The sequence below is a fragment of the Mesorhizobium sp. M2A.F.Ca.ET.046.03.2.1 genome, from assembly GCF_003952425.1.
In the GTDB taxonomy this organism is placed as follows: Bacteria; Pseudomonadota; Alphaproteobacteria; order Rhizobiales; family Rhizobiaceae; genus Mesorhizobium.
In genome coordinates this window covers 2906289-2962910 of record NZ_CP034449.1, presented here as the reverse complement: position 1 = coordinate 2962910, position 56622 = coordinate 2906289, and the positions used below count along the sequence as shown (strand labels likewise).

Annotated in this window: 52 protein-coding genes, 1 tRNA gene and 3 pseudogenes (2 of these 56 running past the window's edge); 29 read left to right on the top strand and 27 right to left on the bottom strand. The window is 63.0% G+C overall.

Going from position 1 to position 56622, the window contains the following annotated elements:
• The 5 genes from EJ072_RS14110 to EJ072_RS14095 all read right to left on the bottom strand — a co-directional run.
• Positions 1-22: the 5' portion of a hypothetical protein gene (locus EJ072_RS14110; protein WP_245467310.1), read on the bottom strand. Its footprint begins 302 nt before the window's first position; only the first 22 of its 324 coding nucleotides appear in the window; the start codon lies at positions 20-22; its stop codon lies beyond the left edge, outside the window.
• A gap of 49 nt (positions 23-71) precedes the next feature.
• Positions 72-800 (bottom strand): hypothetical protein, encoded by a 729-nt coding sequence (locus EJ072_RS36765; RefSeq protein ID WP_245467309.1) that lies wholly within the window; start codon positions 798-800, stop codon positions 72-74.
• Positions 801-856: 56 nt separating this feature from the next.
• Complete coding sequence (locus EJ072_RS36760; RefSeq protein ID WP_245467308.1) at positions 857-1261, bottom strand: hypothetical protein; 405 nt, start codon at positions 1259-1261, stop codon at positions 857-859.
• A 176-nt stretch (positions 1262-1437) separates the two neighbouring features.
• Complete coding sequence (locus EJ072_RS14100; protein WP_126080227.1) at positions 1438-2061, bottom strand: hypothetical protein; 624 nt, start codon at positions 2059-2061, stop codon at positions 1438-1440.
• A gap of 95 nt (positions 2062-2156) precedes the next feature.
• The gene (locus EJ072_RS14095) at positions 2157-2486 is read right to left on the bottom strand and encodes a hypothetical protein (protein ID WP_126080226.1); all 330 of its coding nucleotides are present in this window, start codon (positions 2484-2486) and stop codon (positions 2157-2159) included.
• A 162-nt stretch (positions 2487-2648) separates the two neighbouring features.
• On the opposite strand from EJ072_RS14095, the gene EJ072_RS14090 reads away from it, so the two are divergent.
• A complete protein-coding gene (locus tag EJ072_RS14090; RefSeq protein ID WP_126080225.1) occupies positions 2649-2981 on the top strand; it encodes a helix-turn-helix transcriptional regulator in 333 nt (110 codons plus the stop codon).
• A 60-nt stretch (positions 2982-3041) separates the two neighbouring features.
• On the opposite strand, the gene EJ072_RS14085 is transcribed toward EJ072_RS14090, so the two are convergent.
• The 3 genes from EJ072_RS14085 to EJ072_RS14075 all read right to left on the bottom strand — a co-directional run bounded on the left by EJ072_RS14085 (position 3042) and on the right by EJ072_RS14075 (position 7726).
• Positions 3042-3413 (bottom strand): hypothetical protein, encoded by a 372-nt coding sequence (locus tag EJ072_RS14085; RefSeq protein ID WP_126080224.1) that lies wholly within the window; start codon positions 3411-3413, stop codon positions 3042-3044.
• A gap of 198 nt (positions 3414-3611) precedes the next feature.
• On the bottom strand, positions 3612-6587 hold the full coding sequence (locus EJ072_RS14080; RefSeq protein WP_126080223.1) for a plasmid replication protein, CyRepA1 family: 2976 nt from the start codon (positions 6585-6587) through the stop codon (positions 3612-3614).
• An 83-nt stretch (positions 6588-6670) separates the two neighbouring features.
• Positions 6671-7726 carry a hypothetical protein gene (locus EJ072_RS14075; RefSeq protein WP_126080222.1) on the bottom strand — a complete coding sequence of 352 codons (1056 nt, stop codon included), beginning with the start codon at positions 7724-7726 and terminating at the stop codon, positions 6671-6673.
• Between the two features lie 493 nt (positions 7727-8219).
• Between EJ072_RS14075 and EJ072_RS14070 the strand changes: the two genes are divergently transcribed.
• Entirely contained in the window at positions 8220-8909 is a 690-nt protein-coding gene (locus tag EJ072_RS14070; protein WP_126080221.1) for a gamma-glutamylcyclotransferase, read from the top strand.
• 185 nt (positions 8910-9094) lie between these two features.
• On the opposite strand, the gene EJ072_RS14065 is transcribed toward EJ072_RS14070, so the two are convergent.
• From EJ072_RS14065 to EJ072_RS14035, 8 genes and pseudogenes are all read right to left on the bottom strand, one after another.
• Positions 9095-9331, bottom strand: a complete 237-nt coding sequence (locus EJ072_RS14065; protein ID WP_126080220.1) for a hypothetical protein — start codon at positions 9329-9331, stop codon at positions 9095-9097.
• Between the two features lie 251 nt (positions 9332-9582).
• Positions 9583-10239 carry a hypothetical protein gene (locus tag EJ072_RS14060; protein WP_126080219.1) on the bottom strand — a complete coding sequence of 219 codons (657 nt, stop codon included), beginning with the start codon at positions 10237-10239 and terminating at the stop codon, positions 9583-9585.
• 243 nt (positions 10240-10482) lie between these two features.
• A complete protein-coding gene (locus tag EJ072_RS14055) occupies positions 10483-12294 on the bottom strand; it encodes a recombinase family protein (protein ID WP_126080218.1) in 1812 nt (603 codons plus the stop codon).
• A gap of 87 nt (positions 12295-12381) precedes the next feature.
• A pseudogene (locus EJ072_RS35955) lies at positions 12382-12483 on the bottom strand (ATP-binding protein); the annotation flags it as partial.
• 95 nt (positions 12484-12578) lie between these two features.
• Entirely contained in the window at positions 12579-13559 is a 981-nt protein-coding gene (locus tag EJ072_RS14050) for a glycosyltransferase family 8 protein (protein WP_126080217.1), read from the bottom strand.
• A 192-nt stretch (positions 13560-13751) separates the two neighbouring features.
• On the bottom strand, positions 13752-14693 hold the full coding sequence (gene gshB, locus EJ072_RS14045; protein ID WP_126080216.1) for a glutathione synthase: 942 nt from the start codon (positions 14691-14693) through the stop codon (positions 13752-13754).
• Between the two features lie 223 nt (positions 14694-14916).
• Positions 14917-15291 carry a GtrA family protein gene (locus tag EJ072_RS14040; protein ID WP_126080215.1) on the bottom strand — a complete coding sequence of 125 codons (375 nt, stop codon included), beginning with the start codon at positions 15289-15291 and terminating at the stop codon, positions 14917-14919.
• Positions 15292-15302: 11 nt separating this feature from the next.
• Complete coding sequence (locus EJ072_RS14035; RefSeq protein WP_126080214.1) at positions 15303-16307, bottom strand: glycosyltransferase; 1005 nt, start codon at positions 16305-16307, stop codon at positions 15303-15305.
• 125 nt (positions 16308-16432) lie between these two features.
• Between EJ072_RS14035 and EJ072_RS14030 the strand changes: the two genes are divergently transcribed.
• From EJ072_RS14030 to EJ072_RS13955, 17 genes are all read left to right on the top strand, one after another.
• Positions 16433-17944, top strand: coding sequence for a GtrA family protein (locus EJ072_RS14030; protein WP_245467307.1), 1512 nt, complete (start codon positions 16433-16435; stop codon positions 17942-17944).
• The gene (locus EJ072_RS36755) at positions 17886-18233 is read left to right on the top strand and encodes a hypothetical protein (protein WP_245467306.1); all 348 of its coding nucleotides are present in this window, start codon (positions 17886-17888) and stop codon (positions 18231-18233) included. Before EJ072_RS14030 ends, EJ072_RS36755 begins: the two co-directional genes overlap by 59 nt.
• Positions 18234-18479: 246 nt before the next feature.
• On the top strand, positions 18480-19829 hold the full coding sequence (locus EJ072_RS14025) for an EAL domain-containing protein (RefSeq protein WP_126083626.1): 1350 nt from the start codon (positions 18480-18482) through the stop codon (positions 19827-19829).
• A 263-nt stretch (positions 19830-20092) separates the two neighbouring features.
• Entirely contained in the window at positions 20093-20860 is a 768-nt protein-coding gene (locus tag EJ072_RS14020) for an SDR family oxidoreductase (protein WP_126080213.1), read from the top strand.
• Positions 20857-21789, top strand: coding sequence for a 2-dehydro-3-deoxygalactonokinase (locus EJ072_RS14015; RefSeq protein WP_245467305.1), 933 nt, complete (start codon positions 20857-20859; stop codon positions 21787-21789). Before EJ072_RS14020 ends, EJ072_RS14015 begins: the two co-directional genes overlap by 4 nt.
• Positions 21789-22424: a 2-dehydro-3-deoxy-6-phosphogalactonate aldolase gene (locus tag EJ072_RS14010; RefSeq protein ID WP_126080211.1), complete on the top strand. Its 636-nt coding sequence runs from the start codon at positions 21789-21791 to the stop codon at positions 22422-22424. The genes EJ072_RS14015 and EJ072_RS14010 overlap by 1 nt, the downstream gene beginning before the upstream one ends.
• Positions 22421-23299, top strand: a complete 879-nt coding sequence (locus EJ072_RS14005) for an SMP-30/gluconolactonase/LRE family protein (RefSeq protein WP_126080210.1) — start codon at positions 22421-22423, stop codon at positions 23297-23299. The genes EJ072_RS14010 and EJ072_RS14005 overlap by 4 nt, the downstream gene beginning before the upstream one ends.
• Positions 23300-23403: 104 nt before the next feature.
• The gene (locus EJ072_RS14000) at positions 23404-26922 is read left to right on the top strand and encodes a Pls/PosA family non-ribosomal peptide synthetase (RefSeq protein WP_126080209.1); all 3519 of its coding nucleotides are present in this window, start codon (positions 23404-23406) and stop codon (positions 26920-26922) included.
• Positions 26919-27398, top strand: coding sequence for a GNAT family N-acetyltransferase (locus tag EJ072_RS13995; protein WP_245467304.1), 480 nt, complete (start codon positions 26919-26921; stop codon positions 27396-27398). Before EJ072_RS14000 ends, EJ072_RS13995 begins: the two co-directional genes overlap by 4 nt.
• 17 nt (positions 27399-27415) lie before the next feature.
• Complete coding sequence (locus EJ072_RS13990) at positions 27416-28054, top strand: 4'-phosphopantetheinyl transferase superfamily protein (RefSeq protein ID WP_126080208.1); 639 nt, start codon at positions 27416-27418, stop codon at positions 28052-28054.
• Between the two features lie 200 nt (positions 28055-28254).
• Positions 28255-28566, top strand: a complete 312-nt coding sequence (locus EJ072_RS13985) for a helix-turn-helix transcriptional regulator (RefSeq protein WP_126080207.1) — start codon at positions 28255-28257, stop codon at positions 28564-28566.
• Positions 28563-30578 (top strand): hydrogenase 4 subunit B, encoded by a 2016-nt coding sequence (gene hyfB / locus EJ072_RS13980; protein WP_126080206.1) that lies wholly within the window; start codon positions 28563-28565, stop codon positions 30576-30578. The genes EJ072_RS13985 and hyfB overlap by 4 nt, the downstream gene beginning before the upstream one ends.
• Positions 30569-31525, top strand: a complete 957-nt coding sequence (locus EJ072_RS13975) for an NADH-quinone oxidoreductase subunit H (RefSeq protein ID WP_126080205.1) — start codon at positions 30569-30571, stop codon at positions 31523-31525. Before hyfB ends, EJ072_RS13975 begins: the two co-directional genes overlap by 10 nt.
• On the top strand, positions 31525-32187 hold the full coding sequence (locus EJ072_RS13970) for a hydrogenase-4 component E (RefSeq protein WP_095819077.1): 663 nt from the start codon (positions 31525-31527) through the stop codon (positions 32185-32187). The genes EJ072_RS13975 and EJ072_RS13970 overlap by 1 nt, the downstream gene beginning before the upstream one ends.
• Positions 32184-33635 (top strand): hydrogenase 4 subunit F, encoded by a 1452-nt coding sequence (locus tag EJ072_RS13965; protein WP_126080204.1) that lies wholly within the window; start codon positions 32184-32186, stop codon positions 33633-33635. Before EJ072_RS13970 ends, EJ072_RS13965 begins: the two co-directional genes overlap by 4 nt.
• A 19-nt stretch (positions 33636-33654) precedes the next feature.
• The gene (locus tag EJ072_RS13960; protein WP_126083624.1) at positions 33655-35166 is read left to right on the top strand and encodes an NADH-quinone oxidoreductase subunit C; all 1512 of its coding nucleotides are present in this window, start codon (positions 33655-33657) and stop codon (positions 35164-35166) included.
• 4 nt (positions 35167-35170) lie between these two features.
• On the top strand, positions 35171-35719 hold the full coding sequence (locus EJ072_RS13955) for an NADH-quinone oxidoreductase subunit B family protein (protein WP_126080203.1): 549 nt from the start codon (positions 35171-35173) through the stop codon (positions 35717-35719).
• 29 nt (positions 35720-35748) lie between these two features.
• On the opposite strand, the pseudogene EJ072_RS13950 reads toward EJ072_RS13955, so the two are convergent.
• From EJ072_RS13950 to EJ072_RS13940, 3 genes and pseudogenes are all read right to left on the bottom strand, one after another.
• Positions 35749-36638 (bottom strand): annotated as a pseudogene (locus EJ072_RS13950) (hypothetical protein).
• Positions 36639-36648: 10 nt separating this feature from the next.
• Positions 36649-37632, bottom strand: coding sequence for an SPFH domain-containing protein (locus EJ072_RS13945; protein ID WP_126080202.1), 984 nt, complete (start codon positions 37630-37632; stop codon positions 36649-36651).
• Between the two features lie 13 nt (positions 37633-37645).
• Positions 37646-38377, bottom strand: a complete 732-nt coding sequence (locus EJ072_RS13940; protein WP_126080201.1) for an NUDIX domain-containing protein — start codon at positions 38375-38377, stop codon at positions 37646-37648.
• Positions 38378-38612: 235 nt separating this feature from the next.
• Here EJ072_RS13940 and EJ072_RS13935 point away from each other — a divergent pair, with 235 nt between their 5' ends.
• A complete protein-coding gene (locus EJ072_RS13935; protein ID WP_126080200.1) occupies positions 38613-39791 on the top strand; it encodes an MFS transporter in 1179 nt (392 codons plus the stop codon).
• Positions 39792-39860: 69 nt separating this feature from the next.
• On the opposite strand, the gene EJ072_RS13930 is transcribed toward EJ072_RS13935, so the two are convergent.
• Positions 39861-40919 (bottom strand): LacI family DNA-binding transcriptional regulator, encoded by a 1059-nt coding sequence (locus tag EJ072_RS13930; protein ID WP_126080199.1) that lies wholly within the window; start codon positions 40917-40919, stop codon positions 39861-39863.
• Positions 40920-41076: 157 nt separating this feature from the next.
• Between EJ072_RS13930 and EJ072_RS13925 the strand changes: the two genes are divergently transcribed.
• The 4 genes from EJ072_RS13925 to EJ072_RS13910 are packed head-to-tail and all read left to right on the top strand — an operon-like array spanning position 41077 to position 45428.
• Complete coding sequence (locus EJ072_RS13925; protein ID WP_126063375.1) at positions 41077-42012, top strand: sugar ABC transporter substrate-binding protein; 936 nt, start codon at positions 41077-41079, stop codon at positions 42010-42012.
• Positions 42013-42031: 19 nt separating this feature from the next.
• Positions 42032-43585, top strand: a complete 1554-nt coding sequence (locus EJ072_RS13920; RefSeq protein ID WP_126080198.1) for a sugar ABC transporter ATP-binding protein — start codon at positions 42032-42034, stop codon at positions 43583-43585.
• Positions 43582-44574, top strand: a complete 993-nt coding sequence (locus EJ072_RS13915) for an ABC transporter permease (protein ID WP_126080197.1) — start codon at positions 43582-43584, stop codon at positions 44572-44574. Before EJ072_RS13920 ends, EJ072_RS13915 begins: the two co-directional genes overlap by 4 nt.
• A gap of 17 nt (positions 44575-44591) precedes the next feature.
• On the top strand, positions 44592-45428 hold the full coding sequence (locus EJ072_RS13910) for an MBL fold metallo-hydrolase (RefSeq protein WP_126080196.1): 837 nt from the start codon (positions 44592-44594) through the stop codon (positions 45426-45428).
• 21 nt (positions 45429-45449) lie between these two features.
• On the opposite strand, the gene EJ072_RS13905 is transcribed toward EJ072_RS13910, so the two are convergent.
• The 3 genes and pseudogenes from EJ072_RS13905 to EJ072_RS13895 form a co-directional block, all read right to left on the bottom strand.
• A complete protein-coding gene (locus tag EJ072_RS13905) occupies positions 45450-45980 on the bottom strand; it encodes a dihydrofolate reductase family protein (protein ID WP_126080195.1) in 531 nt (176 codons plus the stop codon).
• A gap of 123 nt (positions 45981-46103) precedes the next feature.
• Positions 46104-46572: pseudogene (locus tag EJ072_RS13900) on the bottom strand (helix-turn-helix domain-containing protein); the annotation flags it as partial.
• Positions 46573-46601: 29 nt separating this feature from the next.
• On the bottom strand, positions 46602-47372 hold the full coding sequence (locus EJ072_RS13895) for an SDR family NAD(P)-dependent oxidoreductase (protein ID WP_126080194.1): 771 nt from the start codon (positions 47370-47372) through the stop codon (positions 46602-46604).
• Between the two features lie 88 nt (positions 47373-47460).
• Between EJ072_RS13895 and EJ072_RS13890 the strand changes: the two genes are divergently transcribed.
• Together EJ072_RS13890 and EJ072_RS13885 are read left to right on the top strand one after the other, a co-directional pair.
• Entirely contained in the window at positions 47461-48099 is a 639-nt protein-coding gene (locus EJ072_RS13890; RefSeq protein ID WP_126080193.1) for a TetR/AcrR family transcriptional regulator, read from the top strand.
• Positions 48089-48886, top strand: a complete 798-nt coding sequence (locus tag EJ072_RS13885) for a rhodanese-like domain-containing protein (protein WP_126080192.1) — start codon at positions 48089-48091, stop codon at positions 48884-48886. Before EJ072_RS13890 ends, EJ072_RS13885 begins: the two co-directional genes overlap by 11 nt.
• A 54-nt stretch (positions 48887-48940) precedes the next feature.
• On the opposite strand, the gene EJ072_RS13880 is transcribed toward EJ072_RS13885, so the two are convergent.
• Positions 48941-49017: transfer RNA gene (locus EJ072_RS13880), tRNA-Arg, on the bottom strand.
• A 280-nt stretch (positions 49018-49297) separates the two neighbouring features.
• Positions 49298-50788, bottom strand: coding sequence for a HAMP domain-containing sensor histidine kinase (locus tag EJ072_RS13875; protein ID WP_126080191.1), 1491 nt, complete (start codon positions 50786-50788; stop codon positions 49298-49300).
• Between the two features lie 253 nt (positions 50789-51041).
• On the opposite strand from EJ072_RS13875, the gene rpmH reads away from it, so the two are divergent.
• From rpmH to yidC, 3 genes are read left to right on the top strand one after another with little or no spacing between them, the layout of a single operon-like run.
• Positions 51042-51176 carry a 50S ribosomal protein L34 gene (gene rpmH / locus EJ072_RS13870; RefSeq protein WP_008833937.1) on the top strand — a complete coding sequence of 45 codons (135 nt, stop codon included), beginning with the start codon at positions 51042-51044 and terminating at the stop codon, positions 51174-51176.
• Positions 51177-51192: 16 nt separating this feature from the next.
• Positions 51193-51546 (top strand): ribonuclease P protein component, encoded by a 354-nt coding sequence (gene rnpA / locus EJ072_RS13865; protein ID WP_112128961.1) that lies wholly within the window; start codon positions 51193-51195, stop codon positions 51544-51546.
• A 14-nt stretch (positions 51547-51560) separates the two neighbouring features.
• Entirely contained in the window at positions 51561-53393 is a 1833-nt protein-coding gene (gene yidC / locus EJ072_RS13860; RefSeq protein ID WP_126080190.1) for a membrane protein insertase YidC, read from the top strand.
• A gap of 658 nt (positions 53394-54051) precedes the next feature.
• On the opposite strand, the gene EJ072_RS13855 is transcribed toward yidC, so the two are convergent.
• Both EJ072_RS13855 and EJ072_RS13850 read right to left on the bottom strand, forming a co-directional pair.
• On the bottom strand, positions 54052-55596 hold the full coding sequence (locus EJ072_RS13855) for a DHA2 family efflux MFS transporter permease subunit (RefSeq protein WP_126080189.1): 1545 nt from the start codon (positions 55594-55596) through the stop codon (positions 54052-54054).
• Positions 55593-56622 carry the 3' portion of an HlyD family secretion protein gene (locus tag EJ072_RS13850; protein ID WP_126080188.1) on the bottom strand. Its footprint extends 266 nt past the window's final position, so 1030 of the gene's 1296 nt are visible here — the last part of the coding sequence; its start codon lies off the right edge, out of view; its stop codon occupies positions 55593-55595. Before EJ072_RS13850 ends, EJ072_RS13855 begins: the two co-directional genes overlap by 4 nt.

Sequence of the window (56622 nt, the reverse complement as noted above, 5' to 3'; positions counted from 1 at the left end):
CGTAGCGTTGAACCTTGCCCAAGCCCTCTCTCCTGGACGGTAGAATGCGAGTTTTTATGCCGCTGCGAGTGCTACTGGCAGCACACCTTGCGAACGTAGGTGTTGCCGAACGTGGCATAGGCATCGTCTGGGATCGCGCCCCTCGCCTTCATCTCTCTAACCAGACCTTTGGCCATCGGTTCGTCGAATGTGCTTTCCAAAGTGATCGCGAACCAGCCATTGGTGGCAAGGTAGGCGGAGAGAGGGATCGATGCAGTGCGCACATATGACTCGGCGTCCGCATAGTTGTCGAAGCTCTTGACCTGGATATGCCTCTTTCCGAATGGGCCGCTGTCGTATTGGTCGACGTGAACCCAGGTGTCATGCATGTAGCCCACCTGATTTCCGGTCTGAACACGATACCAGCGACCGCTGCTACCAAGAATCGCCACCCAACTCCCGTTCCTCAGCACCGCGACATTCGCCGACTTTCCTTCCGGCAACGCCTTCAGAGGTGCCGAACCTTTAGGGTGCCCGATACGACCCGAGCGGGCTTGCGGAATTACAAGCGACGGGGCGGTTGGCGAGGGGGCGGCAACCGAGGGAGGCGAAGCGGCTGGGGGCGGGGGCGTGGTAGATTGCGGCTGAGGCGTTGGCATCGAGGGCGGCACCTGGCTCGCAACCTGGCTAGGGCTGGCCTCTGGCGTGAAGGTAACAACCTTGTATTTCACCATCTCGCTCATCGACAGATAGCGGATGTCGTTGCTGTCATATTGCAGCGAAAGCTGAAGCAGGGCCGGGTCGACACCCATCTCGATCATGTAGGTGATGACATCTGCGGTAATTTGCTGAACGGCGGAGACGGCTTCCTGGGTTGTCAGGGGACATCGCCCTGGAACGACGACTTGTGAACGCCAATGGAGCCTGGGTCAGCGTAGCGGATGACGCCGCCCAGGAAAGCAAGCGAGCATGCGGAAGCGCATTCGACGGCCCTGAACTGGATCGTATTGATGCCTAGCCTGCGAATGAGGCGGCCGAGTTCCATAGCCTTCTGGATGTTGCCGCCTGGAGATGAGAACGTGACCGCCGTCGCAGTGTTGGATCGCACCTGGTTCTCAAAGAGAGACAGGTCGTCCTGATAGGCGAAATCGCCTGATACCGTAATGTAGTGCAGCCCCCAGTCAGTCTGTCCGGCTTGGAATTGCAAGCCGGCGTGGGCCGGAGCGCCCGGCAAAATCGACGCGACAAACAGCAGGACTCGAATGGAAAAGAAGCGAAACATGCCCGGAAACCCCAGGCAGAAGTCTAGTGGTAGTCAGGCAACCCTGTCGAATCATTGTTTCGAAGTTGGTGAACTTCACGCCTCGGTTTCAACGCACTCGGAAGTTGGATGTAGTCCGGCTCTGGCGGCTTCTTCACACTGCGGGCTGTCTGACCGCTGGAAATCCGATAGCAGCCCTAGAAGTGGATCGAGCCCTTCCCGCAGCGGTGCCATTTGTACTGATAGCTTGATTGGCCCTTTTTGCCATAGCACCATTTGGCAGCTTCAAGCTGGCGGGACAGTGCGTCTCGCGCATTGCAGGCCTTTTCGGTCTGGGGATCATCACCTGAGCCGCCACGACAATTTTCATTGGCAGCTTGCCATTGACGGATCAGCCTGGTCGGTGAAGGCGCTGTTGGGGTTTCAGCGTTCCTGCCGCTTTCCCTGTTGGCAGGGACGATCGTGATGCCGGGAAGGTCGGTACCTTGGCTGAGCTTGGCGGTTGGAGGCTTAGCGTTGCAGGCAGTCAGTTGCTCGCCGTCAATTCGTATTGTCTGCTCGCCCTCGACGTCCAATATGAACGATCGCTGGAAAGGATTGCCGGTCTCCAGGCAATCGGCTTCTACCGCATAACGATTTATCCGCAGCTTTCGAACGGATGCGACGACGCATCCCACTTCGGGAACCTCATAGGCGTGACCAGCCTTCGAGACGGAAAACTCGATCGAATCCAGTTCGCCCTTGCGAAACTGCTCGCATGCATTCGCTGACCGCATATAGGAACCATCAGCGATCGGCAGGGCATCTGATGCGTGGGCCATCGGTCCGCCGCCGATCAAGGATAGCAGCGGAAGTACCGTTCTAATGGGATAGTGGGCTAGGAAACGCCTGGAGAGGACATCCATCGGATAGCCTCTCAATAGTAATAGCGTTTGTTCCGGAACAGATACATCAGGAGGTACACCGGGATCCAAAGGCCGCTCGTTATGATCGACAGAAGGATGTGGAACCAGTGGGGGAAACGCCTTAGCGTCGCAGGTCCAGAAGCAGCCGCGGCTGCGGCGGCCCCTCCGCCGGCATTCATGAACACCTGAGGGCTGTTACGCTGGCTTTTCAGAAGCTCGATCTCGCGCATTTGCGGATCGAGGATTTCCCCGCAGTGCTTACACTTCTTTGATTTTGGATTGATCGGCTCCGCACAATACGGGCAGTCGATCGTAGCAGCTGGCAAAACGGCTTCTTCCATGGATTACCCCTTCTCACCCGCTTTTTGGGCCCTTACGCTGGGATAGCGATACCTTCGCAAACCTGGGCAATCAACAAAAACTGGTAGTTTTCTACGATTTATTTCTGAATGATCGTAGCTACCTAGGTTCACCGATATCCGCAGGCAGCGCACACCTGCGACATGTCTGCGATCGACAATTTCGGCATGATTCTGAAGGAGCTACGCAAGGTTCGTGGGCTGACGCAGGATGATCTTGCGTCTCGCACGGGCAGATCGCTTGACGCCGTTTCGCAGTGGGAGAGGGGTGTCAATTGGCCGAGTTTCGAAACCTTAATTCGACTCAGTGAAGCTCTCGATGTTCCGGTCGAGAACTTCTTCGAGCAGAACACGGCCAATCGGTCAGGCGATCGGCTCAAGAAAGAGGTTGAGGCGCGATTACTGCTGGGTGATTTGACCGACGGCGATCTCGTCGTAGCTGTCGAGCAGCTGCGCGCACTGGCAAAACGCCGCTAAAGCGTTTGGCCAGCCCGCATTGCAAAGGGCTGGCCATGTATGACTCATTATCCTAAGGGCTCAGCGACCCTTCTTGAATCGTGCCCGGACCTGCTCGGAAACAGTCGCGAGCTGGCTGTCGAACGTACCCTCGATCGCGGCTTCCCGTGCCTTCTTCAGCGCATCGACCACGCCAGCCATATCCCCGCATGCAATGGCATGTTTGCCTTTGGCAAGCTCCAGGGGGACCTTGCCATACTTGATCGAAAGCGTCGGCTTGCAGTCGAGATCGATCGACCACCAGCGGCCACGGAATTTCCGACCGACGTTTTCCGGTTCGGCCATATAAAGCTGATGGTCGATTTGCATGATCAGCCTTTGCCGACGCTTGGATGCCGGGTCCGTTGGGGCCTGCTTCGGGGCTGCGACCAATTTCAGTCCTTCGAATGCCATTGCGATCTCCTTCCGTTGATGATCGACAACGGCGTCCCGCCAGATGGCTGAGAAGGTCAACAGGTTGCGGTCGGCATCCGTACCTCGGACCGAAACCCCAATGTCAGAGGAGGATAAGTGAAATAGGAGAAAATGTTTCTATATATATTGGGTGGTTATCCGATCACCCCATCTCCGCCTATCGATAACCCGATTAGATCAACTGCTGGCCGACGTTGATGGTTTCTCACAGCGACCAGCGTTCCTCCGCCGTTCTGCTAGATCGACCATCAGGTCGAAATGTTCCTTCTTTATCCCGTAGAGATATGACTTCTTCCCGCCGATGGTTTCCGTACGAGTATTTATCAGGCCAAGGCCGATTTCGTCGAAGACCACTTTCAATTGGCTTATCGGCTTTTCAGTCAAGTCGGTCCTGACAGGTCGGTCGAACTGCGTTTCGAATGGGATCGCGTGCTTGCGGACGTACTCAACGAACTCCGCCAGGTCCTCAGTGCGACATTCCGCGTCCAGGTTGAACTCTCCCAGAGAATAGTATGGCGTCTTCGCTAGAAGGGCCGTTGTGAATAATCCTTTCGTTCCCCTATTGGCGATAAGTCCGGGTGACTGGCTTTCGCCCGAAAACACATCGAAGGCCATCTTGACTTTTAGCTCCAAGAACCTTTTGTCGATAAGCTGCTCGAAAAGCATAACCTTACTTCTCATATGGCCATTATCGTCTAAATCGATCAGTTCGGGTGAGATATTGTAACGATAGAACCGCTCGATGAATGAGCGGGTAAACGAGGCACGCGTGTCATCGTCGACGAAATCGTCCTCTTTCAAAGTGTCGGAAACCTGTTCGAACTCCTCGTCCGACATGGATTTGGCTTTCATCAGCCGTCCAATGGCGTTGGCCCGAGTCAACTTTTTACCCAATGCCCAAGCTGCAGTGCCTGCGTGATGAACGGCGCCTTTGCTCGGTACGGATTTGACCTCCCATCCCTGCCTACGGACATACTCGATAAAATTCGTTTTTAGGTCGTTCTTCGAAGCTCTTTGAGAAGATAGGACTGACGCAGCGATCCGAAACAGCGGATCGTTGTGGCGCCATTCGTGGTACTCGATCTGGCCCTCAGGGCTGTATCCCTTTATCAAGTGACCCATCATCTCGTAATGCAATGCATCGGAGGTGACAGCCTCGATATCGGTTTCGAAGCCGTATCTCGAAGGGTCGATGAATACCCTAACTTCTTTGGGTGACCTGACGCGGGCAAGTTGTTGATCGCAGTCAAAATGCGTAAGGACCAGCGGTTCAAACAGCCCGAAAACCACGTCAAAATGGTCCTGCTCCCGCTCAAACGACAGGTCCACGCCGGTCCCTAGGGACGGAGACGCCAACACAACTTGATATTTCGTGGATTCCAGCCTTGGATCATCAAGGAATGCCCGCACATTGTCGTCGAGCTTCTTAACCGTCGTAGACGTAATAACGATTAGGGCGACGTCTGGGTAGGTCTTGCGAAGGGAGGCTTCGAGCCGTTCAATTGCAGCGCGCGAATTCGCCGTAACGAAGCACCTCTTTTTTGCGCCCACTGCCCTGTGAACCTCTCCAACAAGCTGCTGTTTTGTGGGAACCACGTGGATCGTTCCGCGAGGTTTTCGAAACGTGTTTATCAGGATCGTGTTCTCGCCAGGCACCGCCGCTTTTTGACGCCATTCGCATATGCGCAAGAACGAGTTCCACGACAGATCGGCATCGAGTGCTACGACCTTCTTGGCACGTGATATAAGATGTATGAACCGGTGAAGGACGGGAATCCGCTTCTCGGCAATTGTTGATGAGAGGAAGTGCGCCAGCACCTGCTCTGACTCATCGATAAGGATGTAGTCGTAAGGCGTATCTGTTTTTATTTTCAGCAGGCTATCTAGGCACACGCCATAGCGGTCTTGTCGAACGGCGGACTGCTGGCCATCCTCCGTTAGGTAGCAATCCAGGCCAAGCTTATTGCATGTCGATCTAATCAATGTCCGTCGGTGGCCGATCAGTAGAAACCTGCCGGGCTCCTGCTGGAGCACGCGCTTCAGCATTTGCGTTTTGCCCGTTCCTTTGGGGCTTTTGATGAACGTCGCACCGGCCGATATAGGGAAGTCGTCGAGATATCTCTCCTCGACAAACCTGATTTTTGCGGCCGACAGTTCCTGTCTCCCGGGTGACCAATCGAAAAATGCGTCAATATTGTCGGCAGGGCGGCGGATTTTCGCTACGTCCCGAGCGGCGGCTTCGAAGCTATAGAAATCGTATTTGTCCGTAGCCTGGGCCGGCCAAAAGCTCTGGGCGCATGCCTTGCAGTGGATACCTTTTTGGCCGTTACGATTGACGATTACGAATGCACTCGGGTGCGTGTCTCTGTGATGCGGACAGTACAGCGACTCGGACCGAGGAAAATCGTTGAGGGTCCCGGTGACACCTTTTGCGCTGACCAACTGCTGGTCATCGGGAAGCGGCCAGCTTGATCGTGACGAAGCACGCCTGGCGAAATCCATATCGCTTTGGTCTGCACCGCGGCCTTGCTGAATCAGTTGGTCAAGCAGATCGTTGGAGATGCCACCATTCAACCACACGACCTCGGCATTCCGATTTCCGAAGAATATTCTCGCGGGCTCCGATGCAGTGGGATCGCTTCCGAATCTAAGTATCAACGAGCGCACCGCTGCGCGCATCTCCGCGCCGTCTTCAATCGTCCGTTCCAGCGCGAAACCGATCCTAAAACGATGTTTTTCCTGCGTATGGTTGACCGTAGTGTAGATGAACGTCCCATGCGCGGCGACGAACGGATCATCGACCGCCTGATCAAGGGTCATCGTGCCATCAATGTCGACCGATAGCAGGTCGGTCGCCCTAAAATTCTGATTGTTTCGGGAGCCCTTGAATTCAGCGCTGTACGCATAGCCCTCTAGGATGTTGCCAAGAAGCTCCATCACGTCGAGCTGATGTGGCTCAAATCCAAACGCGAATGCCCCCTCGATTCCCAGGACATTCTTGTCGATCAGGCGGCGGTTGATCGACAAGCGCATTTTGCGCGTTAGCCAGCTAATCCCGTCTCGGCTTTGAGTGTTTGAGACATGACCCTCTATGTCGGCGCGGCCCGGCTCTCGCTGTTCGTCACGAGCGGCAGAATCGTCGAAGATTTCCACGAAAGTCCCCTTTTTGCTGCACGGTCGAAAGGGGCTTCGCCCACGAAGGGCGAAACCCTGAGTTCAAGCAAAAAAGCAGGAGTTTACGCCGCCTGGCTCAGTTCGTCGGCCTGATTCGGCCAGCCGTCATTTGCCTGGTGCTTGCCAGCAAACCAATCGGCGTAAGTGGCGACATCTGCTGTCTCGTCACAGCTTGGCATCTGGCCGTAGTCTGGTATCGCGCCGTACTCGGGCATCCCGCAGTCTTCTGGTGCCTGGTCGAGGTCTGGCATCTCAGGAGTCTTTGGCAGCTTTGTTCGGTGAAGGGTTCTGATGTCTATGATGCCCTCCGAACCGTGGACGACCGGCTCGCCAAGCTCACTCGCCAACGCTAACAGTGTCCCGTCTGCCAGCTCAACATGCCGGAACAGTGACTTCGCTTGCCCGAAGTCGATCACGAAATCATGGCAAGGGTAGCCCTGAGCTAAACTGATCACCGCATCTTCCTCGGCATTGCCCGATATCGATGCCAATTGGCTTCCGTACCTGATCCCCTGTTCCACTCCGCGCTTTTGGCGGCCGAGCACAGCAGGGTCTATCCTTGCCACCAATGGCGACACGATATTGGTCGCCATTGATCCGCATATTTCCGAAGCGAGCTTGAAGCTGATACTGCCCTGACTAAGCGCGATCAGATTGGCGACGGACGTTTCGAAGAACTTGGCTGACGCCTGCATGACGGCTTCGAGAGAGGCTTGCGTGGACAAACTCGAATCTACGATTCCGAGTTCATCCCGCTGCAGGCCTTGCGCATCAATCGGCCCAAGCTCCGCGAACGGAGACATCCATAGTCGATTGGCACCAAGCGCAACGATCGTCCCGGCACTTTTGCACTGAGCCGGAATGAAGATATCGAAGCTGTCGTAGAAGGTTTGGAAAAGTCTGGAGATTTTGAAAGCAGCGGTATCAGAGCCGCCAGTAGTGATCAGAATTAGTATGACGTTGTCTGATCTTCGGGAAAACACCACTTCATTGCGAAGTGCTTCGTACCCTTTTTCGCCTATTTCCCCAGCGTATACGTAGATGTCGCTGGAGTATTCCTTAGAGGCCTTGAGGCCGAGTTTGCCGAGCTGAGTTTTCGAGGATGTTGATCCTGCCATGCGATTTCTAGTCCCTCCGTTGGCGCTTGCAGAGGTGTCCCTGCAGGCGGACGGAATAGATAGGTACGGCAAATTGTCGGCACAAGTACCCCCTTCAAGAAAATTTGCGAAAAAGTTTGCGGGTCCTTTGCGATGAAAGGCGGTCACGGGAAAGTCGTGCACCTTTGGCCGTCGTAGCTCATTGCCAGGTCCGCGAAAAATTTGTGACCGTTGACAGAATGGCCTTTCCTTTTGGCGCCTTCGAGCCTGACTTGCCAGCGGCTGCCTGCCCAAGAGTCCCGTCCCCGACGTATGATCCCTACCCGGAAAACAACTAAGTTCTGAGCAATTGCATGGCTCCCGAACGGGAACTCTGCAGGCGTGGTCGGTCCCGTCTGCGCGACCTTTGGAAATGCTAATTCTTACCGCGTGTTTGTAAAAGGCGGGTTCGGCAGTAACATTCCGGTACGTGGGTCACGATACAGAGGGTCGAGAGGTGCGAGCGCGACGCCATATGGCGCTGACAGCCGATTTAGTCGCGCTCACAATTCGCGCGGTTGAGAATGCCGGTCCGGGCCCGGATATCGTTCGCAATACCGAAACCGACTGGAACGCCATCGTTCGGCAAATGTTGGCAACGCGACCTGATAAACAGGATGTGTGGGTTTTCGCCTATGGCTCACTTCTGTGGAACCCGGCCATAGAGCATGTGGAGGAGCGGGCTGGCGTGGTTCCAGGTTGGCACCGTTCGTTCTGTATTCGCCTGCAAGATTGGCGCGGAACAGTCGAACAGCCGGGCTTGATGATGGGGCTCGACCGGGGAGGCCAATGCAGCGGATTGGCGCTACGGCTGGCTGAGGACACTGTCGAGACCCAACTCGGAAATCTTGTCCGGCGTGAAATGCCGGTGAGGCCTTCCAGCAAGCCCTTTACCAACACTCCACGTTGGGTGCAGGTTCAGACAGCCCAAGGGCTCGTTCGCGCCCTTGCGTTCGTCGTCAATCGAAAGGGGCTCAACTATGTGGGAGGCCTTACCCCGGACGAGACGGCAAGCGTTTTGGCCACGGCGTGCGGGCGTGGAGGATCGTGCGCCGAGTACCTTTACAACACAATCTCGCAATTGGAGACCTTGGGCATTCGGGATCGCAACTTGTGGCGCTTGCAGTCACTTGTCGCAGACAGGCTTATTTCATTGCATCTGTGACTGAGCCGCTGGCGGGGCGAACTCAGAGTTCGCCGACGCGTGGGGCCTGATCGTAGTCGGCATGCGGCGCAAACTATCTTCGCGGGACGAATTCGACGTCAGCGCAGGTTGCGCCGGCTGGCGTAGTATTGGGTTGCCTTGGAACGGCCCGGTGGTCTGGGTTCTTCGCCCAGTTTTTAGCCCGGCTACCAGCCGATAGTATTTATTTGAGAAAGCTCGGCGATGTCGCCATAGATCATCGAGCCTTGGACGAGAAAACACGAGCTGCTGAGAACTTCAAATAGTGCGCTTGACGAAGTGCACGGCGGGCGGGTCTGGAATGTCGCGTGCGAGGGCCTCGCGGTTTGTACCTTGCTGCCCTTGGCTTCGGCATAGCCGACGCTTATCGCGAGGACGACGACAGCAATGATTGTCTTGCTCATGATTAACCCCCGAGCAAAACCAGGTTGCCACCCTCGCAACAATGTAGCACCGGCCCAAAATGCTTCTATCCACCAATTGGATGATTTTGGATCATCTATGTTGGCTATCAACAGCACGTCGATTCGCCTGAACGGGAGCGGTTTTTGTCTCGGGTCGCTTTGAATCGTTACGCCCCAGTCGCATAACGGCTGAGTTCGCCAACGAGAAAGCTGCGAATTGTGGTGGGCAGCTGCCGCGGTTTCCTCAAGGGTCAATACAAGGTTGCACGCGGTATCGGCAGCACCCTGAAATCGTCACCGACCAAAAGCTCCGAATTATTGTGCCCTATGAATTTCGCCATGTACGAAGTGGCACGACCCTCACCCGTCGAATTTCGATGGTCGTGATCCAGAGCCTGGATATCCATCTCCCTTATCGAGAACCGTTCCTTGAAGGCTGAGAACCGTTCTGTGTCGGCGATTAGTTTTTGAAAGCCCTCTCGAACTTCATCCCCGAAAATCCAGATCGAATGGATATGTGGGTTTTCCAGCTGACCCATCGATCTCCAATATCTCGATCCATTCATGTCCAGGCAACCGATTGCCAATGGCTTTAGGGGGTCGAATGACGGTCGATGGTAGTTACGTCCTATCAGTTGCCGGCAGGTGAAATTATATATGTCGGTGAACGTATCCAGCACCGATTTCGCCTTGGGAATGTCGATTGAGGCGGAACCTTTTAGCCGCAGATTGCGACTGCTGTGATCGAATGAGATCGTGATGAAGTACCCATTCCGTTTCGGGAATGTTGAGACGGAATCGAACCTGCCTTTGTGCTCGTCGATGAACTGATCGATCCGGTCGTCGAACCAGGATGCATACTGTGACGTAATGGAAGTAGGAGAGGGGTTTGAGACGGTCTGGAACATGAGCTTGGTCTTTTTCAAAGGGATACAGACCCATCGGAAATGCGGTGGGCGAAAATGGATTTGGGTGTTCGAAGTCGTGCGAGGATAAGCCGTCGGCACGGCTCGAAAACCGGTGTCGCATGTGAAAACTGAGAAACGAGGGAAAGGCTGTTCTGAAGGTTCTAAGGTGATGGCCGGATAGGCGGCCCGGCTATTTATGATGAAGAGATCGCGAAACTCTCGACTTGGGTGAGAAATCCCCGGTCACTGCACCGAAGCAGGCTCGTCGAATATGTTGTCCCACCCCTCAGACCAGCCAATCGGCATCCCGCGATCGCTGCCGGAGATTCCGCCGTCTTTGTCGACCAGAACCTCTGCAATTATGTCGGTCGGTTCGTCACTTCTGACGACGACATAGCGAGAAACCCCGTCGGCTAGCATCACCTTGAAGCTTCGATTGTACCGCTGCCCTTCCTCGTTGGACTTCTCGATGTGGTCGATCAATCGATCCCGTTCAGCTGGGCTTAGCTCCTGGCTTTCCAAGAAGGTCCTAATCCCCTTCATTTTGGGCCGCCTACCATCTGCCGCTATCCTCAATGAAGTAACCAGTATGCTCAGGCGATTTGCCACTGCCGCACGTCGCTCAAAAATGTCTGGGGCGGACATATCCTGAACCGACGCGATCAATGAACGCAACTCATCGGCAGAGAGGGTTGGTAGCATGTCCGCCATCGATCTTTGTTCACGGATTTCCGCGATTAGAGCCTCTTCGGTAGCGATTGACGCTTCACATTCGTCGAGCTTGCCCTTGATGAAGGCCGTGGATGATCCCGGCTCGGTCAACAGATCGAAAATCCGCTCCCGCTTGGCACTGAGTTGGCGAATCTTTTCCTCGATAGCCGTGATTTGCTGTTCGACCGATGCGCGCTCGGAATTCTCAGCCGCAGCTCTCAACGTGGCTGTGAGGTCGATTTCTTTGACGAAATAGAGAAACGACGTCTCGAAATCGGAATATCTCCAACTGATGCTTTCACACCCGAGACCGCGAACGGCGTTTGTACATTTCAGCGCCTGCGACCCCTTGGGCGGGCGCCCTTTGTGGACGAACCTCATCGGGGCGCCGCAGTACTCGCATTTGGCTATTTTAGTGAATAGATTCCGGTATTCAGGGCCCTTTCGTCCGGCCCCTTCCACGAGTCTCCTTCGGCGCGAGGCTTGGACTCGATGGAACTGGTCCTCTTCAATGACCTTCGGAAAGTACCCCGCCACCGGTTCGCCGTGCGGAACACGATCCCCATGGTCATCGTAGCGATGCGGCTGAAACTCTCCCAGCACAGCTCGATTGTTGAGGATCTTGGTGACGTATGATTCGTGCCAGCCATTCGATTTTGTGAATGTTTGAATGGCTGACTGATTGAGCCGACGCGCGATGGAAAAGGACCCATTCCCTGTGTCGGCTAACTGGAAAATCTGGCGGACAACTTCGACCCTTTCGGGGATCAAGTCAAAACCCGTTCGATCCTCCTGCAATAATAACCAAGCTGGGCAGACCTTGGTCAGTTTCCTGCTAGCGGCATTCTTCCGCTTGTTCTCCCAAGCCGCGCCAACTCGTATGCTCTTGGTCTTGGACTCCTCATAAGCTCGACCTAGGACGACAACCGAGTAGATTACGTCGGCAACGTTGGTATCGCCGGCTCGGTAGACGTGATTATCGGCGAGGGTAACGACATTGATTCCGCCCTTCACAATGTCGAAAAATATCGGCACGGAATCGAGTATCTGCTGACGGCTGATACGATCCAACGACTCGACCAGCAGATATGAGCCCTTGGCGATCTGCCCGGCCCTTACAAGCTCCAGAAATCTCCCGAGTGCCCCCGATGAGACGTTGGCGCCCTTGAACGCTGAGACGCCAATATCCTCAAGCTTGAAATCTTCAACAAGCTGTAGGTCGTGCTGCTCGGCATACCTCTTTGAGGCCTGCTCTTGCCTTCGGAGGCTGTCGCCTCGCAATTGAATGTCCGTGGACATTCGGATGTAGGAATAAGCCAGCGGACCGGAAAATTCAGAAGCCATACGACGCTATGTAGACCGGCAGAAATTCAAGCTCAACGAGCTTTGGCGTCAGGACTGACCATCGACTTAGAAGACATTAATCCGCCTTACCATCTGCATGCCGACCTTGCCAGGCCCGACCATCACCTGGACATCGACCGGCAAGGCCTCGATGCCCTGGAAAGCCACCGTGCGAACCCGCGCCACCATTTAAGCCCCCGGAATACCAGCTCACATGGCCTTGCGATCAGGCCGCGAGTGAAATCAGGCTAGACAACCACAGATTTTCGCTTTGGGCAAGAACATTACGAGAACGTCAGCAACTGCGCGTCTCGTTCCCGCGCGGCAGTCGAGTGCTGCGGCGGCAACGGAACCTTCGAGAACATCTTACCAAGGCTTCGCAGATGCGGCTTGGTAAATCGACGGTGGTAGTAGTAAGTCGCCAGGGCGGAGGACCAGTATTTTCTGCGCAGCCCGATAAGGCCAAGGATCATCTTGCGCCTACGAGCGGATTTCAAAAGCAGCGTCCCCTCCGGGATATCCGAACCCGACAGGGTTCTGTAGAAATTGAAAACATCGGCAAAAGGCACGCGCCTGTAGCGCCAGGGCTTGGCCGACCCTGCATAGTGGATCACCTTGGGAAGTCGCCGTTCGATTTCCACATAGCGCTCTGAAAAGAAATTCCATTCCCTGCCGAGGAAGAGAACTCGTCCGCGCACCACCGTGTTCAAGGCCGTCTGGTCGAGGTATCGCGACTTGGCGGTTTCACGAACCGTCGCAAAGACCCTGTCCGCAATGCCTTCCCTGCGCCAGGCGACGAGATTCATCACCAGAACGCCGGAATTGATATATTCATTCCGGGACATTTCGATGTCGTCGAGTTCCTCCTGCTCGACGAAGCCGTCAACCACGCCGGCGACCAAATTGTCGCCCAGGTCCGCCAACCAGAGGGCACCGAGATCGGACACCACCAGCGTATCCGCATCCAAATAGATGGCCTTGTCGCAATCAGGCAATATCTCGGGAATGAGTATTCGGGCATATGCGGCCGTCGTCAGCAGCTTGCCTCTTGTCGGCAGATCGGAAATCCGCTTGCCGTCCGCTTGCACCAACTGACAGTCAATTCCGTTTCGTTCGCAAAAACGGCGAAGCTCTATCACGCTCGCAGGCTCTATTCCTGCATCGATGACGACGAATTTCGCCTCGCGATTATGAATCCAGGCAGAAAAGATGAATAGAAAAAGCCCGGGCACAAAGTTATTGTCGCTTGCGGTGACAATTACCATGAAATTGCGAGCCTTGGAAAACGGGGAGTCAGGCCCAGTTGTGGATAGAGCGCGGGAGCATTTCCGGTCATAGGCAGCACATTGGCATCTCGCCCCCCAAAATAGTTCGTCGTCCACTGCAGGCGGAAGCCCCGTTACCTTATTCGGCGACACGACGGGCCCGATGGAACGCCGCCTGCATCGTGAAGAGAATTACCCCCGCTTCTCCTCCACGCAATCCCAGAACAGGGCCGCGATATCCGCCCCGCCAAAGCGCTTGACCTCGCGGATGCCGGTCGGCGAGGTGACGTTGATCTCGGTCATGTAGTCGCCGATCACGTCGATGCCGACCAGGATGAAGCCGCGTTCTTTCAGGGAAGGCCCGATGCGGGCGCAGATCTCGCGTTCGCGCTCGGTCAGCTCGGTTTTCTCGGCGCGGCCGCCGACATGCATGTTGGAGCGCGAATCGTGCTCGGCCGGCACGCGGTTGATGGCGCCGACCGGCTCGCCGTCGATCAGGATGATGCGCTTGTCGCCCTTGCGCACGTCCTTGAGGTAGCGCTGCACGATATAGGGCTCGCGGAACAGCTGGCCGAACATCTCGAGCAGCGAGGCGAGGTTGCGGTCGGCCTCGTGCAGGTGGAAGATGCCGGCGCCGCCATTGCCGTAGAGCGGCTTGACGATGATGTCGCCGAATTCCTTGCGGAAGGCCGCCACCTCCTGGGGATCCTTGGTGATCAGCGTTTCCGGCATCAGGTCCGGGAACTCGGTGACGAAAATCTTTTCCGGGCTGTTGCGCACCCAGGCCGGATCGTTGACCACCAGCGTCTTCGGATGGATGCGCTCCAATATGTGTGTGGTGGTGATGTAGTTCATGTCGAAGGGTGGATCCTGCCTCAGCAGCACCACGTCCATCTCGGAGAGATCGGTGCGCACCTTCTCGCCCAGCGAATAATGGTTGCCCTTCTCGTCGCGCACCTGCATCTCCTCGACGCGCGCGAACACCTTGCCGTCCCGCATCGACAGCCGGTCGGGCGTGTAGTGGAAAAGCTTGTGGCCGCGCCGCTGCGCTTCCAGCGACACCGCGAAGCTGGTGTCGCCGGCGATCGACACGGTGGAGACATGGTCCATCTGGACGGCGATCTTGAGCGGCATTTTTCCTCTCCGGGGAAACTCAGCCGTCGATATAAGGAAATCGGCGGCTCCTGCCAATCGTGCTCGCTTGGTGCAGAAGCTTAGAGACCGTTTCGAAATTCGCTCTGGCGAGTCATATGGTGGTGGTTTTGAGAACCGGAGCGGAGCGGACTTCGCGTCCGTGAGCACCGGAAGCGGAGAAGCCGCCAACAGATAGCCGCCAGAGTGGAATTTCCAAGCGGTCTCAGCGGTCGAAGACCAGCCTGGAATAGCCCAGGAAGGACAGCGTCATGGCAACGATCGAGGCGATGGCGAGCGCTGCCAGCGGCGGCAGGGCCGGCAGAGCGAGCAGGACGGCGCAGTAGACCAGATAGTTGAAGATGCTGGTGGCGATGCCGACGCCGCCATAGCGGGCGCCTTCCTCAGCGATGCTCCGGCTCGACGGCGCGAAGGTCACATGGCGGTTGATCTGCCACGTGACGCAGAGCGCGAAGCCGATCGACAGCACGCGCGCCGAAAGCGCGCCAAGCGGCGTGGCGGCAAGCAGCAGCCAGAGCGCCGCCGCATCCGCGGCGAAGCCGATGCCGCCGGCAAGAGTGAAGCGGAAGAGGCGGCCCACTATGCCGCCCCCTATGCCGCCCTTGGGGCCTTGCCCGGCTCGCTTTTCGGCGAGGCCTGTGCCGGTACCCCGCGCTCCGCCCGGGCTGAGGAAATCGACAGGTAGAAGATGCGCTTCTGCTCGGCGCGGCCGCGCGAGACCGAATCGAGGATCAGCCCGGTCATCATCGAGAGCATGGCCAGAAGCAGCATGCCGATCGACAGCACCCAGGTCGGCATCCGCGGCACGAGCCCTGTCTCGGCGAATTCGATGACCACCGGGATCATCAGGCCGATGCTCGCCGCCAGAAAGAACAGCGCGAAGGTGCCGAAGAAGCGCAGCGGCTGCGTCTCCTTCACCAGCATGGCGAACATCCACAGGATCCTGGCGCCGTCGCGGAAGGTCGACAGTTTCGACGACGAGCCTTCCGGGCGGCGGCCGTAATCCAGCGCCATCTCGCTCACCGGCAGCTTCAGCTGCGAGGCATGCACCGACATCTCGGTCTCGATCTCGAAGCCGCCGGACACGGCCGGGAAGCTTTTGACGAAGCGGCGCGAAAACACCCGGTAGCCGGAGAAGATGTCGGTGAAATCGGTCCCGAACAGGCCTTTGTAGAGCCGGTTGAAGATGTGGTTGCCGAAGGCGTGGCCGTTGCGGCCGGCATCGTCGGTCACGCCGCGCCTGGTGCCCACCACCATGTCCGAGCGCTCGGTCTGCAGCACGTTGATCAGCTGCGGCGAGTCTTCCGGCGCATAGGTGCCGTCGCCGTCGGCCATCACATAGATGTCGGCATCGATGTCGGCGAACATGCGCCGCACCACATTGCCCTTGCCCTGGCGCGGCTCGCGCACGACGATGGCGCCGGCTGCGCGGGCCTTCAGCGCCGTGAGGTCCTTGGAATTGTTGTCGTAGACATAGATCGCGGCCGACGGCAGGGTCTCGCGGAAGCGCCGCACGACCTCGCCGATCGTGAGCTCCTCATTGTAGCAAGGCAGGAGCACGGCGATGACCGGCTCGTGGCGGACTGCATGCGGCATGTCTGTCTCCGGGCGCCCGACCAGCCTCCGGCCGGCCTGATGCCGGTCCCGTCGAGCCGTTTTACTATTTATTGAAGCCGTTAAGGCTAGGTTTAAACCGATCCTCTCCCGTCAAAGGTCACGGCATGGGCACAGCCGAGAACGGCGCCGCCGCGTGGAAATCCGACCTCGTGCTGGCACTGCTTGCCGCCCTGCTCGCGCTCGCCGCCGATGCGTGGACCGGCTTTGGCCAACTGACTGATGCCGGCGGCGACAACGACAATCTGCTGCGCCTCGTCGAGGTCCGCGACCTGCTTGCCGGTCAGGGCTGGTTCGACCTTCACCAGTATCGCATGGGGCTGGAAGGCGGCTTCGTCATGCACTGGTCCAGGCTGGTGGATGCGCCGATCGCCGCGATCGTGCTTGCCGCCTCGGCGCTGACCGGCAGCAGGCCGCTTGCCGAGGACGTGGCGCAGGTGCTGTGGCCGGCGCTGCTCTTCTGGTCGACCCTGTTCTTCACCGCTCGCGCCGCGCGCAGCTTCGGCGGCGCCGGCGCGGCGCTGCCCGCCATCCTGGTCGGCGGCGCCGGCTATTATTTTCTCGGCATTTATGACCCCGGCGCGCTCGATCACCACAACGTCCAGCTGATGCTCACCATGGCGAGCCTCGCTTTGCTGCTCGAGGCGCCTGCCTGGCGCTGGGCCGCGCTGTTGTCCGGCCTCTCCGCGGCGCTGACGCTCGCCGTCGGCATGGAAACCGTGCCCTATGTCGCCACCATCGGGGTCTGCGTGTCGCTGCTGTTCGTCGCCGATCCGAGCGGCGAGCGGACAATCGCCCGCGATTTTGGCCTCGGCTTCGCCGGCGTCGGGGCGCTTGTCTTCGTCGCCACCATCCCGCCCTCCGCCTGGGGCGTGGCTGAGTGCGATGCCTTCTCCGTCGCGCAGTTCGTCGTCGCCGCCATCGCCGGCGTCGGGCTGGCGGCGATCGCCTTGGTCGAGCCCGCCGCCGGCAGCCGGCAGCGCGGGCTGGCGTTGCTTGCCGCGCTGGGCGTCGTCCTCGGCGCGGTCGTGGCGGCGCTGTTCCCGCAATGCCTCTCGGCGCCCTATGCCAATCTCGACCCGCGCCTGAAGGAACTGTGGCTCGACCATATCGACGAGGCCCAGTCGCTGTTCACGCAGCTCGTCCATGATCCGGCGCGCGTTGCGGCGCGTTATGCGACGCCGCTGGTCGCGATCATCCTGATGGCGTTGCGCTTCCGCCGTGGCGGCTGGCGGCGGCAGGACAGCCTCGTCGCGGCGCTGCTCGCCGTCTCCTTCGTGGTCGGCGCCTGGCAGCTGCGCGGCACCACCTTCTCGATCGCCTTCGCGGTCATTCCGCTGTCGGCCTGGATCGCGAAATGGCGGGCGCGGGCGGAAGCCGGCTCTTCGCCCGGCGTGGCGCTGCGCCTCGCGGCCGTCTGGCTGGTCTCGATCAACCCGGTCTGGACCGGCGTTGCCGCCGCCGCCTCGGTGGCGTTCGAAAAAAGGACCGGCTGTCGCCGACCGCGGCGCGATGGACAAGGCCTGCCAGAAGAAGGCCACCTTCGCGCCGCTTGGCGGCATGACCGGCACGACCGTGCTTGCGATCTCCAATCTCGGCGCGCCGATCCTCGTCTATAGCGGCCACAAGGTCTTCGCTGGCCCCTATCATCGCAACGTCGCCGGCAATCTCCTGGCGCTGGACGCCTTTCTCGGCTCGGCCGATGACGCGCGGCGGATCGTCGAGGCGCATCGTGTCGGCCTCGTCGCCATCTGCCCCGGCAATGGCGAGAGCCGGACCCTGACCCAAAAGGCGCCACAGGGCTTCCTGGCCGGGCTGCTGCGCGGCAGCGTGCCGGACTGGCTCGAGCCGGTCAGCGAGACCAAGGGCAGCCCGATCGAGCTCTATCGCGTCAGACAAGCCGGTTAAAGGAAAGCGCAAGCGGCGGGCGCGATCGCACGGCCGGAAGCGAATCTGGAAAGAGTATTCGACATCTATATTAGAAGTTTCGAATGAAAGAATATTTTGGAGCGGATCGGAAGTCCTTGTCCAAGGCTGAACCGTTGCCGGCGGCGCAAGCAACTCCTGGACGAAGGAAAATCGATTTTCCGATACTTTTCCTAAACGCTTTGGTGCCAGTCTGATGAGAAATACCGACATCAGAACAGGGACATGATGCAAACGACGTTTGGCACCGGTCAGCCAGGCAAGGAAAACACGGATCTGGCCTTCACGGATTCGTTGACCGGGCTCGGCAACCATCGTCGCTTCTTCGACAAGGTCGATCGCCTGATCAGCGACCGCGCCGACGATCCCGCGCCCTTCACCGTCGGCATCCTCGACCTCGACGGCTTCAAGCCGATCAACGACCTGTTCGGCCACAAGGCCGGCGACGACATCCTGATCCAAGTGGCGATGCGCCTGCGCGCCTCGATGGATGGCTATTCCACCGTCTGCCGAATCGGCGCCGACGAGTTCGCCTATCTCTACCCGATGGTGTTCTCCGAGGAGCAGGCGGCCGAGAAGTCGCGCATGCTGATCGAGATATTGTCGGCGCCCTATGACGTCGGCGAGCGCACCGCGAGGCTCTCGGCCTCGGTCGGCTGCTCGCTCTTCTATTCCGGCGACGAGACCACCGAGATCCTGATCAACAAGGCCGAGACCGCGCTTTATCACGCCAAGCGCTCGGGCCGCGGCCGCGTCGTCGTCTACACGCGCGAGATGGAGGAGGCGGCCAAGCGCGTTACCCGCATCGAGCAGGCGCTGCGCCGCGCCGTCTCGGCCGGCGAGGTGGAGCCGCATTTCCAGCCCATCGTCGATTTGAACAGCCGCCGCACCATCGGCTTCGAGACCCTGGCGCGCTGGACCGACCGCGACCTCGGCGTCGTGCCGCCATCCGTCTTCATCCCGATCGCCGAAGAACGCGGCATCATCGGTCCGCTGTCGCAGCTGGTGCTGCGCAAGGCGACGGAAGCGGCTCGCAGCTGGCCCAAGGATCTGTTCCTGTCCTTCAACCTGTCGCCCTCGCAGCTTGTCGACCAGAACACCGGCCTGCATATCCTGGCCATCCTCGAGCGCACCGGCTTCGACCCGCGCCGCCTGGAGATCGAGATCACCGAGACCGGCCTGATGAACGATCCGGCCTCGGCCGAGAAGATCGTCGAGGACCTGCGCCGCGTCGGCATCCGCGTCTCGCTCGACGATTTCGGCACCGGCCAGTCCTCGCTCGGCCGCCTGCGCGAGTTCCATTTCGATAAGCTCAAGATCGACCGCGCCTTCGTCTCCTCCATTCTCGACGACCGGCCCTCGGAGCACATCATCCGAGCGATCCTGGCCATGTGCGAGGGGCTCGGCATGGATGTCGTCGCCGAAGGCATCGAGGACGAGGCGCAGGCCGACCGCCTCGTCCAGTTCGGCTGCGCCGGCGGCCAGGGCTATCTGTTCGGCAAGCCGGCCGATGCCGACGCCACGCTCGGCTATCTGCGCGATTCCTATCGCGGCGCGCTGCATGCCAAGGCAATCTGACAACAGCTTTGGGAATCGCATAGGGCGGCGCTAGCCCCCTCATCCGGCCGCTTCGCGGCCACCTTCTCCCCATCGGGGAGAAGAGACTGGCGTCGACGCCGGCAATCTCCTCTCCCCTCGGGGAGAGGTCAGCCGAGCGAAGCGGAGGCTGGGTGAGGGGGAGTGCCGCATTTGTCGGACATAAGCTGCCGAATCCGCCTTTTCGCCCTTGCCCCCCGGCCCGGCGTGGCTAGGATGCGCGCCGGCCAAAGGGAGAAGAAATCATGATGCCATCGGCACGCTTTGCCGACCTCGACGGCGCCTCGGTGCTGATCACCGGCGGCGGCTCCGGCATCGGCGCGGCGCTGACCGAAGGTTTCATGCGGCAGAACGCGAAAGTCGCCTTCATCGACATCGCCGAGAGGCCAAGCACGGCCCTCGCCGACCGGCTGGAGAAGGAGCTCGGCCGCCGCCCGCTCTATCTCAAGGCCGACCTGCGCGACATCGCGGCGCTGCGCGCCGCCGCGGCCAAGGCGGCCGAAGCGCATGGCGACGTGACCGTTTTGGTCAACAACGCCGCGCTCGACGATCGCCACGCCGTGGAAAACGTCACGGTCGAGTTCTGGGACAACAATCTCGCCATCAACCTGCGGCCGCATTTCTTCACTGCGCAGGCCGTGGCGCCCGGCATGAAACGCGCCGGCGGCGGCTCGATCATCAACTTCACCTCCACCTCCTATCTGATCAACCATCCCGACATGCCGGCCTACACCGCGGCCAAGGCGGGCATACTCGGCCTGACGAAAGGCCTCGCCGGCAAGCTCGGCGCCGACCGCATCCGCGTCAACGCGGTGGCGCCAGGCTGGGTCATCACCGAGCGCCAGCGCGAGCTCTGGGTCACCGACGAGGGCCTCGCCGCCCATGTCGCCAAGCAATGCATCAAGGACGTGATGCAGCCCGACGACATGGTCGGCACGGTGCTATTCCTGGCATCCGACGCCTCGCGCATGCTGACCGCCCAGATGCTGATCGTCGACGGAGGCTTCCTGTGAGCGCGACACCGGCAGTCGCCGCGCTCGACTGGGGCACGACCAGGCTGCGGGCCTGGCTGCTCGACAATACCGGCAACGTGCTTGCCGAGCGGCGCGGCGACGACGGGCTGATCACCGCTCGCGAAAAAGGTTTTGCCAAGGTGCTGGAAGGCCATCTGGCAGCCATGGGCGCGTCGGAGGCGCTGCCGGTCGTCATCTGCGGCATGGCCGGCTCGCGGCAGGGCTGGATCGAGGCGCCCTATCTCACCGTGCCGGCGCCGATCGGCGCGATTCTGCGCGGCGCCGCGCGCATCGAGGGCTCGCGCCGCGACATCCGCATCGTGCCCGGCCTCGCGCAGCGGCTGGCCGACGCGCCGGATGTCATGCGCGGCGAAGAGACCCAGCTTGCCGGCGCCGGTTTGCCGGCAAAGGGAAGGCATCTCGTCTGCATGCCCGGCACCCATTCGAAATGGGTCGCGGTCGAGCACTGCGCCGTCGGAGGCTTCGGCACCTGGCCGACCGGCGAATTGTTTTCCGTCTTGGCTACGCACTCGATCCTGAAACATTCGCTGGGCGAGCATCCCGCTCCGGTCGCCGCCGACAGCCCGTTCTTCCGGCAATGGTGCGAGCGGGCCCTGGGCGAGGGCGGCGACGTGACCTCGAAGCTGTTCGCTATCCGCGCCGCCGGGCTTCTGCAGGATTTGAAGCCCGCCGACGCGGCGGCATGCCTGTCCGGACTGCTGATCGGCGGCGAGATCGCCTCGGCGAGGCGCCGCTATGGCGCCGGCGAAGCGCCGGTGGTGCTGGTCGCCTCGGGCGCGCTGGCCACGCTTTATGGCGCGGCGCTCGGCTTTGCCGGCCTTGCCTTCCGCACCGTCGACGCCGATGAAGCGGTGCGCGCCGGCCTCGTCGAGGCCGCGCGCGAGAACGGCATGATTGGAGGCGCTTGATGAGCCAGACCGCACCCTTCCCGAAGCTCAGGCGAGGCCTTGTCGCCATCCTGCGCGGCTTGAAGCCGTCCGAGGCGGTGGCGATCGGCAAGGCGATCCATTACGCCGGCATCGAGGCGATCGAAGTGCCGCTCAATTCGCCGGAGCCGTTCGTCTCCATCGCCGATCTGGTCAAGGCGCTGCCGCAAACCGCGCTGATCGGCGCCGGCACGGTGCTGACGGCTGCGGACGTCGACGCCTTGCACAAGGCTGGCGGTCGCCTGCTGGTCAGCCCCAACATCGATGCCGAGGTCATGGGCCGCGCCATGCATCATGGCATGGTGACGATGCCTGGCGTGTTCACGCCCACCGAAGCTTTCCAGGCGATCCGGCTCGGCGCCTCGGCGCTGAAATTCTTCCCGGCGAGCGTGCTTGGAGCGAGCGGCATTGCCGCCATCCGCGCCGTGCTGCCGGCAGCGACGCTGATCGGCGCGGTCGGCGGCGTCTCCGACAAGGATTTTGCCGGCTACAAGGCGGTCGGCGTCAGCGTCTTCGGTCTTGGATCCAGTCTCTACAAGCCGGGCGCGACGGTTGAGGACGTGGCGCGGCGCGCCAGCGCCGCGGTCGCCGCCTGGGATGAAGCTTTCGGAGGATGACAATGGACGGCGTTTCGGTTTTTTCCGACCATATCTGCGAGCTCGGCGAAGGCCCGAGCTACGATCCCGCGACCGACACGCTGTTCTGGTTCGACATCGTCAACGGCAAGCTTCTGGAAAAGCCGCTCGCCGGCGCGCTGAAGGTGCATGACCTCGGCGTCATGGCCAGCGCCATCGCCGTCATCGACGCCGATCGCCAGCTCATCGCCACCGAGATCGGCCTGCAGGTCCGCGACGTGAAAACCGGCAGGCTGACGCTGCACACGCCGATCGAGGCCGACAATCCGGTGACGCGATCCAACGATTCCCGCGTCCATCCCTGCGGCGCGCTGTGGACCGGCACGATGGGCAAGGGCGAGGAGAAGGGCGCGGGCTCGATCTACTGGTTCTTCAAGGGCGAATTGCGCCGGCTGTTTTCCGGCATCACCGTCTCGAACTCGATCTGTTTTTCCCTGGACGGCACGATTGCCTACTACACCGACACAGCGACCGGGCTGCTGATGCGCGTCGCCTGCGATCCGGCGACCGGCCTGCCGGCCGGCGAAGTGAAGGTGTTCGTCGATCATCGCTCCTCGAAAGGCTATATCGACGGTTCGGTCGTCGACCGCGACGGCGTGCTGTGGAACGCCGTCTGGGGCGGCAAGGCGGTGAAGGCCTATGCGCCGGACGGCACGCTGCTGCGCGAGATCGCCATGCCGGTGACGCAGGCTTCCTGCCCCGCCTTTGTCGGCGCGAAAGCCGATCGCCTCGCCGTGACCTCGGCCTGGAGCGGCAAGGACGAAAAACAGCGCGCTCTCGATCCGCAAGCCGGCATGACCTTCCTGCTCGATATCCCGGTCAACGGCCGCTTCGAGCCACGCGTGCTGATCGCATAAGACGGTTGAACAGTATCAGGCAATCGCCTTAGGCCGGTCGGTTTCCCGCAAGCCGGCCGCTGCGGCCATGCGATGGTAGCGCCTGATTTCGCCCGGAGCATTCGATGCCGCAGACCTGCTACATCCTCTATACGTCGGGCACCACGGGCAAGCCCAAGGGCGTGGTCATCACCCATCAGAGTTTTTGCAACTTCATCCGCGTCGCGGCGGCGTCCTATGGCTACCAGCCGGGCGACCGCGTCTATCAAGGCATGACCATTGCCTTCGATTTCTCCTCGGAGGAGATCTGGGTGCCGTTCGCCGCGGGCGCGACCGTTGTGCCGGCGCCCGGCCAGCAGCCGTTGGTGGGCGAGGAGCTGGCCAGTTTCCTGCGCGAGCACACCATCACCTGCATGGCCTGCAGCCCGACGCTGCTGTCGTCGATCGAGAGCGATGCGCCAAGCCTGCGCGCGATCCTTGTCGGCGGCGAGGCCTGCTCTCACAAGCTCGTGGTGCGGTGGGCGAAGCCCGGCCGCCAGATCCTGAACACCTACGGCCCGACGGAGGCGACCGTCACAGCCACCATGGCCTTGCTGACGCCGGATGAACCGGTGACGATCGGCAGGCCGCTGCCGACCTATTCGATCGCCATCCTCGATCCGAAAAAGCCACAGGTTCTGAGCGGCGACGCGTTGGGCGAGATCTGCATCGGCGGCATGGGCGTCGCGGTCGGCTATCTCAACCGGCCGGAACTCAACGATGAGAAATTCATCCATGATTTCATCGGTCTGCCGAACAACCCAGGCGGCCGCATCTATCGGACGGGAGATCTTGGCCGGATCAACGACAAGGGCGAGATCGAATACCACGGACGCATCGACACGCAGGTCAAGATCCGCGGCTATCGCATCGAGCTGGGCGAGATCGAGGCCGTGCTTTTGGATCAGCCCGGCATCGCGCAGGCGGCGGTCACGACCTGGGAGATCGAGCCCGAGCGCACCGAGCTGGTCGGCTACTATGCCCCCAAAAGCGGCGGCGACGGTGGGGACCGCACCGCTCTCGTGCAGGAGCTGAAGCGACGGCTGCCCGATTACATGGTTCCGGCCTATCTCGAGCAGTTGCCCACGATCCCGATGACCGTTTCCAACAAGGTCGACCTAAGGAAATTGCCAAAGCCGACGAGCGCGCGTGTCGCCGCCGGCCATGCGATGATCGACCCGCGCAACGAGGACGAGAAGTTCCTCGTGGAGACGCTGGCGGACGTGCTGAAATTCGAGGTCATCTCCATCGAAGACCACTTCTTCGACGACCTAGGCGCGAACTCGCTGTTGATGGCGCGGTTCTGCGCGCGCATCCGCTCGCGCAAGGCCTGGTCGACGACGTCGATGCGCGACATCTACCTGCACCCCACGGTGGCGAAGCTTGCCGAACATCTGCGGGAACCCCAGACGGCCGCGGTTGCCGCGCGCGAGCCGATGCTGACGCACAGGGCCTCCAATCTTGCCATCTGGGCAACGGGGTTCGGCCAGCTGCTGTTCTACGCGGTCTACAGCTATGTGGCGTTGTGGACGATCAATGACGGTCTCAACTGGGTCTATGACGCCCTGGACGACCCGGTGTCTCTCTATCTGCGTTGCGTTCTTCTGTCCGCCAGCGTGTTCTTTGGATTGAGCGGTTTCGCCGTCGCAGCCAAATGGCTGCTGGTCGGCCGTTGGAAGGCCGAGACCTTTCCGATCTGGGGCTGGCGTTACTATCGATTCTGGATCGTCAAGACTCTGGTCCGCAGCGCTCCGGTCGTGCTGTTCCGCGGCAGTCCGCTCTATAGCCTCTATCTGCGCCTGCTCGGCGCGCGGCTCGGCAATCGCACCGTCGTCGAGTGCAGGGCCGTTCCGGTCTGCACCGATCTGATCGCCATCGGCAACAACTCGATCCTGCGCAAGGACTCGACGATCCTCGGATTCCGCGCGCAGGCGGGCTATATTCATACCGGGCCGGTCGATATCGGCAACAACGCCTTTGTCGGCGTCGGATCGACGCTCGACATCGACACGCGCATGGGCGACGGCACCCAGCTCGGCCACGCTTCGTCGCTGCATCGCAGACAGACCATTCCGGCCGGAGAGCACTGGCACGGCTCGCCTGCGATCCCGACCGAGGCGGACTACTGCAATGTGCCCAACGTCCCGTTGTCGCGGGTGCGCCGCGTCATCTACGAGGCGATCCAGCTCTTCATCCTTTTTGCCATCGTCACACCGTTCCCGCTTCTGTTCCACAGCTACTGGGAAAATGTCGGCGACGACTATGATGAGACCATCGGCGTCGTGGCGATCGGCACCACGGTCACGGTGGCGGGCTTCATCATCGGCGGGGTGCTGCTGGCGGCCATCGTGCCGCGGCTGTTCAACCTCGTGCTCAAGCCCGGCCGGAACTATTCGCTCTACGGCTTCCACTACTGGCTGCAAACGATGCTGGAGCTGGTCAGCAATGTGCGGCTCCTGAACGTGCTGTTCGGCGACAGTTCCGCCGTCGTCTATTATCTGCGCGCCATCGGCTGGAAGCTGAACAAGGTGGATCAGACCGGATCGAATTTCGGCACCAACCAGCGGCATGAAAACCCGCAGTTGAGCGAGATCGGCTCGCACACCATGGTGTCGGACGGTCTGTTCATGGTGAACATGCAGAAGTCGGCCAACTCCTTCCGGCTCGAGCACACGCGGGTCGGCGAACGCAACTTCTTCGGTAACAACATCATCTATTCACCGGATTCCCGCGTCGGCGACAATTGCCTGCTCGGGACCAAGGTCCACGTGCCGGTGGACGGCCCCGTGCGCGAGAATGTCGGGCTCCTGGGCTCGCCACCCTTCGAAATTCCGCGCATGGTCAATCGCGACAAGGAGCTTCTCGGATTGATCTCCGACAAGGAGCGCAGTCGCCGCCTGCCGCTGAAGAACCTGCACAATCTGGTCACTGCGCTGATGTTCGTGGCCGCGCAGTGGCTGATCCTGTTCCTGACGCTCGCAATCTGGGACCGCGCGCTGAACTACTATACCGAGTGGGGGCAGACGGCACTGTTCGTGGCGGTGATGCTGACCACGGCGATCGGCATCCCGTTCTATATCTTCCTCGAGCGCGCCAGCCTCGGCTTCCGCCGCCTGAAGCCCAGGATGGCGACGATCTACGACCCGGTTTTCTGGCGGCACGAACGTCACTGGAAGCTGTCCGATTCACCGATCATGGGCCTGTTCACCGGCACCCCGTTCCGGCCGCCGATCCTGCGCATGCTGGGCGTGAAGGTGGGGCTGCGCCTCTATGACGGCGGCTGCATCATCACCGAGCGGTCGCTGGTGGAGATCGGCGACGACGTGACGCTCAACGAAGGCTGCGTGATCCAGCCGCACTCGCTGGAGGAAGGCGCGTTCAAGTCCGACTACATCCGCATCGGCAATGGCTGCACGCTGGCGCCGTCCGCTTTCGTTCATTACGCGGTGACGATGGGCGAGGGATCGGTGGCCGACGTCGACTGCTTCGTCATGAAGGGCGAGGTGCTGGAGCCGAACACGGTCTGGCGCGGCAACCCGGCGAAGCTCTATGGCGTGGTGACGCCGATCGACGCCCGCGCGATGGAAGTCGGGCATGCCCCGTGACGCGCCGCGCCGGCATCAGCGACCGGCTGGTTACCCTGGAGCCTGTCGGCAAGGGCAACCGGGCGGCGATACTGGCGCTCGAACTGTTGCCGGAGCAGCAGGAGTACGTCGCCTCCAACGCCGAATCGCTGGCGGAGGCCAAGCAGGATGACGAGGCGATCGCTCGCGCCGTCGTCTTCGCCGGGCGCGTGGTCGGATTCCTCATGTACAGCGCGCCCGAGGACGATGACGAAGCGATCATCTATCGCTTCATGATCGACCGCCGCGAGCAAGGCAGGGGCCTCGGCCGCGCCGCTGTCGGCAAGGCGCTGGAAGAGATCGCGAAGCTCGGCCACATCCGCCGCGTTGCGATCTGCTATGAACCGGAGAACGAGGCGGCGCGCCGGCTTTACGCCGGCTTCGGTTTCGTCGAGCAAGGACTGGACGAAGACGACGAGATGATCGCCACGCTCGAACTGGGGCGGATAGAGCGTTGAAAACCCGGCCGCAAGGCATGTCGGCAAGCATCCGACACACCGTCGAGCAGGCATTGGCCGGCCTCGCGCCGCCCGGCCTGAGCGCCGGTTGCCGTCATATCCTCGCCGGCGACGAACAATATATCCTGCCCGCGGAAAGCGCTTCCATGGCGACGCGCGAACCCGGCGCGCGCGCCGCCACCGGGGCAGGCCGCCACATCGCGCATGAATTGCTGCGGCGTCTGGGATGCGTGAACCCCGCGATATTGCGCGGCCGATCGGGAAGCCCGATCTGGCCGGCCGGCATTGTCGGCTCGATCGCGCATGACGACACGATGGCCGTAGCAGTCGTCGCGCGATCCGGCGCGCTGCGAAGCGTCGGCGTCGACATCGAACCCGCCTTGCCATTGCCCGACGACCTCAGGGCCATGGTTGCCGCCCCGAAGGATCGCCTGGGTGATCTCGATCCGAAGCTGGGCGGCCGTATCCTGTTCGCGGTCAAGGAAGCGGCCTACAAGGCGTCGTTCCCGCTCGACGGTCGCGTGTTGGGTTTCGAGGACATCGCCATCGATTTCGAAAAGGGCGAGGCGGTCACTTCGCCGGGCCGTCGCCTGGCCGTCCGTTTTGCCACCTCCCCATGCATCCTGGCGCTGGCTTACGCAGCCGTGGAGCGCTGAGAAGCCCTTCCGTATCCCGGCACTCTGACGCCGGCTGCATAGATGGGTGCCGTATCTGGCCAGGGGCTGCCGCGCCTTCGGCCCACACTGTCACGCCATCAACATAGATGTTCTAAACATCAATCCTTGACGATAGAACATTTTAATGTAGGCTATAGCACCGAGACCTAATATCTCAAACCTGAACGAGTGAGTCCTCGGTGATAACCGCACCGCAATTGCGCGCCGCAAGATCGCTGCTCGGCATCGATCAGCGCCGGCTTGCCGAATTGTCCGGCCTATCGGTGCCGACGATCCAGCGCATGGAAGCCAGCGGCTCGATCATCCGGGGCAATGTCGATTCGCTGATGAAGCTGATCGCGGCGCTCGAGATCTCCGGCATCGAACTGATCGGGGAAGGCGCGGCGAGCCCAGGCGGCGGGCGCGGGGTGCGGCTGAAGAGCGGTTTCGATCCCGCCAAGGCGCCCGAACCCGATGGCGGCCAGGTCGAATCGGGCGGGAGCCAGCCGTGAATTCGACCGTCGCCCTTCTGCTGTGCGGTCCTGCCGCGTTTTTGGCAACGGCCATAATGGCCGCGGCCGCCAGCCGGCTCGCCGCCGCGACGCGCCTGGTCTATGGCGCGACACTTGTCATTTCAGCCGTGCTGCTCGCGACTGCTGCCGGCCATCTTGCCGGCAACCCCGGCGAGGCCTCCGCCACCTTGCCGCTCGGCCTGCCCTGGACCGGCGCCCGGTTCCGCCTCGACGGCCTGTCGGCGTTCTTTCTCGTCGTCGTCAATTTGGGCGGCACGATCACCAGTCTCTACGGCCTCGGCTACGGCCGGCATGAATCCCAGCCGCATCGGGTGCTGCCATTCTATCCCGCCTTCCTTGCCGGCATGAACCTCGTGGTGCTGGCAAACGACGCCTTCAGCTTCCTGTTGTCCTGGGAATTCATGTCGCTCGCCTCCTGGGCGCTGGTCATGGCGCATCACCGCGACGAGGCCAACCGGCGGGCCGGCTACATCTACCTGGTGATGGCAAGCTTCGGCACGATGGCGCTGCTGCTTGCCTTCGGCCTGTTGGCCGGGCCGGCGGGAACCTATGCGTTCGACGCGATGCGGACGGCGCATCCCGGCCCGTTCGTCGCCGGCGCGGTGCTGGTTCTCATGCTGCTTGGCGCCGGCTCCAAGGCCGGCCTCGTGCCGCTGCATGCCTGGCTGCCGCTTGCCCATCCGGCGGCACCCAGCCACGTCTCGGCGCTGATGAGCGGCATCATGACGAAGGTCGCCATCTATGGCTTCGTCCGCGTGGTGTTCGACCTGCTTGGCGAGCCGGCATGGTGGTCCGGCGTCGCGGTGCTTCTCATCGGCGGCGTGACGGCGGTGCTGGGCATCCTGCACGCGCTGATGGAAAAGGACCTGAAGCGGCTGCTCGCCTACTCCACCATCGAGAATATCGGCGTCATCTTCGCCAGCCTCGGCCTTGCGCTGGCCTTCAAGGCAAACGGCATGCCGTCGGCGGCCGCGCTGGCCTTCACCGCGGCGCTCTTCCACGTGCTGAACCATTCCTTCTTCAAGAGTCTGCTGTTCTTCGGCGCCGGCGCCGTGCTGACAGCAACCGGCGAACGCGACATGGAGAAGCTGGGCGGCCTCATCCATCGCCTGCCGGTGACCAGCTTTGTCTTCCTCATCGGCTGCGTCTCGATCTCGGCGCTGCCGCCCTTCAACGGCTTTGCCTCCGAATGGCTGGTCTTCCAGGCCATATTGCGCAGCCCCGAGCTGCCGCAATGGGGGCTGAAGGTCATCGTGCCCGCGGTCGGCGGCATGCTGGCGCTGTCGGCCGCACTTGCCGCGGCCTGCTTCGTCAAGGCATTCGGCATCACCTTCCTTGGCCGGGGGCGGTCGGCGGCGGTGGAACGCGCGCACGAAGTCGATCGGTGGTCGCTGGCGGCGATGGCCGTGCTTGCCGCCTTCTGCCTGCTCGCCGGCATCCTGCCAGGCTTCGTCATCGACAGCCTGTCGACGGTGACGCTTCCGCTCGTCGGCGAGCGCATGCCGGTTCAGATGGCGCAGCCCTGGCTGTCGATCGTGCCGATCGCCGAGAGCCGCAGCTCCTATAACGGCCTGCTGGTCTTTGTCTTCATCACCATCTCGGCGTCGCTCGCGGCGTTCTTCATCCACCGCTTCGCCTCGCATGCGCTGCGCCGGGGCATTGCGTGGGGATGCGGCTTCCCGGATGCGGTGCCGGCCGCGCAATACACGGCCGTCAGCTTCGCGCAGCCCATTCGCCGCGTCTTCGACGGCTTCGCGTTCCGCTCGCGCGAGACGGTGGACATGCCGGCGCCGGGCGCGCTGGAGCCGGCGCGACTCAAGGTGGAGATGCACGATGTGGCCTGGGAGATCTTCTACCAGCCGATCACCGGCGCGATCGATTTCGCCACAGAGCGGCTGAACCACCTGCAGTTCCTGACCATCCGCCGCTATTTGACGCTGGTCTTCCTCTACCTCGTCATCCTGCTTCTGGTGCTCGCGCTATGGCCATGATCTCGCAGCTGGCCGTGCAGGGCGCGCAGATGCTGGTCGTGCTTTTGCTGGCGCCGCTGCTGATCGGCTTCGTGCGCAAGGTGAAGGCAAGGCTGGTCAGGCGGCAGGGGTCTTCGCTGATCCAGCCCTATCGCGATCTCGTCAGGCTGATGCGCAAGGAGGTCGTGCTGGCGGACAATGCGTCCTGGCTGTTCCGGGTGACGCCCTATCTGATCTTCGCGGCCACCTGGGTCGCGGCCGCGCTCGTCCCGACATTCGCCACCGGCCTCGAATTCAGCTGGACCGCCGACCTCATCGTCATCGTGGCGCTGCTCGGCAGCGCGCGCTTCTTCCAGGCGCTGGCCGGGATGGATGTCGGCACCAGCTTCGGCGGCCTCGGCGCCAGCCGCGAGGTGATGATCGCGTCGCTGGCCGAACCGGCGATGCTGCTCACCGTCTTCAGCCTGGCGCTGCTGGCCGGCGCCACGCAGCTCTCGACGGTCGCCGCCTTCATGGGCTCTCCGCAAGTCGGGCTGCGGGTGTCGCTCGGCATGTCGCTGATCGCGCTCGTGATGGTGGCGATCGCCGAGAATGCGCGCATACCGGTCGACAATCCGGCCACGCATCTGGAGCTCACCATGGTGCATGAGGCGATGATCCTGGAATATTCCGGCCGCCATCTGGCGATGATCGAGCTCGCCACCTTCCTCAAGCTGCTGCTCTATATGTCGCTGATCGCCTGCGTCTTCCTGCCCTGGGGGCTGGACAGCGGCGGGACCGGGCCGAAATCGCTGGCCATCGGCGCGGCCGCCTATCTCTGCAAGCTCACGGTGCTCGCCATCCTGCTTGCCGTGTTCGAGACGGCGGTCGCCAAGATGCGCGTCTTCCGCGTGCCGGACTTCCTGGGCGCGGCGCTGATGCTGGCGCTGCTCGGCACGCTGTTGCTGTTCGTCTCGCGGAGCCTGTGATGAACGGTCTCACCTTCGACATCGCCCATCTGCTCGCCGGCAGCCTGGTGCTGATCTCCTTCATGATGCTCTACCAGGACCGGCTGTTCGCGCTGATCAATGTCTTTGCGCTGCATGCCGTAGTGCTGGCGCTTTCGGTAGCCTGGCAGGCTTACATCCAGGACGCGCATCATCTCTACATCACGGCGGCAATCGCGTTGGTCTTCAAGGCGATCGTCATTCCCGTCGGGCTGCATCGCATCATCCAGCGGCTCGGCATCCACCGCGACATCGAGACCGCGGTCGGCATCGGCCCGACCATGCTCGCCGGCATCGGGCTAGTGACGCTCTCCATGGTGCTGATGCTGCGGGTGACGCCCGAGGCCGATCCGCTCGCCCGCGAGGATCTCGCCTTCGCGCTGTCGATCATCCTGCTCGGCCTGCTGGTTATGGTCACAAGGCGCAACGCCGTCAGCCAGGTCGTCGGCTTCATGTCGCTGGAGAACGGCCTGGTGCTGGCCGCCACCGGCGCCAAGGGCATGCCGCTGGTGGTCGAGATCAGCGTCGCCTTCTCAATCCTGATCGCCTTCATCGTCATCGGCGTCTTCCTGTTCCGCATCCGGGAACGGTTCGATTCGGTCGATATCGGCGCGCTCGACGACTACCGGGGAGAACGCCGGTGAGCGGGTTTTCCTTCGACGCCGTGGCCGCGATCCTTTTTATCCCGGCGGGTGCCGCGGCCATCCTGGCGGCAATGCCGAACTACCGCATGACGGCGACCGTCAATGTCATCGCCAGCCTGCTCACCTTGCTCGCGGCGCTGTCGCTGTTCGTCACGGAACGGCCAGCGCCGGGACAATACCTCCTGGTCGACGACCTCAACATCGTCTTCATCGTGCTCAACACATTCGTCGGCTTCACCACCAGCGTGTTCAGCGCGTCCTACATCGCGCATGAGCTGGAAACCGGCCGGCTGACCGCGCCGAACCTGCGCTTCTACCACGCGATGTACCAGATCATGATGTTCGGCATGAACTTGGCCTTCGTGTCGAACAATATCGGCCTGATGTGGGTCGCGGTGGAGCTCGCCACGCTGACCACCGTGCTGATGGTCGGCATCTACCGCACGCATGAGGCGCTGGAAGCGGCGTGGAAATATTTCATCCTCGGCAGCGTCGGCATCGCGCTCGCGCTGTTCGGAACGATCCTCGTCTACATGGCTGCGCAGCCGGTCGTCGGCGAAGGCACCAACGCCATGGTCTGGTCGGTGCTGATCGAAAAGGCGGCGCGTTTCGATCCAGCGCTGCTCAGCGTCGCCTTCATCTTCCTGCTGCTCGGTTACGGCACCAAGGTCGGCCTTGCCCCCTTGCATGCCTGGCTGCCCGACGCCCATGCCGAGGGCCCGACGCCGATCTCGGCGGTGCTGTCGGGCCTGCTGCTCAATGTCGCGCTCTATGCCGTGCTGCGCTTCAAGCTGTTGCTCGCGGCGAGCCCGCAGGCGATCGGGCCCGGGCCGCTGATGGTCACGATGGGACTGACCTCGCTGATCTTCGCGGCCTTCATGCTCTACCGCCGCCGCGACATCAAACGCCTGTTCGCCTATTCCTCGATCGAGCATATGGGCATCATCGTCTTTGCCTTCGGCATGGGCGGCCCGCTCGCCAATTTCGCCGGCCTGCTGCACATGGTCATGCACAGCCTGACCAAATCGGCGATCTTCTTCGCCGTCGGCCATATCGCGCAGGTCAAGGGCACGCAGAAGATCTCCGAGATCAGGGGGCTGACCGAAAGCCATCCCGGACTTGGCTGGGCGCTGGTCATCGGCGTCGTGGCCATTGCCGGCCTGCCGCCGCTCGGCATCTTCATGAGCGAATTCCTAGTCGTCAGCTCGACTTTCGCCAGGCATCCGTGGCTGGCGGTCCCGCTGGTGTTCGGGCTGCTCATCGCCTTCGGCGCGCTGCTGCTGCGGCTGACCGGCGTCGCCTTCGGCGAGCCGCGCGGCGGCATGGCGCCTGTCGAGGCGTCCTATGTGCCGATGTATTCGCACCTCGCCTTGGTGTTTGCCGCCGGCATCTATCTGCCGGCGCCGCTGGTGGCGTGGTTCCAGCATGTCGCCGGCATCCTGGGGTAGGCGCATGGTGAGGAAAAACATGCCCGCGCTCGCCGATCTCATCGAGGCCGACCGCCAGGTCGAACATCACGCGCCCTGGCGGCGCGGCGTCGTCGCTCCGAAGGCCTGGAACCTCGCCGTCGAGCAGCTCGTCGCCGGACGCTGGAGCCTGCTCGGCCTGTGGGGGGAGCCTGACAAGGTGCACATGGCGCTTCTCGACGAGGCGCAGACCATCGGCGTGATCAGCCTGGATTGCCGTGGCGGCCGTTACCCGTCGGTCGGCCAGCTCCATCCACCGGCGCTCCGGCTGGAACGCGCCGCAGCGGATCTTTTCGGGCTGGCGCCGCAAGGCCTGCCCGATACCCGCCGCTGGCTCGACCATGGACAGTGGGGCATCAGCCACCCGCTGGCGGCGCGGCCCGGCGGGCCGGCGGCCGCGTCGTCCTACCGGTTCCTGGCGGCCGAGGGCGAGAGCCTCCATCAGATTCCTGTCGGGCCGGTGCATGCCGGCATCATCGAGCCGGGGCATTTCCGCTTCACGGCAGGCGGCGAAACCGTGGTGCGGCTGGAGGAGCGGCTGGGCTATGTGCACAAGGGCATCGAAGCGTTGATGCAGGGCGCATCGATCGATCGTGCCGCGAAACTCGCGGGCCGGACTTCAGGGGACAGCACTGTCGCCTATTCGCTCGCCTTCGCCCGCGCGGTGGAGGCGGCGCTCGGCATCACGCCGCCGGGGCGCGCGATCTGGCTGCGGGCGCTGATGGCCGAATTGGAGCGCCTGGCCAACCACCTCGGCGACATCGGCGCCATCTGCAACGACGCCGCCTTCGCGATCATGCACGCGCATTGCGGCGTGTTGCGCGAACGCGTGTTGCGCGCCGCCGATGCGGCCTTCGGCCACCGCCTGATGCGCGACCGCATCCTGCCCGGCGGCACGGCAAGCGATCTGGACGAGGCGGGGACGGACGCCATCCGATCGCTGATCGCCGAGATCAGGCGGCGCTTCCCGCATCTGGTCGAGCTCTACGACAACACCGCCTCGCTGCAGGACCGGACGGTGGCGACCGGCCGGCTCAAGGGCGAGCTTGCCCGGCAATATGCCGCCGGCGGCTATGTCGGCCGCGCCTCGGGCCGCGATTTCGATGCGCGCCGCAGCCCGGGTTACGCGCCTTATGACGAGCTCGCCTTCGATGTGCCGGTGCTGCAGGAAGGCGACGTCAACGCGCGCGTCTGGATCCGCGTGCGGGAGGTCGAGCAGAGCCTGTCGCTGGTCGAGCAGATTCTCGGGCGGCTGCCCGCCGGCCCGATCAGCGTCGATATCGCTGCACCGGAAGAGCCGCGCGAGGGCATGGCGCTGGTCGAGGGTTTTCGCGGCGACATCCTGGTCTGGCTGCGCATTGGCGAGGACGGCCTGATCGAGCGCTGCCACCTGCGCGACCCGTCATGGTTCCAGTGGCCGCTCTTGGAGGCGGCGATCGAAGGCAACATCGTCGCCGATTTCCCGCTCTGCAACAAATCGTTCAACTGCTCCTATTCCGGCCACGACCTGTAGAACCATGCGAAAACTGCTCTTCGAAAGCCTGATCCGCCCGCCCCTGACGGAACGCGCGCCGCAAGTCAGCAATGCTGCCGTCGACGAGCTGGCGCGCGCGCTTGACGGCATGGCGCGCCGGAAACTCGGCCGGAGCCTGGCGATCCGCGCGGTCGATGCCGGCTCCTGCAATGGCTGCGAGCTCGAAATGCACGCGCTCAACAATGCCTTCTACGACATCGAGCGCTTCGGCTTCCGCTTCGTCGCCTCGCCGCGCCATGCCGACGTGCTGATGGTCACCGGGCCGGTCACCAAGAACATGCGCGAGGCGCTGAAGCGGACCTTTGAGGCGACGCCCAACCCGAAATGGGTGGTTGCATTAGGCGACTGCGCCAAGGACGGCGGCTGCTTCGCCGGCGGCTACGCCGTTGTCGGCGGCGTGTCGGACGTGGTGCCGGTCGACCTGCACATTCCCGGATGTCCGCCGCCGCCGATCGACATCCTCAAGGGATTGATCGCCCTGCTCGACGGCGCGAACGGGAAGGCTGGAAAGACCGGCGCCGTCCAGGGCTGACTATTGCAGGTTTTGCGGCCAACTCGGTCCTACCGGTCGATCACCAGCCGCAACACCCTTGACGCTGGCGACAGCCGCACCTGCCGGCCCCAGTCGAAGGCGATGAAATCCTGCTCGATGCCGTCGGCGAAGATCACGCCGCCCTCGTTCATGCGCGAGATGATGAAGAGCGGTTTCTCGGTGATCTTTCCCGCCCGCAATTTCGTGGCGGTGGCGATGCTCGGGAAGGGCTCGCGAACCCAGAAGCCGACCGCATGTTCCTCGCGGCCGAGCGACAGCTCCAGATGCGTCGCTTCCATGATCGAGCGCGCCCAGCCGGTCGCGCCGGTGCCGGAGGCGACGATGAGGCCGCTGGAGGAATGGTCCTCCGCCTCGCCTTCCGCCTCGATAGCGGGCCGACTGATGGCTGCGATGGCCGACGAATATCTCGTTGAGCGCAAGCAGCGTCTCACCCGCTTCGAGCTCGGCCTGGACCATGGTGCGCGATTCCATCTGGAGATCGCCGGCGTTGCTGGCGGCAAGCAGTTTTGTCAGCCTGCCGACGCCGATGCGCACCAGGACGCCGTCATAGAGATCCGGCGCCGGATTGACGCCGAGGACCGGCTGGCCGTTGAGATATTTGGCGACGTTGGCGACCAGCCCGTCCTGCCCGACGGCGACAATGACGTCGTCGGGCGAACAGGAAGCGGTTGAGGTCGGCGCGGCTCACCAGGGTCTGGCGCCAGTCGGCCGGCACCGAGGCGCGCGCCGTGCCGAGCACCGCGTGGAAGCGATCGTGCCGGGCCTCGACGTCTTCCAGCCGCTGGCCGCGCGTCTCGAGGAAGAAGCGCGCCTGGCCGCGCGTCGCGTGATGCGCGATCAACAGCTCGTAGTCGGTCTCGCGCGTCACGAAGACCGCGCGGGGACGGTTCGCGGCCATGGCTCGCTCCTCACCGGCCTTCGATCACCGCCGGGGCCTTGCGGAATTCGCCGAGCACGGTGGCGAGCAGGTCGGGCGTGACGTTGACATGCTCGATCTTGTCCAGCTTGCCGGCGAGCTGCTGGGCGGCAAGGCCGAGCAGGATCGCGGGCGGCAGGTCGCGGTAGATGGCGATATGCTGCCATTCGGCTTCCGCCTTGGCGCCCTCGATGGCGCGGATCCGCTCGGCCTCGGCGCCAGCTTCGATCTGCTGCGCCTCGGCCGCGCCGGTGGCGCGGTTGCGGGCGTTCTCGGCCTCTTCGGCGATGAGCAGCTTCTCGCGCCGCGCCAGCTCGGTCTTGTTCGCCAGCTCGTTCTCGGCGATGGCGCGCTCCTTCTCCACGGCAAGCGCCCGGCGCTGGAAGGTCGCCTCGTCGGCCTTCTGCTGCAGCGCCTCGAAGGTCGGCGTCTGCAGCGCCCGCTCGAGCTCGCTTGTCGGTGTCAAATTGGTGAGCCTGACCGCGACGGCGGCGACACCGATGTCGGTCAGCGCGGGATCGGCGGCGACCAGCGCCTGCAGCCGCTCGCGCAAGGGCGCCGGGCCGCCGTCGAGCAGCGCGCGCACCGGCGCCTGGCCGAGATATTGCTGCACCGCCTGGTTGGCGATGCCGGCGATGCGGGCCTGGATCTTCTCGATCGGTTCGCCGCGCAGCTTGCCGGTCCTGAGATCGATGCTGAAATCGACGCGTTCGGCGAGCCGCGCCGGATCGACCACATGCCAGCCGATCGTGCCCTGCACGGCGACGGTCTGGAAATCCTGGCTGCGGCCCTTGACGAAGAGCGTCATCTCGCGGTCGTCCATCGGCAGCTCGGCGATGCTGGCGGTCTCGGGCACGAACCAGAAGACCAGGCCGCGGCCGCTCTGCATTTCTCGGCCGTTGCGGTAGCGGATGACGTGGCTGCTTGCCTCGCTGCGAAGCTGGGCAATGAAGCCGAAACTGCGAATGGTGGCCATGATGGTCTCTCCCTCAATCAGCCATGAGACGTTGGAAACGATAGAGCTCGGCCGGGCGGAAAGCAGCGCCCGATTCATAGGCGCCGGTTGCCGCCAGCCAGCCCTTGTCGAGTTGGCGCCGGCGGAAGGCCGGCTTGTTGAGCGACGTGCCCAGGATCGCCTCATGCACGTCCTGCAGCTGCCGCAACGTGAAGAATTCGGGCAGCAGCGCGAAGGCGACATCGGAATAGTCGAGCTTGCCGCGCAGCCTGAGCATCGCCATCGCCAGGATATCGGCATGATCGAAAGCGAGCGTCAGTTTTTCGCCTTCCGGCGCGAGCACATCGACCGGCCCACCAGCCTCGCCGGCCCAGGGCACCTGGATCGTAGCTGGCAGCAGCGTCGGCTTCGCGCCGAGCGCCGCATCGAAGGCCTGCTCGGTGAGCAGCGCCAGATAGGCGACGCTGATGATGCGCATGCGCGGATCGCGCTCCACCGCGCCGAATGTGTAGAGCTGCTCGAGATGCGCCTCGCCCATGCCGGCCTTTTCGCGCAGCACGCGCGCGACGGCCGCGTCGAGGGATTCGTCGATGCCGACAAAGCCGCCCGGCAGCGCCCAGCGCCCCGCATGCGGAAGCTGGTCGCGCTTGACCAGCAGCACGGCCGGCCGGCCGGCGCGGATACCGAGCAGCACAAGGTCGACCGCCACCGACGGCCGCTGGAAGGCGCTTGGGTCGTAGTCCTTGAGGAAATCGGTCTCGTTCATCGAGCGCTCCACTAATATGCAAGACACATATATCTGTTATGAATATATGTCAACGATGAGTTGTGAGGTCGATGACGGAGCGCCGTCTTGGCACTGGTGATGAGGCTTTCATGCAGGGCGACAGATGGCTTCCCGAGCGGGCCGAATAGTGCATTATCCGTGATATCGATCGCGCCAGACATTCATTGCTTTCTACCGTAGTCGAGCCGCCAAGTGTCTCAGCAGGAGCAGTGCCGTGCCCAGCCGCTGGACCATCCTTGCCGTTCTGTTCGTCGCCCGCGCCGCGATAGCGGTGCAATTCCAGAGCATCGCGGCCATTGCGCCGGAACTGGGCAAGGCGCTCGACGCAAACCTCGCCGACATCGGCGTGCTCATCGGTCTGTACTTCGCCCCGGGCGTTGCGCTGGCGCTTCCCGGCGGCGCGATCGGCAGGCGCTTCGGCGACAAGGCAAGCGTGCTCGCCGGCCTGGCGATGATGCTGGCCGGCGAGATGCTGCTTTTCACCTCAACCTCATGGAGCGTGCAGATCGCGGCACGGTTGATCTCCGGGGTCGGAGGCGTGCTGCTGAACGTGCTGATGACCAAGATGGTCGTCGACTGGTTCACGGGCCGGCGGATCGCCACGGCGATGGCGATCTTCATCAACTCTTGGCCGCTGGGCATCGCCCTCACGCTCGCCGGGCTGCCGCTGATACGGGCGGAATTCGGCATAGCGGGGACGCAGATTGCCGTGATGGCGCTCATCGTCGCGGCGCTTGCGCTGGTGGGATTCCTGTACCAGCCACCCGGACCCGCCGCCGCTCCGGCTTCAGCGGAAGGCTCGCGGCTCGCGAAGCCTGCTGTCTGGGCCGTGCTGCTGGCGGGTTTGATCTGGGCCTTCTACAATGTCGGCTTCGCCATGATCTTCAGTTTCGCGCCGTCGATGCTGGTCGAGCGCGGCTGGTCGACCGCCGCCGCCGGTTCGGCCGTCAGCATCGTGCTGTGGCTCGCGGCTCTTTCGGTTCCGCTCGGAGGCTACCTCGCGGACCAGAGCAGGAGCCGCAACGCCATGCTGGCGACAAGCTGTCTCGCTTTCGCGGCCTTGGTCCTCTTGCTATGGCGCTGTTCAGCGGTGCTGCCCACCATGGTTGTGCTCGGCCTGGTCTGCGGGCTGCCGGCCGGAGCGATCATGAGCCTGCCGGCGCGGGTGCTGGCGCCGGCGACACGGGCGCTGGGAATGGGGCTCTTCTACACGGTCTACTACGCCACGATGCTGATCGCGCCTTGGTTCGGCGGCAAGCTTTCGCTTTGGACGGGCAGCGCCGGCGCGGCGCTCGGCCTCGGCTCGGCGGCTCTTCTAGCCTGCCCGGTCCTTTTGTGGGAGTTCGAACGCCGGCTGCCCGTGCAGGCCCGAACGGCCCCGCAGGCGGGCTGAGGCCCTTGCGGACTTTCCGCTGTCGAGACGAGGGATGGGCGCCGCCCGAAAACGCAAGCCTCGATCGGATCAAGGCGCGGGGGTCATTGGGTCGGAGCTGGGCGGCGACGCCACGGTTTGCGCCACGACCGGCGCGCAGCTGTCGCCGACCACCAGTGAAGGCTGGAAGACGACGTTGCGCGGTTCGGCAGGACCGCCACGCCTGATCTGATCGACGAGAAGCCGGACCGCCTCGTTGGTCATGTCGACAAGCGGATGCTCGGTGCGCGTCAAGCGCGGACGCAAGCCTCCGATGCCAGGGATGGTATCGGTGGAAGCGATGGAGATGTCGCCCGGACAGCGCAGCCCGAGATCCGCCACTGCCCGCATCACGCCGAGCGCCATCAGACCGCTCGCGACATAGAGCGCCGTTGGCCGCGCCGGCTGTTCCAACAGGCTGCGCGCCACCGAATAGGCGGCATCCTCGCGGAACTCACCCGAGCGTATATAGCGCGATTCAAGCGTCAGGCCTCGCGACCGCATGGCCGCCAGCATCCCGTCGAGGCGGCCACGCCCGGTGGTGACATGCAGCGGGCCGGTGACCGTGCCGAGGCGGGTATGGCCGAGATCGAGCAGATATTCCGTCGCCTGCCTGCCGGCCGATATGTTGTCGATCGTCACCGTGTCCGACCTGTCATCGGCGACGGTACGGCCGAACAGCACGGTTGGGATCGGTTTGCCGTCGGGATCGTTCTGCAGATGCTCCGTCGAGTCGCCGACCGGGACCAGGATCACCCCGTCGCAGGAGAGTGTTCGCACGCGGGCGAGGATGCGACGCTCGACCTCCGGCTTCTCGTCGCTGTTGAAGATCAGCAGCGAGTAGCCCCAGGCGGCGACCGCCGCTTCCGCCGCCCATACGACACGCGAGAAGAAGGGGTTGGCGAGATCGGCCACGACCAGGGCGATCAACTGGCTGCGCCCGCGCTTCAGGTTCCGCGCAGCGAGCGAGGGCGCATAGCTGAGGTCACGGACGGCGGCCAGGACGCGGGCCCGCAATTCCGGGCTCACATAGGCGGAATCGTTAATCACCGCCGACACCGTTGCCGTCGATACCTCTGCCTTGCGAGCGACGTCCTTGATGGTGGCCATAGCGAACCCAGCTAATCGATTAGTTGAGTTTTGGTCGCCAAAATGGCCTTTGTCTAGGCTAAATCCCCGAAAATTTGCCTTGATTGCCGTTGTTATCCGCATAATCTAGCGAAACGGTTCGGCGAGGTAGGCGCCGCAACGTCAAAAGGAGGAGATCATGAAGTGGATAGTCATTGGGGCTGCGTTGGCGGCCGCGGCCGCAGCGTTTCCCGCTCGGGCGGACACGCCGCTGGTCGGCATCGTCTCGATCTCGGCGACGGAAGCGAACAACGCCCGCTATATCGTCGGCGCCAAGGCCGCCGCCAAGGAGATCGGCTGGGACGTTTCGGTCATCGATGCGGCGGGTAGCGCCGACCAGGCCAATGCCGCGATCCAGAATTTCGCGCAGCGCGGCTCGGCGGCCATCGTCGACATGGTGTTTCCCTATTCCTCGATCGGGGCCGGGCTGCAGGCAGCCAAGTCGGCCAATATCCCGGTCGTGACCTGGGGCGGCGGGCTGGGAAGCTCGGTCGCCGCCACCAATGGCTCGGGCGGGCCGATGGTGGTGCCGGTCAATGAGCTGATGCTGAAGACGATGGGCGGCAAGGGCTCCATCCTGGCGCTGACCTATCACACAGGTGAGGTCTGCCGAAACCGCGAGGTCGAGCTCGACAAGGCGCTTGCGGCCAATCCCGACATCAAGGTCACCAAGAACGAGGTGCGCATCCCCGGCTATTTCGAGGATGGCGCGCAATATGCCAACGCCTGGCTGGCCTCGCATCCGGCAGGCCAGGAGAATCTCGCCATCTGGGGCTGCTGGGACGATCCGGCGATCGGCGCCATCGGCTCGCTCAGGGCGCAGGGCCGCGACGACGTCAAGGTCTACGGCGTCAACGGCAACGCGCAGGCGCTGGAGAACATCAAGAACGGCTTCATGACCGCGACCGCCTGGCAGGACAGCTATACAGAAGGCTACAATATGATCAAACTGCTGCCGGAGATCCGCAAGGCCGGCGCGGACTGGACGCCGAAGGCGGTGGAGGTGCCCGCGGTGCTCGTCACCAAGGACACTATCGACGACTTCATCGCCAAGCATCCGGACGCCATGAAATAGGAACCTCAACGCTTCACCCATGAACCCAGTCCCGACAGCGATGGCGGCGCCGCCGGCAGTGCCGTTCGTGGCGGCGAATGCGATCAGCAAATCCTACGGAGGAGCGCAGGCGCTGCGCGGCGCGTCGCTCTCCGTGCTGCCCGGCGAAGTGCATGGGCTGGTCGGCGCCAACGGCGCCGGCAAGTCGACATTGATCCGCATCCTGGCCGGCGTGACCCAGCCGGACACGGGCGAGATCGCCATCGAGGGCAGGCCGGTGGCGATCGTGTCGCCGCACGCGGCGAGCGGGCTCGGCATGAGCTTCATACATCAGGAGCTCGCCTTCGTGCCTGACATGACGGTGCTAGAGAACATCATGCTCGGCCTGCCCAAGAAAACGACGCGGCTCGGCCTGGTCGACTGGAGCGCGATCCAGCGGGACGTCGCGCCGATCATCGAGCGCGTCGGCATAACCGCGCCGCTCGATGCCGCGGCCAAGAGCCTGTCGACGGCCGAGAACTGGCTGATCAGCATCGCCCGGGCGCTGGTGTGGAAGGCGCGCCTCATCGTCATGGACGAGCCGACCGCTTCGCTCTCGGCAGGCGAGTGCCGCAAGCTCTTCTCCATCATCCGGGGGCTTTCGGCGGCGGGCGTGGCGGTGCTCTACGTCTCGCACCGGCTGGACGAAATCCTCGATCTGTGCAGCCGCGTCACCGTTTTCCGCGATGGCCGGTCTGTTGCGGTCCTCGACGGCTCCGGACTGACCCGGCGCCGGCTGGTCCAGGAGATCGTCGGCGGGGCGGTCGAACAGCTGCCCAAGTCGCGCGAGGCGACGGGCGGCGAGATCGTGCTGTCGGTGCGGGGCCTGCGCCGCCTGCCGCGCGTGGAGGAAGCAAGCTTCGACCTCCGCCGCGGCGAGGTGCTCGGGCTCGCCGGCCTTGTCGGCGCCGGGCGCAGCGAGCTCGCGCGACTGCTCTACGGCGCCGACGGGCCCCATGCCGGCACCATGACGATAGAGGGAAGGCCGTTCGTCCCGCGCACGCCGGCCGGCGCGGTGCGCGCCGGGATGGGCCTTGTCCCGGAAGAGCGCCGCACGGAGGGGCTGCTCCTCGGCAAATCCATCGCCTTCAACCTAAGCCTCGGCAATCTCACGCCTCTCCTCGCCAGCCCGGTCCTTCCCTTCATCAGCCTGCGCAAGCGGGCGCGGCTGGCGCAGGCGACGATCCGCGACCTGTCGATCAAGGCCAGTTCGCCGGAACAGCCGGTCGGGCGGCTCTCCGGCGGCAACCAGCAGAAGGTGGTCATCGGCCGCTGGCTGCGCTCGAAGCCGAAGGTGCTCATCCTCGACGAGCCGACGCGCGGCGTCGATATCGGCGCGCGCGGGGAAATCCACCGTCTCATCCGCGAGCTCGCCGGACTCGGCATGGCCGTGCTCGTCATCTCGTCCGAACCGGACGAGCTCCCCGATCTGTGCGACCGGGTCCTGGTGATGGCGGAAGGTCGGATCGTGCGCGAGCTCACCGGCCGCGACCTCACGCGCAACGCCATCATCGAGGCAAGCTATGCCGCAACCGAGGAAAGGGTTCCCGCATGAGTGACGCCAGCTACACGCGACGGCTTTCGCCCAGCACCAGGGCAGCGTTGGGGGTCTTCGCGCGCTATGGCACCATCATCGGCCTGCTCGCGATGGTCCTCGTCTTCTCGTTCCTGTCGCCGCACGCCTTTCCGACCTACAATAATTTCATCAACGTGCTGAGCCAGGCATCCCTCGCCATGATCATCGCCGGCGGGCTGACCATGGCTGTGATCGTCGGCGAGCTCGATCTCTCCGTCGGTTATGCCGCCAGCCTGCACGGCGTGCTCGTGACCGGGCTGATCGTGGCAAACCATATGCCGATCCCGTTGGCGGTTTTGATCGTGCTCGCGCTGGGCGCCCTCATCGGCGTCGTCAACGGCCTGATCGTCACCAAGCTCAAGGTCAATTCGGTGATCGCCACGCTCGGCGTCGGCACCGTGCTGGTCGGCCTCTCCTTTGCCTATTCGGCCGGCGTGCCGATCGTCTCCGGCGTGCCGGAAGCCTTCCTGCAACTGGCGCTGGGGCGCTGGCTGTTCGGCATCCCCAACCCGATCATCTTCATGGCGCTGGTGTTCGGCGGCCTGTGGTTGCTGGTCGAGCGCACCGCGATCGGCCAGGAGATCCAGGCGGTCGGCGGCAACCCCGCCGCGGCCCGGCTCGCCGGCATCAATGTCGACCGCATCAAGATCCTCGGCTTCGTGCTTTCGGGCATGTGCGCGGCGCTTACCGGAACCTTGCTGGCCGCCAGGCTTGGCAGCGGCACGACCAATGCCGCCGATTCCTATCTGCTGACCGCCTTCGCCGCCGTCTTCCTCGGGTCGGCCACGCTGCGCGACGGCGAGTTCCACATATTGGGCACCTTCATCGGCGCGCTCATCATCGTGCTCGGCTTCAACGGGCTCAACATCTTCGGCGCGCCGACCTTCTCGCAATTCGTGTTCCAGGGCGCCATCCTGATCGTCGCGGTCGGGCTCGCCAGCCTTGGCCGCTCGCTTGCCGAAAGCTGAATTGGAGGAGAATGCCGATGACCGTTCCGCAATCCGCGACATGGCAAGTCTTTGTGCTGGAATATGCGCGCTCCAAGGAACAGCCCTGGGTCGATCTCATCAGCGGCATGTACAATGACGGCGTGGTCGACCTGCCCTTCTCCTTCGTGCTCGCGCGCAACGGCGAACGCAACGTGCTGATCGATACCGGCTTCATGCAGGACGACCACAGCTTCTCGCAGAAGTTCGGCATCCCGACATGGATCTCGCCGGTGCGGATGCTGGCGGCGCTCGACATCCCGCCCGATCAGATCAGCGACATCGTGGTCACCCATGCGCATTTCGACCATATGGGTTCGATCGCCGAATTCCCGCGCGCGCATATCCACATCCAGAAGAGCGAACTGCTTTCCTGGTACGAGGCGATCGCGCTGCCGAAACGCTTCGCGCATCTGACCGCCATCATCGATCCCGACAATTTGCGCACCGCCCTCGAAGCCTCGATCGAGCATCGCGTGACGCTCATCGACGGCGACAAGGACAACATCTTCCCCGGCATCCATGCGCGGCTCGGCAGCGGCCACACGATCGGCCAGCAATTCGTGCTCGTCGACACCCACGCCGGTCGCCGGGTCATCTCCGGTGATTGCGTCTATTCGCGCCGCCAGTTCACCGGGCACAATCACGACGGGGTCTATGTCCCGCTCAACAATGCGGTGGGCAGCGTCTGGGAGCAGCTGAAGACCATCGACAAGATGAATGACGAGCTTGGCGGCGACCTGTCGAAGCTCGTCGTGCTGCATGATGTCGAGCGCTGGAAGGACCATCCGGTCGTCAAGGAGGTCGAGGGCTTCAAGATCGTCCGGCTCACCTGATCACGGGAGACCGTCGCGAGATCATGCTGGAGCGTAGGTCAACCTGATCACATCCTCGCCGATCCGGTCATGCGCCATCAGGCGAAGCGGCGGCCGGGGTCCGGCGAAATAAGGCTTGCCGCGGCCGAGCACGACCGGGTGCAGGTAGATCCGATACTCATCGATCAAGCCCAGTTCGGTGAGGCTTCGCGCCAAGTCCGGGCCGGCGACTTCGATCTCGCCGTCGTACTCGGCCTTCAGCTTGCGCATCTCGCCCTCAAGGTCATCCCCGACGAGGCTGGCGTTGGGGCCGACCGACTGCAACGAGCGCGAGACGACCCATTTCGGCTGGCGCCGCCACGCCGCCGCGTAGGCAAGGCGATCGGCATCCCATTCAGGATGCTCCTCGTCCCAGTAGCGCATGACCTCATACATGCGGCGACCGTAGATGCTGCCCGACTGCCGCTCGGCCTCCTCGATGAAGTGGCGGAAGAGCGTGGGGCTTGGCCCGAACGCCGTGTGATCGACATAGCCGTCCAGCGACTGGTTCATTCCGAAGACGAGCTTGGCCATTGCCTGTTCCTCACATGGCATTCGCGCGATCCGATTGCGTTGTGCAATCGGTTCAGGCTAGGCCAACTGATTTTATTTTGCAATTGGTTGGTGCTGCATGAACGCGCCCCGGCAAGGCGAAACTCAAGCGACCACCGCCAAGCCCGGTGAGGCGCGCAAGCGGGCTATGTCGCGCGCCGGCGGTTCGCCAAAATGACGGCGATATTCGCGGCTGAACTGCGACGGGCTTTCGTACCCCACGCGGAAGGCGGCGGTCGTCGCATCGATGTCCTGGACCAGCATCAGGCTGCGCGCGTCCTGCAGCCTGAGCTGTTTTTGGAATTGCAGCGGCGTCATCGCCGTCACCGCGCGAAAATGCTCGTGCAGGCTCGACTCATGCCCACCTCCGCGGCAAGCTGCTCGATGCTGAATCGCTCCCGGAAGTTCTGCCCGATCCAGGCGATGGCGCGGCCGACCTGAGCCACCCGACCCTGGCTGGAGGTGATGTGGCGCATCCTGGCGCCGTCCGGGCCGGCAAGCAGGCGATAGAGAATTTCCTGCTCGGCAAGCGGGGCAGCGCCGCCGGATCGTCGAGCAGGCGCAGCAGGCGCAGGACCACCAGCATGACGCTCCCCAGGGCGGCTAGATCCGAGCGCCGCCTGTGGCGTCGATGGACTGCCCCGTCGTCCACCGCGCGTCGTTTGACGCGACGAAGGTGATCACGTCTGCCACGTCGGCGGGCTGGCCGACACGTGAAAACACCGACAATGCTTCCGCGCCCGCACGGGCATCCGTCGCAAGCCAGTCCGCGTTCATGTCGGTGTCGGTGACGCCGGGCATGACCGAATTGACGGTTATGCCGCGGCTTGCGAAATCGGGAGCGAGCGCCAGCGTCAGTGTTTCGAGAGCTCCCTTTGACGCCGCATAGGCGGGGTGGGTCGGCGCTGCGATGCGCGTGAAGCCGGTGGAAATGTTGATGATGCGTCCGTCGTCCCGGATGTCATTGGCCAGCGCCTGGATCAGGAAGAACGGCGCCTTGAAGTTGATGGTCATGAGGTCATCGAATGTGGTCTCGCTGGTCTGCGCCAACGGCGTTGCCACCGCGATGCCCGCATTGTTGACGAGGATGTCGAGGCCGGCTTTGCCAGTCGCGGCCAGCGCCGCGGCCCTAAACTCTCCGGCAATGCTGTCGGCAGCCGCCTTGGCGTCGCGCAAATCCGCGCCGATGGCGACAGCTCGCGTCCCCAGTGCCTCGATATCCCGCACCGTAGCGTCCGCGGCTTCCTTGTTGCTGGCGTAGTGCACGCCGATGAGCGCAGCGCCTTCCCTGGCGAAGGCGAGCGCCACTGCTCGCCCGATACCGCGCGACCCGCCGGTTACGAGTGCGACCTTGTTCGAGAGGCGTCCGGACATTTGCAACTCCGTTGCGATTTTTAATAGCGATCGATATATTAATCCCGGTCGATGGTTGTCAACAGATTTTATAGGGATCGATATATAAATGACCGAGCCTCCAAAAAAACGGGGCAGGCCGAGGACCCTGGATCGTAATGTCGGGCTTGATGTCGCGGCGCGGCTGTTCTGGGAACACGGCTATGAAGGAACATCGATCGCCGACTTGACGGCGGCCATGGGCGTGACCCCGCCGTCGCTCTATGCGACGTTCGGCTCCAAGGAGGAGCTGTACAGGCAGGCGCTCGACCGTGCCACCGAGCGGGAGAGCAAGGCCCGGATGGACGCGCTACGGAGCGATATGAGCGCTTATGAGGCTTTGTCCTTCTACCTGCACGACGTCGCGACCGGCATCTCGCGTCCCGACGATCCGCGCGGATGCATCGTCTCGACAGCGGTTGTTCAATGCGCGGCGGAAAACGAGACGGTGGCGAAATCCGTAACCGCAAGGCGCGAGGCTGCCATCAAAGCCATACGCGAACGTTTCGACAGGGCGGTCGTCGAAGGGGAACTTGCCACCGGCACCGACACGGATTCGCTTGCACGCTTCTACGGAGCTTTCGTGCAAGGAATGTCGGTGCAAGCCTGTGACGGCGCCTGTACCGAAAGGTTGAGACGTCTGGTCGATATCGCGCTTTCAGCCTGGCCGGGAAGCCGTGGTGAAAGAAAGGTCCCCCATGCCCCATGACCCCGTCGTCGAACAGTCCGCTCTGAGCACGTTGCCCACTTTCCGCCTGCTCGACGTGCGCGATCAGGCTGCCTTCTCCTTGGGCCACGCGCCCAATGCCGTCCGCGTTCCGATCGAGGTGTGGGAGGCTGCAGCAAAAGCCGGAGAGACGTCGTTCGAGAACGTCGCTTATTGGGAGCGCGCCATTGGCGAACTCGGTGTCGATGGGGAAGTGCCGGCCATCGTCTATGATGACGGGCGAATGACCGAGGCCGCGCGGGTCTGGTTCATCTTGCAGTATTTCGGAGCGAAGGCGTTCATCCTGAACGGTGGATGGCCGGCGGTCGAACGACACGACGACCTGCCGGGGGCGGCCCAGGCAGCCGGCGCCTCGGCTGTCTTTCGAGCCAGGCCCGGCGCGGGTCCTGTCGGTCTCGTCGATCGGCAGACCTTGAAGGCTGAACTCGACGGTGATGTGCGCATCTTCGATGCCCGCACCGCTGGTGAATACACAGGCGAAGACCTGCGCCGCAATGCGCGCGGCGGCCATCTGCCCGGCGCAAGGCTGCTGCCGCACGCGAACCTGCTTGACGGCTCGCGCCTGATGCCGGCGGCGGAATTGCACGATCTTCTCGCGCAGGCTGGTTTCCAATCCGGCGACCATATTGTCACCCATTGCGACGGCGGCGGCCGCGCCGCTCTCGCTGCCGCCGCAGCGGCCCGGGCCGGCTATCGCGATGTTCGCGCCTATTACCTCAGCTTCGCCGATTGGGCGAAGGATGAAAGCTGCGCGATCATTCGCGATTGAGCGAGCGTGGTCCCGGCGGCTACCAGCGGTAAATTTCGGCGATGGCAGCGGAAATGGCGCGCCCGAAGAGATTCGAACTCCTGACCCCCAGATTCGTAGTCTGGTGCTCTATCCAGCTGAGCTACGGGCGCGCAACAGGCCGTGTGTGACACAAGCCTCGCGTTCCGGTCGAGACGGCCGGCCGCGATGTGGAGTGTTCCCTAACGACTGAATTTGAGAATTGCAAGCCGATCCGGCAAAAGTTTTGTCGCAGGCGGTTCCCCGATGTGGAGGTGTGCCGAGATTCAGGTCAGGCCGAGACGAAAATGGTGGATTCCGAGAACCGGAGCGGAGCGTACTTAAAGTACGTGAGCACCGGAAGCGCAGGAAGCTGTCATTTGCAGGCCGGCATCACCTGAATATCGGTACACCTCAAGCGGGGCGGCGCAAGCCGTTGCGCGCTTGGTCGAGCCGGACCGGCTGGTCGGGGATGGTGACGGCGAAGACGGTGCGGCCGCCGATCGATTCGACAAGCTCGACCGAGCCGCCATGGGCGCGGATCAATTCGTGCGCGATCGCCAGGCCGAGGCCGGTGCCGCCGCTGCGCGCCGAGCCCCGGAAGGCGGCGAACAGGTTCTCGCGCGCCTTGGGGGGCAGGCCGGGGCCGGTGTCGGTGACGGTGATGCGGCTGACGCTGCCGTGACGCTCGGCCGCCACCGCCAGCCGGCGCACAACCGTCCTCTCCGTATCGGCGGCCATCGCCTGAATGGAGTTGCGGCACAGATTGGTGAGCACGCGGAAGAGATGGTCGGAATCGGCGTCCACCTCGAAGGCATGCTCGACGGCGTTGATGAACTCGATGCCTGTCTCGATGTCGAGCAGGCCGTGCACGTCGTCGACCAACTGGCGCAACCTGAGGCGTCGGCGTGACGGCGCCGGCTCCTGCGTGCGGCCATAGGCGAGCACGCCCTCCGAATAGGCAACGGCGCGGTCGAGCGCGCGCACAAGTTTCGGCGCGAAGGATTGCACAGTCGGATCCTTCACCTGGCGCAGGCGGTCGGACATCAGCTGCGCGGAAGCCAGGATGTTGCGCATGTCGTGATTGATCTTGGAGACGGCGAGGCCGAGGTCGGCGAGATGCTTCTGTTCGGAAAGCATCTTCTGCAGCCGGTCCTGCATCTGCGCCAGCTCGCGCTCGGCCACGCCGATCTCGTCGGCGCGCTCGGTCGGACAGATTATGCGCCCGGGATCGTCTGGCGCCTCGGAGAAGGACAGGATCGAGCGCGTCATGGTGCGGATCGGCCCGATCATGATCAGGTCGATCGCCGCATAGACGAGCATTGCGGTGAACAGCGAGATGAGCAGCGAGACGACGGCGACATTGCGCGAGTATCTGAGCATAGCGTCGCGCAGACGGTAATCCGGCATGATCAGCTCGAATTCCTTGTCGCTGTCGCCGACCGGGCCGAAGACGCGCAGCATGCGCTTGCCGCCGAAGAACAAAGTGTCGAGCGCGCCGGTCATGCCGTTGACCAGGCCGACATTGGCGATGTCGATATGCTCGTCGACCTGCGGCGGCATGTCGGAAACGACGAGCAGCCGCGACACGCCGCCGTCGCGCACGGCGATCGCCTTGGCGCCGATCGCCATCAGCACATCGTTCTGGGCATTGTGCGACAGCGCGTTGGGCTCGCCCTGCAACAAAACGATCGACACGGCGGCGGCGGTGCTCAACCGCTCCTTCAGCCAGTTCACCCGGTAGCTGGCGATCCAGGGCAGGAAGATCAGGATTTCGGCCAAAAGCACGAACGCGATGGTGAGCAGAAGAAGCTTTGTCGACAGGCCGCGCGACAGCGGCACCCGGCGCGTCGGGTTTGCCGCCGGGGTTGCCTTCTCGTTCGTGGACAGAGTTTCACTCGTCATTGACGCGCATTCACAAAGGCTTGATCGGGCAAGATTATGCGATTTGCGGCTTTTTTGCCAATTTCATCGTCACCCCGCAAAAAATTGCCTCGCGGCGGGCGGATTGACTTCCAAAAACCTTCTTTCTATAAGCCCGCTCACGCTCGGGCCATTCGTCCCGGCGCGGTTTCGATCGCGCCTAAGCCGGCCCGGCAAAGCTCCTGTTACAGAGTGACAGAATCAAGAAGGGCCGCACCCCGCGGTATTAAAACAAATGAAGCGTACATACCAACCGTCCAAGCTCGTCCGGAAGCGCCGGCATGGTTTCCGTGCCCGCATGGCCACCAAGGGTGGCCGTGGCGTCGTTGCTGCCCGCCGTAATCGCGGCCGCAAGCGGCTCAGCGCCTGAACGAAAGACGAGATCGTTGCCCGCAACCGGCAAGCCAAAGGGGAAAACTCCCGGGCGGCTTCTGAAACGCGCGGACTTCCTGGCTGTGCGCGGCGGCGAGAAACGCCGCGGACGGCTTTTTCTCGTTGAAGTTCTCGACCGCGGCGACGACCTTGCGCCGCGTGTCGGCTACACCGTCACCAAGAAGGTCGGCAACGCCGTGGTGCGCAACCGCGTCCGGCGGCGGCTGAGGGAAGCCGTGCGCGTTCACGCCGCCGATGACATGGCGCCCGGCAATGATTATGTCATCGTCGGGCGTGAAGACGTGCTCGCCACTCCGTTCGGCCAGTTGAAGGCCGAGCTTTCCCGCCGGCTACGCGGCGCACGATAGGCCAAGGGCTTTCGATGGAAAACAACCGCAATTTCTTCATCACCATCGCGCTGTCGGTGTTGATCCTGACGCTCTGGCAGGTGTTCTACATGAACCCCAAGATGGAGCAGCAGCGCGAGCAGGCCCGCATCGAGCAGCAGCGCGTCGAGGCGCAGAAGAAGGAAGCGGGCGGCGGCGCCAATTCCGGCGCGACCGGAACGTCGGCCCCGGCGGCCGGCAGCGTTCCCGGCGCACCCGGCGGTGAAGCGGTGACCGCCGCCAGCCGCGACCAGGCCATTGCCGCCACCAAGCGCGTCAAGATCGACACGCAAAGCCTCGAAGGCTCGATCAACCTGACCGGCGCGCGCCTGGATGACCTGAAGCTCAAGCACTATACCGAGACGGTCGACAAGAATTCGCCCGAGATCGAGCTGCTCAACCCGTCGTCGCTGCCCAACGGCTATTTCGCCGAGATCGGCTTCGTCGGCAACGATGCGACCGGCGCTGTACCGGGCGCGGATACGGTGTGGAGCGTCGAAGGCAATCCGACGCTGACGCCCTCGACGCCGGTGACGCTGACCTTCACCAACGACAAGGGCCTGACGTTCAAGCGCACCATCTCTATCGACAACGAATATATGTTCACCGTTTCCGACACGGTGCAGAATTCGGGAACGGCCGCCGTCTCGCTCTACAATTACGGGCGCGTCACCCGTTTCGACAAACCGGCCGTCGCCAGCACCTATGTGCTGCATGAAGGTCTGATCGGCGTGACCGGCAGCGAAGGGCTTACGGAGTACAAATACGCGGCCATCGAGAAGGACAAGGAAGTCAAGCCAGGCAAATCGACCGATGGCTGGCTCGGCATCACCGACAAATACTGGGCCGTGACGCTTGTGCCGACGGAGAAGCAGCCCTTCCAGCCGAAATTCTCCTATTTCGAATTCAAGGACGGGCCGCACAGCCACAGCTATCAGTCAGACTTTCTGTCCGACGCGATCAGCGTCGCGCCGGGACAGTCGACGACGATCGAGTCCGAAATCTTCGCCGGCGCGAAGGAAGTCTCGACCATCAACGCCTATGAAAAGGACCGGCACATCCGCCAGTTCGACCTGCTGATCGACTGGGGATGGTTCTATTTCATCACCAAGCCGATGTTCTGGCTCATCGACACGCTCTACAAATTCTTCGGCAATTTCGGCCTGGCGATCCTCGCCACCACCGTCGTCGTCAAGGCGATCTTCTTCCCCCTGGCCAACAAGTCCTACGCCTCAATGGCGAACATGAAGAAGGTGCAGCCGAAGATGGTCGAGATCCGCGAGAAATACGCGGACGACAAGATGAAGCAGCAGCAGGCGATGATGGAGCTGTACAAGACCGAGAAGATCAATCCGCTGGCCGGCTGCTGGCCGGTGGCGCTGCAGATCCCGGTCTTCTTCTCGCTCTACAAGGTGCTCTACATCACCATCGAGATGCGGCACGCGCCCTTCTTCGGCTGGATCCACGACCTTGCGGCGCCCGATCCGACGTCGATCTTCAACCTGTTCGGCCTGCTGCCCTTCGCGGCGCCCGCCTTCCTGCCGCATATGGGCGCCTGGGCGGTGGTGATGGGCATCACCATGTTCCTGCAGATGCGCATGAACCCGGCGCCGCCGGACCCGACGCAGGCGGCGATCTTCACCTGGATGCCGGTGATCTTCACCTTCATGATGGGCTCGTTCCCGGCAGGCCTCGTCATCTACTGGGCCTGGAACAACACGCTGTCGATCCTGCAGCAGGGCGTGATCATGAAGCGCCAGGGTGCCAAGATCGAATTGTGGGACAATCTGGCGGCGATGTTCCGCAAGAAACCATCGCCGGCGGAATAGAAGGCACCCGACCTTACAAAGCGAACCCCGGCCATTGGCCGGGGTTTTTCGTTGGAGATGCCAACGGGACTGCGCCAACATTCGCGATTGGCCGTGGCTTTACATCCCGGAGCGACGCGCGCAGACCCTTACTATCACGCTAAGGCGTTGTAACGGTTACAGAATTCTGCACCCTCACACTCTGCCGCAAAGGTCACGGAATGGATCCTCGGGTCAGGCCCGAGGATGACGACGTCACGGAGGTTTTCGGTCAATCACCAACGTCGGCGGCATTTTGGGGCAAGGCGATCGCGATGGCTTTTGGAGTTCAGATAACCGGCATGCCTTGATCGCCGTCATCCTCGGGCTTGTCCAGAGGATCTACCGGCCTCTCTGAACTGGACGCGCTACATCCTCCGCATGCGGCGGCGGATGCTCGGGACAAGCGCGGGGATGACGGCATTGCGTTGGCCTTCGCCGATAAACCCATACGTGACCTCGATACACCAGAATGATTTTCGGCAAATTGTCCGAGGCTGGTGAAACTCCGCCCGCCCCCGCTTCGTATGATTCCCGTCCTCCCCAAAAAGGGCCGGGCGGCTTCCGGCGCAGCGACGCCGGTGTTTGGGAGGCTGGTCCGGCAGACCCGGGGTCCCGCGGGCGGCGGGATCCCGGTCCTTTATTCCATGACCGCGCTGTGATCGACCTTGGCCGGGGCGCCGGGCTTGCGCAGCAGAAGCACCAGCGGGATCGCGGCCAAGGACAGGATCATCATCAGCTTGAAGTCGTCGACATAGGAGATGATCGTCGCCTGCAGCGTGACGTGGCCGTCGAGCGCGGCGCGGCCGGCGGCGGTGTAAGGGCTCAGCGCCTGCGAGACCGCCGCATCGCCGAAGGCCGGATTGTAGGGCGTCACATAGGTGGCGATGTTGGCGTGGTTGATCTGCTGGTTCTGCGTCAACAGCGCCGAGACCACCGAGATGCCCACGCTGGAACCGATGTTGCGCGACAGGTTGTAGAGGCCGGTGCCTTCCGCCCGTCGCTCCGGCGCCAGCGTGGCGAAGGTGATGGTGGTGAGCGGCACGAACAGGAAGCCCAGCCCGGCGCCCTGGATGAAGCCGGTGCTGATGATCGTCCATTGCGAGACGTCCGGCGTCCAGCCGGTCATGTCGTACATCGCCCAGGCGGTGATGGCGAGGCCGATGAACAGCAGCCAGCGCGTGTCGACCTTGCCGACCAGCCGGCCGACCAGGAACATGCAGGCCATGGTGCCGAGGCCGCGCGGCCCCATGACGATGCCGGCCGTCACCACCGGGTAGCCCATCAGCGTCTGCAGATAGGGCGTCATCAGGGCCAGCGAGGCGAGATAGGTGATGCCGATGATGAAGATGAAGATCATGCCGACGGCGAAGTTGCGGTCGAGGAACAGCCGCGGGTTCACGAAAGTGTCGCGCGCGGTGAAGGTGTGGACGATGAAGATGTAGAAGGCCGACGCGCAGACCAGCGCCTCGACAATGATCTCGGCCGAGGAGAACCAGTTGAGCTGCTCGCCACGGTCGAGGAACATCTGCAGCGAGGCGATGGCGAGGCTGAGCATGCCGAAGCCCAGCCAATCCAGCCTGGCCTTGAGGTCGAGCTTGGTTTCCTGGACGAACATGGAGACGCCGATAAAGGCCAGCGCGCCGACCGGCACGTTGATGTAGAACACCCAGCGCCAGGAGACGTTCTCGGTCAGCCAGCCGCCGATGACCGGCCCCAGCACCGGGCCGACCATGACCGAGACGCCGAACAGCGCCATGGCCGAGCCGCGCTCCTCGACGCTGTAGATGTCGAGCAGGATCGACTGCGACAGCGGCACGAGCGCCGCGCCGAACAGGCCTTGCAGCAGGCGGAAGCCGACGATCTGCGGCAGCGACTGCGAGAAACCGCACAACACGGAAGCGACGACGAAGCCGGTGATCGCCACCAGAAGGATGCGCTTGCGGCCGAAGCGATTGGCGAGATAGCCGGACGGCGGCGTCATCACCGCGGCGGCCACGATATAGGAGGTGAGCACCCAGTTGATCTGGTCGGCGCTGGCCGAAACGCTGCCCTGGATATAGGGCAGCGCGACATTGGCGATGGTGGTGTCCAGCGCCTGCATGATGACCGCCAGGATGACGCAGGCGGTGATGGCGCCGCGATTGGCGACCACGGGCGCGCCTGTCGCGGAAGCCGTTGTCATGACTTTGGTCCGGATTGCTTGAGGAGGTTGGCGATGAAATCGGGCAGGCCGCGGGCATGGCCGGTGCCGATGTCGACCACCGCGCTCATGCCGCCGCGCAGCGGCGGCTTGCCGTCCGGATCGTCGATCGTCACGCGCATCGGAATGCGCTGCACGACCTTGACCCAGTTGCCCGAGGTGTTCTGCGCCGGCAGCAGCGAGAAGCTGGACGACGATGCAGGGCTGATCGAGCCGACGGTGCCGTGCCAGACATCGCCCGGATAGCCGTCGATGCTGATCGTCGCCTTCTGTCCCGGCCGCACATAGGTGAGCTCGGTTTCCTTCGGCTCGGCGGCGATCCAGATGTCGGTCGACGACACCAGGCTGAAGGCCGGCTGCGAGGCCGGCAGGTATTTGCCGACCTGCAAGGCGTCGACATTGGTGACGATGCCGTCGAACGGCGCCTTGACGACGGAATCGTTGAGGTTGCGCTGCGCGTCGTCCACCGCCGACTGGGCCTGCAGGTAGAACGGGTTCTGCTCGACCGGCTGGCTGGCGTCGCCGCCGAGCTGGGCGAGCATTGCCTGCGCCTGCGCCTTGGCGACGGTCACCTTCTGGCGGGCCGCGATCAGATCGTGCTGGGCGCTGTCGAATGTCGCCTTGGAGGCGGTCGAGGTCTTGAGCAGATCCTGCTGACGCTGGAAGGCGGACTCGTAATAGGGAATGTCGGCCTCGGCCTGGTCGATCGAGGCCAGCGACTGCTGGTAGCTTGCCTGCAGCGTCAGCACCTGGTTGCGCACCGTGCCGAGCTGCGCCTTGGCGCCGGCGAGCGCGGTCTCGAAGGAGGCGGGCCGCAGCCGGAAGAGCACGTCGCCCTTCTTCACCGCCTGGTTGTCGTGCACATCGATCTCGTCGACGGTGCCGGAGACGTCGGTCGACACGCCGAGCGACTGCGCCTGGATATAGGCGTTGTCGGTGGTCATGATCTGGCCGCCGACGACATAGTAGTAGCCGCCGGCCACCAGAGCGACGGGCAGCAGCGCGAAC

Excerpts from the sequence above, each read along its gene's own strand:
- EJ072_RS36765 (WP_245467309.1), bottom strand. The coding sequence starts at position 800 with ATGATCGAGATGGGTGTCGACCCGGCCCTGCTTCAGCTTTCGCTGCAA.
- EJ072_RS14050 (WP_126080217.1), bottom strand. The coding sequence starts at position 13,559 with ATGGTAATTGTCACCGCAAGCGACAATAACTTTGTGCCCGGGCTTTTT.
- EJ072_RS13930 (WP_126080199.1), bottom strand. The coding sequence starts at position 40,919 with ATGGCCACCATCAAGGACGTCGCTCGCAAGGCAGAGGTATCGACGGCA.
- EJ072_RS13970 (WP_095819077.1), top strand. The coding sequence starts at position 31,525 with ATGAACGGTCTCACCTTCGACATCGCCCATCTGCTCGCCGGCAGCCTG.
- gshB (WP_126080216.1), bottom strand. The coding sequence starts at position 14,693 with ATGCCGCTCAAGATCGCCGTCCAGATGGACCATGTCTCCACCGTGTCG.
- EJ072_RS14010 (WP_126080211.1), top strand. The coding sequence starts at position 21,789 with ATGAGCCAGACCGCACCCTTCCCGAAGCTCAGGCGAGGCCTTGTCGCC.
- yidC (WP_126080190.1), top strand. The coding sequence starts at position 51,561 with ATGGAAAACAACCGCAATTTCTTCATCACCATCGCGCTGTCGGTGTTG.
- EJ072_RS36755 (WP_245467306.1), top strand. The coding sequence starts at position 17,886 with ATGACCGGCACGACCGTGCTTGCGATCTCCAATCTCGGCGCGCCGATC.
- EJ072_RS13940 (WP_126080201.1), bottom strand. The coding sequence starts at position 38,377 with ATGAACGAGACCGATTTCCTCAAGGACTACGACCCAAGCGCCTTCCAG.
- EJ072_RS14090 (WP_126080225.1), top strand. The coding sequence starts at position 2,649 with ATGTCTGCGATCGACAATTTCGGCATGATTCTGAAGGAGCTACGCAAG.
- EJ072_RS13945 (WP_126080202.1), bottom strand. The coding sequence starts at position 37,632 with ATGGCCACCATTCGCAGTTTCGGCTTCATTGCCCAGCTTCGCAGCGAG.
- EJ072_RS14065 (WP_126080220.1), bottom strand. The coding sequence starts at position 9,331 with ATGAGCAAGACAATCATTGCTGTCGTCGTCCTCGCGATAAGCGTCGGC.
- EJ072_RS14005 (WP_126080210.1), top strand. The coding sequence starts at position 22,421 with ATGACAATGGACGGCGTTTCGGTTTTTTCCGACCATATCTGCGAGCTC.
- EJ072_RS13875 (WP_126080191.1), bottom strand. The coding sequence starts at position 50,788 with ATGACGAGTGAAACTCTGTCCACGAACGAGAAGGCAACCCCGGCGGCA.
- EJ072_RS13885 (WP_126080192.1), top strand. The coding sequence starts at position 48,089 with ATGCCCCATGACCCCGTCGTCGAACAGTCCGCTCTGAGCACGTTGCCC.
- EJ072_RS14085 (WP_126080224.1), bottom strand. The coding sequence starts at position 3,413 with ATGGCATTCGAAGGACTGAAATTGGTCGCAGCCCCGAAGCAGGCCCCA.
- EJ072_RS13915 (WP_126080197.1), top strand. The coding sequence starts at position 43,582 with ATGAGTGACGCCAGCTACACGCGACGGCTTTCGCCCAGCACCAGGGCA.
- EJ072_RS13855 (WP_126080189.1), bottom strand. The coding sequence starts at position 55,596 with ATGACAACGGCTTCCGCGACAGGCGCGCCCGTGGTCGCCAATCGCGGC.
- EJ072_RS13890 (WP_126080193.1), top strand. The coding sequence starts at position 47,461 with ATGACCGAGCCTCCAAAAAAACGGGGCAGGCCGAGGACCCTGGATCGT.
- EJ072_RS13895 (WP_126080194.1), bottom strand. The coding sequence starts at position 47,372 with ATGTCCGGACGCCTCTCGAACAAGGTCGCACTCGTAACCGGCGGGTCG.
- EJ072_RS14060 (WP_126080219.1), bottom strand. The coding sequence starts at position 10,239 with ATGTTCCAGACCGTCTCAAACCCCTCTCCTACTTCCATTACGTCACAG.
- EJ072_RS14000 (WP_126080209.1), top strand. The coding sequence starts at position 23,404 with ATGCCGCAGACCTGCTACATCCTCTATACGTCGGGCACCACGGGCAAG.
- EJ072_RS13955 (WP_126080203.1), top strand. The coding sequence starts at position 35,171 with ATGCGAAAACTGCTCTTCGAAAGCCTGATCCGCCCGCCCCTGACGGAA.
- EJ072_RS13910 (WP_126080196.1), top strand. The coding sequence starts at position 44,592 with ATGACCGTTCCGCAATCCGCGACATGGCAAGTCTTTGTGCTGGAATAT.
- EJ072_RS13925 (WP_126063375.1), top strand. The coding sequence starts at position 41,077 with ATGAAGTGGATAGTCATTGGGGCTGCGTTGGCGGCCGCGGCCGCAGCG.
- EJ072_RS14100 (WP_126080227.1), bottom strand. The coding sequence starts at position 2,061 with ATGGCCCACGCATCAGATGCCCTGCCGATCGCTGATGGTTCCTATATG.
- EJ072_RS14020 (WP_126080213.1), top strand. The coding sequence starts at position 20,093 with ATGATGCCATCGGCACGCTTTGCCGACCTCGACGGCGCCTCGGTGCTG.
- EJ072_RS13920 (WP_126080198.1), top strand. The coding sequence starts at position 42,032 with ATGAACCCAGTCCCGACAGCGATGGCGGCGCCGCCGGCAGTGCCGTTC.
- EJ072_RS14070 (WP_126080221.1), top strand. The coding sequence starts at position 8,220 with ATGGCGCTGACAGCCGATTTAGTCGCGCTCACAATTCGCGCGGTTGAG.
- EJ072_RS13905 (WP_126080195.1), bottom strand. The coding sequence starts at position 45,980 with ATGGCCAAGCTCGTCTTCGGAATGAACCAGTCGCTGGACGGCTATGTC.
- EJ072_RS36760 (WP_245467308.1), bottom strand. The coding sequence starts at position 1,261 with ATGTTTCGCTTCTTTTCCATTCGAGTCCTGCTGTTTGTCGCGTCGATT.
- rpmH (WP_008833937.1), top strand. The coding sequence starts at position 51,042 with ATGAAGCGTACATACCAACCGTCCAAGCTCGTCCGGAAGCGCCGGCAT.
- EJ072_RS14025 (WP_126083626.1), top strand. The coding sequence starts at position 18,480 with ATGCAAACGACGTTTGGCACCGGTCAGCCAGGCAAGGAAAACACGGAT.
- EJ072_RS13975 (WP_126080205.1), top strand. The coding sequence starts at position 30,569 with ATGGCCATGATCTCGCAGCTGGCCGTGCAGGGCGCGCAGATGCTGGTC.
- EJ072_RS13990 (WP_126080208.1), top strand. The coding sequence starts at position 27,416 with ATGTCGGCAAGCATCCGACACACCGTCGAGCAGGCATTGGCCGGCCTC.
- EJ072_RS14055 (WP_126080218.1), bottom strand. The coding sequence starts at position 12,294 with ATGGCTTCTGAATTTTCCGGTCCGCTGGCTTATTCCTACATCCGAATG.
- EJ072_RS14035 (WP_126080214.1), bottom strand. The coding sequence starts at position 16,307 with ATGCCGCATGCAGTCCGCCACGAGCCGGTCATCGCCGTGCTCCTGCCT.
- EJ072_RS14075 (WP_126080222.1), bottom strand. The coding sequence starts at position 7,726 with ATGGCAGGATCAACATCCTCGAAAACTCAGCTCGGCAAACTCGGCCTC.
- EJ072_RS14030 (WP_245467307.1), top strand. The coding sequence starts at position 16,433 with ATGGGCACAGCCGAGAACGGCGCCGCCGCGTGGAAATCCGACCTCGTG.
- EJ072_RS13960 (WP_126083624.1), top strand. The coding sequence starts at position 33,655 with ATGCCCGCGCTCGCCGATCTCATCGAGGCCGACCGCCAGGTCGAACAT.
- EJ072_RS14095 (WP_126080226.1), bottom strand. The coding sequence starts at position 2,486 with ATGGAAGAAGCCGTTTTGCCAGCTGCTACGATCGACTGCCCGTATTGT.